We start from the raw sequence: 56,278 nt of genomic DNA on the forward strand, positions 1-56,278 counted from the left end.
GTTTCACCTCTTTATGCAAAAACCCCGCTCCGGCGGGGTTTTTGCTATTCGAATACCGAAAGCAGGATGAATGACTGTCCACGACGCTATACCAAAAGAACGCGGCTTATCGGTCAGTTTCACCTCTTTATGCAAAAACCCCGCTCCGGCGGGGTTTTGACTATTAGGAAAGCGGAAAGCGGTTTATCGGTCAGCTACCGTTATTTAACCACCTTAGGATTCTGTAGCGTCGGGATCGTGGAACCTTGCACCTGATGAACCTGACCGACGATCGTGGCGATGCTGCCGTTGCTTAACGCCTCAACGTCTGCGCTGTTATGTGAGCCAAAATTGAAGGTCAGACGTTTATCCGTTTTATTCTGCTCATCTCGCATGGTCACGGTAAAATAGTAGCTGCCGGCGATACCGCTCATTCGGCGAATGTCGACAATCACGCCGCGCACCTTGACCCATTTGCCCAGATAATCGCTGCTGGCCTTCGCCGGGTTGAGGGTAAACGGCTGCAGGAACTGGGCGACTGAATACGTCTGCATCGAAGCGACGGCGTCATCTCCCGGTTGAAATAATTTGTCTCCCGCGGAATAAAAGGCTTTAGAAGCCAGGCCGCAGCCGCTTAACAGCGAGATGACAAAAAACAGCGGTAATACGCGAGTGCGTAATAACATAACTATCTCCTTATATATTTTAAAAATGATATCCCTGCTTTTATGTATGACATCTTTCTCGCTAATTAAATAAAGTAACCGTGGCTACTGTCAATTAATTTCCGTGATAAGCGCTAAAGTCATTTTATATAAACGTGGTATTTTTCATATGAATTCATTTGGTGAGAACATTTGAATTTCTTATGTATTGAATGGCTTGTGATCAGGTGCACGCTGTGAATAATCTTTAGGTATTATTTTTTACATTTATTCACTACCAACTGTAAAATAATAAACCGCTATTTCAGACACTTTCACTTCAGGATAAAACAATGAAATTAATGACCCGTATTGCGTTTGCAGCCCTTCTGACTACCGGTTTCTCTCTGTCTGCGCAAGCCGCGGACGTGCAGGCGGCGCCAGCGCCGGCGCAGGACCCTATTGTCCAGCACTTAAAACTCACCAGCGATCAGGTTGCGAAAATTAAAAGCCTGCATCAGCAACTGGAAAATAATGTTCAACAGATTTCGCAGCAAGACATTAAAGATGGCGCCCTGATTAACGTGATTGATTCCGGAAAATGGGATGAAAAGGCGGTCAAGGATCAGCTGGCTGCCTTCAGTAAGATCGATCAGCAGGTGCGTTATTACCGCGTGAAGTACTATTTCGATGTGAATCAGGTCCTGACGCCGGAGCAGCGTACCCAGGTGAAAAAAGATCTTGCCGACGCGCTGAGCGAATAATGCCATCGGCCCCTTTCGGGGCCGATATTATCTTCAGGCTATAAACGAAAATCGAATCATTATATTGCCTTTTCAGGCGAGACTTTCTTCATCCCGCAGACGAATCTCCGCTTCGACAACAATGGCTTCCAGTTCGCTCAGCATCTCATCATAACCAAAGCTGACGACGCCGGCGGTTTCCGGCTGCGTCGGGGCTGATGGCGTCGGGGACGCCTTTTTTCTGTTTTTCTTTTTACTCACTGACAGACTCCATCCCTTCCGTTGTTACACCGGTAAATCTATCAGCAAAGCGCGCAGCGGCGTATCGGCGACGAGGGTAATGTTAGCTTCGTCACGAATAAATGCGCCGTCACCACAGGTGAGAGCCTGTTTTTGTTGTTCCTGCGCGACGGCATGGACGGTGCCGTGGATTGACTGCAGGTAAGCGCGTGGGCCATGCAGCTGCACGCTAATCTGCTCTCCTTTCTCCAGTGCGATATGGTAGACCCAGGCCTGCTGGCGAAGCTGGAGACTGCCGTTCTCTCCCTCCGGCGAGGCCAGCAGCTGCAGCGGTGCGCTCACCACTTCGGTTTTCTGCTGTAGCGGGTTTTCCCGCTGCGGGCAAGCGTCGAGCCACAGCTGCATTCGCGTTAACGACTGCTCTTTGCTCAGATTATGCTCGCTATAGCTCACGCCAGGCTGGGTGGCGATAAGCAGCGCTTCACCGGCTTTGGCCTGCACGTGGTTGCCGTCGCTGTCGCGATACTCCGCTTCGCCTTCCAGAATCAGGTTCAGGATATCGACTTTTGGGTACGTCCTGGCCTGGAAGGAAGCGCTGGGCGCCAGCACTTCCTGATTGAGGACGCGCAAGGACGCGAAGCCCAGTAATTTCGGGTCGAAGTAGTGGCCAAAGGAGAAGGTGTAGCGGGCCTGCAGCCAGCCGAAGTCTGCTTGTCCGCATTGTTTGGCTGTTCGGGTAGTAATCATGTTCTTGACCTCTCTTTACACTAAATCAATGGTAAAGGTATGGACGCTGTATTGTTAGCCAGATATTCTGCCCGGTATGTTCAAATTTCCTGAATGAGAAAGCGATGGCCAAAGAGAGAGCATTAACGCTGGAAGCGTTGCGCGTGATGGATGCGATCGACCGTCGTGGGAGCTTTGCTGCCGCGGCTGATGAGCTGGGACGCGTGCCTTCCGCCCTGAGCTATACCATGCAAAAACTGGAAGAGGAGCTGGACGTGGTGCTGTTTGACCGCTCAGGTCATCGCACGAAGTTCACCAACGTTGGACGGATGCTCCTGGAACGCGGGCGCGTGCTGCTCGAAGCGGCGGATAAACTCACCACCGATGCGGAAGCGTTGTCGCGCGGTTGGGAAACCCACCTGACGATCGTCACCGAAGCGCTGGTGCCCACCCCGGATCTGTTTCCGCTAATTGAAAAACTGGCGACCAAATCTAATACGCAGTTGTCGATTATCACCGAGGTGCTGGCCGGCGCCTGGGAGCGGCTGGAGCAGGGGCGGGCGGATATTGTTGTCGCGCCGGATATGCATTTTCGTTCCTCCTCGGAGATTAACTCGCGCAAACTCTATTCGGTGCTCAGTGTGTACGTCGCGGCGCCGGATCACCCGATCCACCAGGAGCCGGAACCGCTCTCGGAAGTGACCCGCGTGAAATACCGCGGCGTCGCAGTAGCGGATACCGCACGCGAGCGGCCCGTCCTTACCGTTCAGCTGCTGGATAAACAGCCGCGCTTAACGGTGAGCACCATTGAAGATAAGCGCCAGGCCCTGTTGGCCGGGCTAGGCGTGGCGACCATGCCCTATCCGCTGGTGGAGAAGGATATTGCCGAAGGACGCTTGCGGGTTGTCAGCCCGGAATACACCAATGAAATTGACATAATCATGGCCTGGCGACGGGACAGTATGGGCGAAGCGAAGTCCTGGTGTCTGCGTGAGATCCCCAAGCTCTTTGCTGGTAGATAGTGATGAAGACGCTCCTCCCGTTAACGGGAGGAGCGGGAAGATTAATAGGAGAAGGGTTTCGGATCGGGTCCGAAGCGATTGTTGCCTTCGGTGCCGCGCTGGCAGTTAAAGATCAGGATCACCAGCCAGCCGATGACCGGGATCAACAGCAGCAGCAGCCACCAGGCTGAACGGTCGGTGTCGTGCAGGCGTCGAAACTGCACCGCCCACCACGGTAAAAAGACCAGTACGCCATAGATGGTCGTCAGAATGCCTTCGCCGCCCGCCCGCTGCCAGCCCAGCATTTTATCGATGATGCTCAATACGCCGGTCAGGATGAGGTTGACCAGAATAAACATCCAGTACTCTTTGCGCCGCGCACGGCCGCCAAATCCTATATAGTTTTTTAATGCCTTGAGATACCAGTCCATTTCTACGCCTCAATTAACCGTCAATCACTTGTTTTTTAAGCGATCGCAATAAGAATAGACGTGAATGAATGGTGGGTAAATATCTGTTTTCTGAATTATTGGGCGCCATCACTGGCGCCCGAAAGATCAACGGAAGCGCTGATCGCGGCCGTGGGGTTCGTTGAGATCCTGTTGCGGTCCAATGGAGATAATGCCGGTTGGATTAATGGTTTTATGGCTGCGGTAATAGTGGTGGCGGATATGCGGAATACTCACCGTCTCCGCGATGCCGGGCATCTGGTAGATGTCGCGCAGAAAACCGTACAGGTTGAGATAATCGCTAATGCGCCGTTTGTCGCATTTAAAATGCGTCACATATACCGGGTCGAACCGTACCAGCGTGGTCCACAGGCGAATATCGGCTTCCGTCAGCTGATTTCCCGTCAGGTAACGATGCTGACCGAGGATCTGCTCCAGCCGCTCCAGTGAAGTAAAGACCGCCTCGACCGCTTCGTCGTAAGCCTGCTGGCTGGTGGCAAAGCCGGCCTTATACACGCCGTTGTTGACGTTGTCGTAGATCCAGCCGTTCAGTTCATCGATTTTTTCCCGCAGCGCCGGCGGATAGTAATCCCCGGCTCTGGCGCCCAGACCATCGAAGGCGGTATTAAACATGCGGATGATTTCTGCCGACTCATTGCTGACGATGGTCTGCTGCTTTTTGTCCCACAATACCGGGACCGTGACGCGACCGGTATAGTGCGGGTCAGCCTGCAGATAGAGCTGATAGAGGAACTGATGATGATAGAGCTGGTCGCCGGTAGCACCAGGGAAATCATCGGCGAAGGTCCAGCCGTTTTCCAGCATCAGCGGATTGACCACGGAGACGGATATAAAGGGTTCCAGTCCTTTCAGCTTGCGCAGAATTAACGTGCGGTGCGCCCACGGGCAGGCCAGAGAAACATACAGATGATAACGGTCTTTTTCTGCGGCAAAGCCACCTTCGCCCGCAGGCCCCGGCGCGCCATCGGCCGTGAGCCAGTTACGGAAGGCCGAAACGGAACGCTTGAATCGTCCTCCGGTGGATTTGGTGTCATACCAGGTATCTTGCCAGACGCCGTCGACTAATTGTCCCATTACTTCCTCCTGCAGATAGCAAAAGCGAGGAGATATCCCCTCGCTTTTTTTAGATTTTTACTCAGTATAGTGCGCTTACCACTTTTTATTCAGTACGCGGTCGATGCTGAATGCGCCCGGTCCGGTAATGGCCAGCAGCAGATAACCGCCAGCAATGGTCAGGTTTTTCATGAACATCAGCGAGTTCACGCCTTCCGCAAAGTTGCTGTGGAACAGGAACGCGGTCAGCAGCGTAAAGCCTGCGGTGAACAACGCGGTGGTACGGGTCAGGAAACCGAACAGAATCGCCAGACCGCCGCCGAATTCAAGGAGAATGGTCAGCGGCAGCAGTGCTCCCGGCACGCCCATGGCTTCCATATACTGCTGGGTTCCGGCGTAACCAGTGATTTTGCCCCATCCTGCAGTGATAAACAGAATCGGCATCAGAATACGCGCTACCAGTACACCAACATCTTCTAATTTTTTCATTTCTTACTCCAGAAAACCCAAAGGGCGGCAGTTTTGTTTTTTAGCGCAATCCCGCGTGGTTACACGGTGTTGCTGTCGATGGAGAGGATAGTAACGAGGCGGAGAGGGAATTGTTAGCAAGGAAAACTGTAGATCTTCTTCAAAGTTTCTGAGCAATAACTGCGGTGAGGAGAAATTTTCTGGCGACGAGGGGAACTACCCGTCCCGATATCGGGTGGCTGAGCGGAATGAATTGAGATCTGAGGGGGGCTAACCGCGGGTTGCGGCGAAGGCCCCGGCTGCCGCGAACGGCGTATTGTATCGGACGGGGAAATGGCAGAGCGGGGCGCCCGGATAAGCGCCCGCGCTCCGGGCTGCTAGTGTGTTGACGACTGGCGCAGGATCCCGCGGACCATCCGCCAGGTGCTCCACAGTCCGAGACCGCGTTTGGTCCAGCGCATCAAAAAGTGCGGGTGTCGTATGGACCAGACGGCCATCAAACCGCTGCCAACCATCAGCCACGAACGTAAACTCAGCAGCGTATGCCAGCCGCGATCGAGGGGCGCTGTCGCCTCCAGCCAGTGGCGACGACAGGCGCTAAGCTCCAGTCGTTGCTGCTGGATCTGGCGCAGCAGCAGCGCCTTTTGCCGTTCACGCTCCTGTCGGCCATTCACGGTTTATCGTCCTCCAGAAGGGCACGGTCGTTCTCCAGCTCTTTACGCGTCAGGCGCAGCAGCGTGGAGCGGCGCGCCTTACGTAGGGTAAGGATACCCACGATCGCGGCGGCGAGGAGCAGAACGACGGTGGTGGCGATCATGACGTGCAGGCGGTACTGGGCGTCAACGGCCCAGATAACCAGCACCAGCAGACTCATGAGGCCAAACGCGGCAAACAGCAGCGTCAGTCCGGTCATGATCAGCAGCTGGAAGAGGTTGGCTTTCTCCTCCTCCAGCTCCACGACGACCAGGCGCAGCCGTGTTTCCACCATTTCGACCAGCAGCGTGACGATACGCTGGCCAATGGAGAACACGCGCTGGCCTGGCCCCTGCGTGTGTTGAGTATTCGCCATAATCAGCGACGCGACAGCAGGACACCCAGCACCAGCCCGACGGCGGCACCAATCCCGACTCCTGTCCACGGATTTTCGCGAACATAATCATCCGCCCGCGCGGCGGTCTCGCGCGTTTGACGCAAAATCGCATCGCTGGTTTCACCCAGGCGGGCACGACTCTCTTTTAGCGCGCTCTCTGCTTTACTACGCAGTTTACCAATCTCTTCTTTCGACTTGTCCGCTGAGGAATTCAGAACTTCCTCCAGGGTATCCGCCAGCGTTTTCAGTTCTGCACGAAGGTCGTCAGTCACATTCTCTTTAGCCATGTCGTTCTCCTGTAGCGTGGTCCGTGTTGCGAAAGTTAACTGTTATTAGTAGTCCCGAGACTCCAGCGTTTTTAACTCCTGTTGCGCTTCATTGAGTTTATGCTGGCGTTTGTTGATTTTGTCCGCATCGCCTTTCTTCCGGGCTTCCTGCAGATCGCGCTGACGTTCAGCGATCTCTTCCCGCTGTTTGGCAATTTTTTGCTGATGATCGGCTTTGAGTTTACTGTCGCTGCAGTTTTCCCGTACCTGACGTAGCGCGGTATTTAGCCCATCAATGCGACTTTGATTATGATGCTTTTCGGCATAGCTGATCTCCCGTTGAATATCCTGCTCTTTTTCCTGGCAGGGAGAGGCTGCTATGGCGCTGGCGCTAAGTGAAGTCAGGGCCAGAAGCAGAGCGATGCGGTGTTTCATGGATAGTACCTTCCATTGTCTGAGGGTATACCCGGAGGATATACCCGTTCCCGATGGTGAACGGGAATGCGTTGATTCCCGCAGGTTTAAGCATAGTAACAAATGCAGGAAACCACCAGACTGCGTAAAAAACGCAGTAAGGCGGTAGTTTACCCGAGCCGGTGAGGCGCGTCGCGCAGACGGGATAACCAGGCGGTGGCCGAGTTATCGTCCTCCAGCAGGGCAATAATATAACCATGTGGCAGAGCGCGACCGAGAACCTCTTTCGCCGCCGCGCCCTGGGCGGTGGAGTCGAACTTAATCAGCAGGCCATCTTTTTGCGGCGTAATGCTCTTAAAGCGGATACCGTTGGCGTCGAGATGATGCCAGACGGAGAAGCCGTCCGGCATGCTGACGCCCTGGCCAACCGGACGGATCGCCAGCGTGGCCTCCTGCTGCTGCACTGCCAGCCAGAGCCAGAACAGCGCGCAGAGCACAAGAGAGCCACCCAGCAGCCAGCTCAGCTGGCGCAGGGAGGGGCGTTTAATGACCATCATTAGCCCCGGCTTCTGTATTTTTTCTTCCACAGCACCACCAGCGAGCCGATCAGTCCGAAGACCAGCAGCGCGACCGGAAGGAGCATCAGGCAGGACATCAGCTGATCTTCATACTTGAGGAATACCGGGGTTTTGCCCAGCAGATAGCCCAGCGAGGTCAGGATGAGCACCCACAGCAGGCCGCTCATCCAGTTAAAGAACTGAAAGCGAGCGTTATTGAGGCCTGAAAGGCCGGCAATCGTCGGCAACAGCGTACGCACGAAGGCGATAAAGCGGCCGATCAGCAGCGCGGAGAGCCCATGCTTATGAAACAGGTGATGCGCGCGTTGATGATAGTGAGAGGGCAGATGCGACAGCCAGTTTTGCACGATCCGCGTATTGCCCAGCCAGCGCCCCTGAATGTAGCTCAGCCAGCAGCCGAGGCTGGCGGCGGCGGTAAGCAGCAGCAAGGTTTCCGGAAAGCCCATCGCCCCTTTGGCGATCAGCACGCCCACGAGCACAAGCAGACTATCCCCCGGTAAAAACGCGGCAGGCAGTAACCCGTTCTCAAGGAACAAAATCATAAACAAGACAAAATACAGCATGCCAATCATGGAGGGATTCGCGAGCGTTTCGTAATCCTGAGCCCACAAGGCATTCAATAACTGGGTTAAAAGTTCCATTCACGATTCCTGGTACATCGGTTAACGGCACGTCTGAGCGCGTGGCATGTTGGGCGACAAGATTTTTATGAGATTTTGGTCGCTGCTTAGGCGCTCTGAACGCTTCCCTGTATAAGACTGAAGTAAGTAAACACTTACCCCCAGAACGGCAAAATGCATCTAATTGTAACAAATCAGCTGACTTTACGTCAGAGAAATTGCAAGGTGTTGCTCGTTGATTTTGCTGATTGCGGCGGTGGGAGGCGAGAGGATTTACACAGGCTGACACTATATATGTTTTACTTACTCCAGCCGGCCTGGGGGGCAGGCGCGCAGGGGCCGCGCGCCGTCAGGATAAGCGCTTATTTCGCGCTGTTGGCCGCCGTATCGAGATGAACTACCGGATTATCGGCAAATAAGTAGCGATCGGCATTAAATTCAAAGTCATCGCTGGTTTCGTTAAACAGCATTTGCTTGGTATTTTCCAGATGCTGCCACATCGCCAGCTTGGCGGCGTTGGGATCTTTACGCAGCAGGGCTTTCAGGATCTGATCGTGATCGTCGCACCAGTTATCGACCGTGCGCAGGTCGATATGCTCATGCAGCTTTTTCCAGTACGGGTTATGCACGCGCTGGGTCCACATTTTTTCCACGATCGCCGCCAGCGCACTGTTCTGCGTGGCCAGCGCCACCTGGACGTGGAACTGGAGATCCCACTCGGAGTCGCGGAAACACTTCTCGTTGCGCGCTTTCTCCTGAATCTCCATCAGCTTCATGATGTCCTGTTTGGTCACCTGAGTCGCCGCGAATTCAGCAATATTGCTTTCAATTAGCTGCCGCGCCTGCAGGAGTTCAAAAGGGCCATAGTTGGCGAATTCAAGGCTTTCATCGGCCACCTGCTGGTACTTGGGATGGTTGGAGATGACATGAATACCCGACCCTTTGCGGACTTCGACATACCCTTCCACTTCCAGCATGATAATGGCTTCACGAACCACGGTGCGGCTGACGTTTTTTTCATCGGCGATAAAGCGCTCGGCGGGCAGCTTATCCCCTACAAGGTAGACACCTTGTTCGATGCGCGTCTTCAGCTCAGCGGCAAGCTGCTGATACAGACGGCGTGGTTCAATGATTTCCATATTCGCTCCCGCAAGATGGCGACAATATTCGATTTGTTATACCACTTTTACACGCTTTCCACCACTGGCAGGCATGAAAAAGCCGCCTGAGAAGGCGGCTCGATAAGCGGTCATATCAGCACATGATCTAACTCTGCGTGGCGGGTTTGCGGCTGCTAAGTGGCGTCGAGTCATCGTCAGCCGGTTTGTTTTTCAGCACCGTCCAGATAACCAGCGCGCCCAGCAGGTCAAAGACGGCCAGTACCGCAAACAGCGGGCTGAAGCCGATGGTGTCTGCCAGCGCGCCGACAACCAGGGCGAACATGGTGCTCGCCAGCCAGGCGGCCATCCCGGTCAGACCGTTGGCGGTAGCGACTTCGTTACGGCCAAAGACGTCGGAAGAGAGGGTGATCAGCGCCCCGGACAGCGCCTGGTGAGCGAACCCGCCGATGCACAGCAGGGCAATCGCCACGTACGGGCTGGTGAACAGGCCGATCATCCCCGGGCCAATCATCAGCAGGGCGCCCATGGTGACCACCATTTTACGCGACACGATCAGGTTGACGCCAAACCAGCGCTGGAACAGCGGCGGCAGGTAACCGCCCACGATGCAGCCGAGGTCGGCGAACAGCATCGGCATCCAGGCGAACATCGCGATCTCTTTCAGGTTAAAGCCGTAAACCTTAAACATGAACAGCGGGATCCAGGCGTTAAAGGTCCCCCAGGCCGGCTCGGCGAGGAAGCGCGGCAGGGCGATACCCCAGAACTGACGGTTGCGCAGGATCTGCCACGGCGACATTTTCTTCGCGTTATTGGTCTGATGCTGAGACTCCTGACCGCCAATGATGTAGTCGCGTTCTTCGTCAGATAATTTTTTCTGGTCGCGCGGGTGTTTGTAGAAGATAAGCCAGGCGATGGCCCAGGCGAAGCTCAATACCCCGGAGATGATGAACGCCATCTGCCAGCTGTGCATGACAATCGCCCACACCACCAACGGCGGCGCGATCATGGCGCCAATAGAGGAACCGACGTTGAAGTAGCCCACCGCGATAGAGCGCTCTTTTGCCGGGAACCATTCAGAACTGGCTTTCAGCCCGGCAGGGATCATCGCGGCTTCCGCTGCGCCGACTGCGCCGCGAGCCAGCGCCAGGCCGCCCCAGCTGCCTGCCAGCGCGGTTGAGCCGCAGAATATCGCCCAGGCGATAGCAAAGAAGGCATAGCCGATTTTGGTCCCGAGAATATCGAGGACGTAACCCGCGACAGGCTGCATGACGGTGTAGGCAGCGGAATAGGCTGCAATGATATAGGAGTACTGTTGAGTCGAGATGTGTAACTCTTCCATCAGCGTCGGCGCGGCCGCCGCCACGGTGTTACGGGTCAGGTAGCCCAGCACGGTGCCTAGCGTCACCAGCGCAATCATGTACCAACGTAACCCTTTAATTTTACGCATGTAAACCTCATCGTCTGTTATCTTTCCGCATCAGGTGCGGCCTTTCCTGACGGCAATACGCGGTCGGGAAAGCGAAACGGAGGGTTCAGGAGGGGGGATCCCCCTCTGGCCCGAACCTTACCATCAGTTGTTATGTTGAAAGTCGGTGTCCATTCCGTATAAGCCGATGCCATAAACACCGGTAATGCATTCCGTCGGTTTATATGTTGCGACGGCAGAAAGATAACTTGTCATACAACTTTAAAAGTTGAGTGCTGTCACAAAAGTGGGAAAGTTAGTGTGGTCTTTAGCCCTTACCGGCAAAGCCAGAGATGGCGCGCCCTGCCGGGGTATTTTCCAATGAGACGGTCGTTTTTTTATCGACGTTTATTGATCTAACTCACGAAAAACAGCTCGGTCTGTAGAAATTGGTGTGATAACTTTGTCAGCATTGTAGTCAATCATCTGAAAGGCTCCCGCTACGGAGCGAAGAGGACACGCGAATGACACCGTTTATGACTGAAGATTTTCTACTCGATACCGAATTTGCTCGCCGTCTGTACCACGATTACGCCAAAGATCAGCCGATTTTCGACTACCATTGCCACCTTCCGCCGCAGCAGGTTGCCGAAAACTATCGCTTCAAAAATCTGTATGACATCTGGCTGAAAGGCGATCACTACAAATGGCGCGCAATGCGCACTAACGGCGTACCGGAGCGTCTGTGTACCGGTGATGCGTCCGATCGCGAGAAATTTGACGCCTGGGCGGCAACGGTGCCGCACACTATTGGCAACCCGTTATACCACTGGACCCATTTAGAGCTGCGTCGCCCTTTTGGTATTACAGGTAAGCTGTTGTCTCCATCCACCGCCGATGAGATCTGGGACCAGTGCAATGATTTACTGGCTCAGGACGCCTTCTCCGCCCGCGGGATCATGAAGCAGATGAATGTGAAGATGGTCGGTACCACCGACGATCCGATTGATTCTCTCGAGCACCATGCAGTTGTCGCCAAAGATACCTCCTTTGATATCAAAGTGCTGCCGAGCTGGCGCCCGGATAAAGCATTCAACATTGAACAGGCGACCTTTAATGACTACATGGCGAAGCTGGGTGAGGTGTCCGATACCGATATTCGCCGTTTTGCGGACCTGCAAAGCGCTCTGACCAAACGTCTGGACCACTTTGCCGCACACGGCTGCAAGGTCTCCGACCACGCGCTGGACGTGGTGCTGTTTGCGGAAGCGACCGACGCCGAGCTGGACGCCATTCTGGCGCGCCGTCTGGCTGGCGAGACCCTCAGCGCACACGAAGTGGCGCAGTTCAAAACCGCGGTGCTGGTGTTCCTCGGCGCAGAATATGCCCGTCGCGGTTGGGTACAGCAGTACCATATCGGTGCGCTGCGCAATAACAACCTGCGTCAGTTCAAACTGTTAGGCCCGGACGTGGGCTTCGACTCGATCAACGATCGCCCGATGGCTGAAGAGCTGTCTAAGCTGCTGAGCAAGCAGAACGAAGAGAACCTGCTACCGAAAACCATTCTCTACTGCCTGAACCCGCGCGATAACGAAGTGCTGGGCACCATGATCGGTAACTTCCAGGGTGAAGGCATGCCAGGCAAGATGCAGTTCGGCTCCGGCTGGTGGTTCAACGATCAGAAAGACGGCATGGAGCGGCAGATGACCCAGCTGGCGCAGCTCGGCCTGCTGAGCCGCTTCGTCGGGATGCTGACCGACAGCCGCAGCTTCCTCTCCTACACGCGCCACGAATACTTCCGCCGCATTCTGTGCCAGATGATCGGCCGCTGGGTGGCTGCCGGCGAAGCGCCTGCGGATATCGCGCTGCTGGGCGAGATGGTGAAAAACATTTGCTTTAACAATGCGCGTGACTATTTCGCCATTGAACTGAACTAAGGCCAGAGGTCGGTTGATATGCAATACATTAAAATCCATTCGCAGGATAACGTCGCGGTCGCGCTGGCGGATATCGCTGCCGGTAGTGTGGTGACGATTGATAAGGATTCGGTCACCCTCGGCCAGGATATCGTTCGCGGCCACAAGTTTGCACTGCGCGCTATCGCGAAAGGGGAAAACGTCGTTAAGTACGGGTTGCCGATTGGCCATGCGCTGGCGGATATCGCGCCGGGCGAGCATGTTCATGCGCACAATACGCGCACCAATCTCAGCGACCTTGACGCGTATCGCTATCAACCGGACCGGGTTGCCCAACCGCCACAGCCTGCGGATCGCGAAGTGCAGATTTATCGTCGCGCCAACGGTGACGTCGGCGTGCGCAATGAGCTGTGGATCCTGCCGACCGTCGGCTGCGTCAACGCGATGGCCAGACAAATGCAGAACCGTTTCCTGAAAGAGACGTATGGCGCTGAGGATATCGATGGGGTGCATCTCTTCAGCCACACCTATGGCTGCTCGCAGCTTGGGGATGACCACATCAACACTCGCACCATGCTGCAAAATATGGTTCGTCACCCGAACGCCGGGGCGGTACTGGTGGTTGGCCTTGGCTGTGAAAACAACCAGGTGGATGCCTTTCGCGAAACGCTGGGCGAGTTTGACCCGCAGCGTGTGCACTTTATGGTTTGCCAGCACCAGGACGATGAAGTGGAAGCGGGGGTTGCGCATCTGCATCAGCTGTATGAAGTGATGCGTCAGGATAAACGCCAGCCGGGTAAATTGAGCGAGCTGAAGTTTGGTCTCGAGTGCGGGGGATCGGACGGCCTGTCGGGCATTACCGCTAACCCGATGCTGGGCCGCTTCTCAGACTATGTGATCGCCAACGGCGGCACCACCGTGCTGACCGAAGTGCCGGAGATGTTCGGTGCTGAACAGCTGCTGATGAGTCACTGCCGTGACGAAGCGACCTTCGACAAGCTGGTGACCATGGTCAATGACTTTAAGCAGTACTTTATCGCACACGACCAGCCTATTTACGAAAACCCTTCCCCGGGTAACAAAGCCGGGGGGATCACCACCCTGGAAGATAAGTCGCTGGGCTGTACTCAGAAAGCGGGTTCCAGCCAGGTGGTGGATGTCCTGCGCTACGGCGAGCGCCTGAAGGTTCATGGTCTGAATTTGCTGAGCGCGCCGGGCAACGACGCGGTCGCCACCAGCGCGCTGGCCGGCGCCGGCTGTCATATGGTGTTGTTTAGCACCGGACGCGGCACGCCGTACGGCGGCTTTGTGCCGACGGTGAAGATCGCCACCAACAGCGAACTGGCGGCGAAGAAAAAGCACTGGATCGACTTCGATGCCGGGCAACTGATCCATGGCAAAGCGATGCCGCAGCTGCTGGAGGAGTTTGTGGATGCCATTGTGGCTTTCGCTAACGGTAAACCGACCTGTAATGAACAGAATGACTTCCGCGAACTGGCCATCTTTAAAAGCGGTGTTACCCTGTAAAGGGGTATTCACATTGGCGCCCAAGGGCGTAGAACGTGTATCGGCCTGATAGCGTAACGCCATCGGGCTCGTAACAGCGGCGTTTCAGCCAGTGAAGCGCCGTTTGTTTTTTTCAGTCAGGGAGCTTTCATGACCGCGTATTGGCTGGCCCAGGGGGTCGGCGTCATCGCCTTTCTTATCGGCATTACCACCTTTATCAACCGCGATGAACGCCGTTTCAGGCTACAGCTGGCGGTCTATAGCGCTATTATCGGCGTTCATTTTTTCCTGATGGGCGCCGGGTCGGCCGGAATGAGCGCCGGGCTCAATGCGCTACGTACGGTCATTTCCTTACGCACCCGTAGCCTGTGGGTGATGACCGTCTTTATCCTCCTGACGCTGATCCTCGGCCTGGGCAAACTGCAGCATGCCATGGAGCTGCTGCCGATCATTGGCACCGTCGCCAGCACCTGGGCGCTGTTTCGTTGCAAAGGGCTGACCGTCCGCTGCGTGATGTGGTGCTCCACCGCCTGCTGGGTCACGCATAATCTGTGGTTGGGTTCGATTGGTGGGACGCTGATTGAAGGCAGTTTTCTGATCGTCAACGGGCTGAATATCATTCGCTTCCGCCGGATGCAAAAGCGCGGTATCGATCCGTTTAAGGTTGAAAACGCAGTCCAGGAAGAGAGCCCCTCCGCCCGATAGCGGAGGGGAAAGGCATTAGCTGCGCAGGGCGTTTTTCGCCAGCTGGTCATCTTCTGCTATGCAGGCCGCGGCGGTAAACAGGGCGTCGGTTGAGGAGTTGAGCGCCGTTTCGCAGGAATCCTGCAGCACGCCGATAATAAAGCCGACGGCAACCACCTGCATCGCCACATCGTTCGGGATCCCAAACATATTACAGGCCAGCGGGATCAGCAGCAGCGAACCGCCCGCCACGCCGGAGGCGCCGCAGGCGCACAGCGAAGCGACCACGCTCAGCAGCAGCGCTGTCGGCAGATCCACCGGAATATTCAGCGTATGCACCGCCGCCAGCGTCAGCACGGTGATCGTGATCGCCGCGCCCGCCATATTGATGGTCGCCCCCAGTGGAATGGAGACTGAATAGGTATCGCGATCCAGATTCAGCTTTTCACACAGCGCCATATTCACCGGAATATTGGCGGCGGAGCTGCGGGTGAAGAACGCGTAGACGCCGCTTTCGCGCAGGCAGGTCAGCACCAGCGGATAGGGGTTACGGCGGATTTTCCAGAACACCAGCAGCGGGTTAATCACCAGCCCTACCAGCAGCATACAGCCGACCAGCACCAGCAGTAGCTGGGCGTAGCCCCACAGGGTCTCGAAACCGGTGGTCGCCAGGGTGGAAGAGACCAGACCGAAGATCCCCAGCGGTGCAAAACGGATCACCACTTTGACGATGAAGGTCACCGCGTGGGAGACATCGTTGATCAGGTTTTTGGTGGTGTCGTTACCGTGACGCAGGGCGAAGCCCAGCCCCACCGCCCACACCAGAATGCCGATATAGTTGGCGTTCAGCAGGGCGTCGATCGGGTTAGATACCATGCTCATCAGCAGGCCGCGCAGCACTTCGACAATCCCCGATGGCGGCGTGATGCTGTCGGCGGCGGTGGTTAAATGCAGAGTCGACGGAAAGACAAAACTAAACAACACCGCGGTCAGCGCCGCGCTGAAGGTGCCCAGCAGATAGAGAAACAGAATGGGGCGAATACTGGTTTTTTGTCCGTGCTGATGGTTAGCGATGGAGGCCATCACCAGCATCAATACCAGCACCGGCGCCACCGCCTTTAACGCGCCGACGAACAGGGTCCCCAGCAGACCGACGGCAATGGCCGTTGGCTTAGAGACCAGCGCCAGCAGCACGCCAAGCACCAGACCGATTAAAATTTGTTTCACCAGGCTGCCTTGCGCCAGGCGTGAGATCCACCCCGATGGGGGAGTGCGTGTGGTCATAATTCATTCCTTCCAGTGATGTAGCAAGCCATCCCAGCCACGTATTATTTGTTACGTTTATGTCAGGATGTAAGTAGATGTTTGCATAGTCGAGTATACGGAAAGAATGGCGGGCGGGAAGCGTAAAATGCTGTGATTTTAATCTGGATCTTGTTTTTTAACTATGTAGTAACATAACTGTGACATGAGCAGAGATTGCCGTCGGCGATGGCCGACGGCGCGTTGTGCAGATTACTCAGGCAGTTTGCGCTGCTTGTCGTGTTGCTTGTTGACCCAGGCGTTAATCAGCAGCGTGACGGCCAGGATGCCTCCTACTACGCCCAGCGAGATGGCGACCGGGATATGGTAGAAGTCGACGATCACCATCTTCACGCCAATAAACACCAGGATCACCGACAGACCGTATTTGAGCATCGAGAAGCGCTCGGCGACCCCCGCCAGCAGGAAGTACATGGCGCGCAGGCCGAGGATCGCGAACAGGTTTGAGGTCAGGACGATAAACGGATCGGTGGTGACCGCGAAGATCGCCGGGATACTGTCGACGGCGAAAATCACATCGCTCAGTTCCACCAGGATCAGCACCAGCAGCAGCGGCGTGGCGAACAGCACCCCGTTTTTACGGGTGAAGAAGCGCTCGCTCTCGATTTTATCCGTCATTCGCAGATGGCTGCGGATCCAGCGCACCAGTGGTTTATCGCCGATGCCGGAGTCATCTTCTTTCGCCAGCGCCATCTTCACGCCGGTAAACAGCAGGAAGGCGCCGAAGACGTACAGCAGCCAGTCAAACTGGGAAATCAGCCAGCTGCCGGCGAAGATCATGATGGTACGCAGAACAATCGCGCCCAGCACGCCATACACCAGTACCCGGCGCTGCAGAGCAGGCGGTACGGCGAAATAGCTGAACAGCATCAACCAGACGAAGACGTTATCGACCGCCAGCGCTTTCTCAATCAGATAACCGGTGAGGAAGGCTAAGGCCTGCGGGTCAGCGACGGCCCGGCCCTGGGTTTGTACCAGATACCACCAGAAGGCGGCGTTGAACAGCAGAGAAAGCGTGACCCAGAGGATTGACCAGCCCGCGGCCTGCTTCATGGTCATGCTATGCGAACCGCGTCGTCCCTGAAGCAGCAGATCGATTGCCAACATGATCGCGACGACGACAGCGAATCCACCCCATAGCAACGGCGTGCCGACAGTATTCATTTGATATTCCTTACATAAAAACAAAACGGCTGACGTCGGAAGACGGCAGCCGCTGCGCTTTTATGCATAGACCTCGCCTTCCGGCAAGGTCTCACTTACAACAACCAAAGTACATCGCGATGGGCTTTGGTTATTGCCCGGCGACCGGATGCGGTATTGCACGCATCGTAATGACGATCAACCGGCAAGGAAGTTACTCCCCTTTGCACGTAACAAAATATGTCACAGGGCGGTTTTCGTCAATGGCGGCCGGTCCGGCCTTTACACTCTTTTACGCCAGCGGCTGCGTATCGGCCGGGAAGATCACTCCGGTCTGGCGACGAATTTCGCTCGACAGTTTTGCCGTAATATGGCTCACGGTCAGACCCGGGTGATTGACATCCTGTGTCTCCACCAGGCGCGCAAAGGTCTCCGCCTCATACAGCATAGTATTAATGTGCTGGGGCTGCGTCAGGTCCTGGGCTTTGCCGCCGCGTGGCACAAACGCCAGCTTCTGACATTCGGAGATTTTTTCGATCACTAACGCGCCGTCTTCGCCCTGAATTTCACTGGGGATCGCGGAATCGCTAACTTTGGAGTGATGCAGCGTCACGTCGAAGTCGCCATAGCTCAGCACCACGGTGCCCTGGGCGTCTACGCCGCTGTCCAGCAGGCTGGCGGTGGCAAGAACGGCCCGCGGTTCGCCCCATAACGCCACAGCGGACGCCAGGCAATAGAAGCCGATATCCATAATCGAACCGTTAGAGAACGCCGGGTTAAAGGTGTTGGGGTTTTCGCCGTCAAGGTAGCGCTGATAGCGCGAGGAGTACTGACAGTAGTTGATGAAGGCTTTGCGCAGTTTGCCCGCTTTAGGAAGCGTCTCTTTGAGTAGCAGAAAGTTAGGCAGGCTGGCGGTTTTAAAGGCTTCAAACAGCACAACGTTATTTTCTTTCGCCAGCGCTATCGCCGCCTCGACTTCCTGCAGGTTCGATGCCAGCGGCTTTTCGCAAATGACGTGCTTTTTGTGGCTCAGGAACAGCCGGGTCTGCGGGAAGTGCAGCGAGTTCGGGCTGGCAATATAGACCGCGTCAACGTCAGGGCTCTGTGCCAGCTCATCGAGCGAGGTAAACAGATGCTCGACCGGATAGTCATTGGCGAAGGCTTGCGCCTGTTCGAGGCTGCGGGAGTAGATGGCGGTAAGTTTATATTTGCCGGTTTCATGGGCGGCATCGACAAACTGCTTGGTGATCCAGTTTGTGCCAACAACTGCGAAACGTATCATAAACGTTGACGAACTCCATTAAAGGGAACCTGTCGTCACTCTATCATGCCATCATGACAAAACCAGTGCGTCACTACGCAGAACGATTTAACGAAAGGTGCGTCAGCCACAGGCGGGTATCGAATTCCAGTTGATGGTACTGTGGCTCCATATGGCAGCACAGTTGATAAAAGGCTTTGTTGTGATCTTTCTCTTTCAAATGCGCCAGTTCATGGACCACGATCATCCGCAGAAAGGCCTCCGGCGCGTCGCGAAACACCGTCGCCACGCGAATTTCCGCTTTGGCTTTCAGCTTACCGCCCTGAACGCGGGAAATCGCGGTATGCAGGCCGAGCGCATTGTTCAGCACGTGGATTTTACTGTCGTACATCACTTTGTTGATCGGCGCCGCTCCGCGCAGAAAGCGGGCCTTCAGATCCTGGGTGTACTGATACAGCGCTTTATCGCTGTTAACGTCATGGCCCTGCGGATAACGCTTTTGCAGCACCTCGCCGAGGCGGTCTTGCTCGATTAAAGCCGTGACCTGCGACAGCAGCGATTCAGGGTAGCCCTGAAGGTAAGGTAGCGTGTTCATGGTGAAAAAAGTTTACTTCTCCGGAGAATTGAGCGATAACACGCGCGAATTTTAGCATTTCGGAGGGGCGATGAGCCAGGCAGAGTTAAACGGTGAGTTATTCACATTAGAGCGGTTCCCACCTAACGCTGAAGAAGAAGCGCTACAGGCATGGGAAGCGGCGGATGAATATCTGCTGCAACAGGTGAATGACGTCGACGGCCTGACGCTCATCTTCAACGACGGCTTCGGCGCGCTCGCCTGCGCGCTGGCGGCGCGCAACCCGGTCAGCATCAACGACTCCTTTATTTCCGAGCTGGCGACCCGCCACAACCTGCGGATGAACGGTATCGATGAAGAGAGCGTGCGCTTTCAGGATAGCCTGAGCCCGCTACCGGCTGCGCCGGCGCTGGTGCTGATTAAGGTGCCAAAACAGCTGGCGCTACTGGAACAGCAGCTGCGCGCCCTGCGCGAAGTGGTCACGCCGGAAACCCGCATTATCGCCGCGGCGAAAGCCCGTGATGTGCACAACTCGACGCTGGCGCTGTTTGAAAAAATCCTCGGCACCACCACCACCTCGCTGGCGTGGAAAAAAGCGCGTCTGATCCACTGCGTTTTCACCGCCCCCAAGCTTGCCGATGCGCCGCAAACCTACAGCTGGAAGCTGGACGGCACGCCGTGGACCATCCATAACCACGCCAACGTTTTTGCCCGCAGCGGACTGGATATCGGCGCGCGTTTCTTCCTGCAGCATTTACCGTCTGATCTGGAAGGCGAGATCGCCGATCTCGGCTGCGGCAATGGGGTGATTGGCCTGCAGGCGCTGGCGCAAAACCCAAACGCCAGCGTGATGTTCACCGATGAGTCGCACATGGCGGTGGCTTCCAGCCGGTTGAACGTCGAGCGCAACCTGCCGGACGATATCGCACGCTGTGAATTTATGGTCAATAACTCGCTCTCCGGCATTGAGCCGGATCGCTTTACGGCGATCCTGTGTAATCCGCCGTTCCATCAGCAGCACGCGATTACCGACCATATTGCCTGGCAGATGTTTAACGATGCCCGCCGCAGCCTGAAATATGGCGGCGAGCTGTACGTCGTCGGCAACCGCCACCTCGATTACTTCGGTAAGCTGAAGCGCGCTTTTGGTAATTGCACGACGATTGCGACGAACAATAAGTTTGTCATTTTGAAAGCAACGAAGGTGCGTAAGCAGCGCTGATTCCTTTTGTTGTTTCCCCCCGGCTTGCGGCTGTCGCCTTAGCCGGGCTACCGACTGTCGCCTTAGCCGGGCTACCGACGATTGCGACGAACAATAAGTTCGTAGTTTTGAAAGCAACGAAGGTGCGTGAGCAGCGCTGATTCCTTTTGTTGTTTCCCCCCGGCTCGCGGCTGTCGCCTTAGCCGGGCTACCGTCCGGGATTATCGTGGTAGCCCGGGGAAGGCGCATCGCGCCGCCCCCGGGACACGGCTAAATCGCCAGCGCCAGTTTAGTGCCCTGGGCAATCGCCCGGCGCGCATCCAGCTCCGCCGCCACGTCGCAACCGCCGATGAGATGCACCGTTTTCCCTGCCGCGCGCAGCGGTTCCGCCAGCTCGCGGCGCGGTTCCTGACCGGCGCAGATCACCACCTGATCGACCGCCAACAGTTGGCGCTCGCCGCCGATAGTGACATGTAACCCTTCATCATCGATCTTTTCATAGCTGACCGCCGGGATCATTTTCACGCCGCGCGCCAGCAGCGTCGCGCGGTGGATCCAACCGGTGGTTTTGCCGAGCCCTTCGCCCGGTTTGCTGGCTTTGCGCTGTAGCATCACAATCTGTCGCGGGCTTTTACTCAGTTGCGGGCCTTCAGGATGCAGCCCTCCCGCCGTTTGCAGGCTGGTATCGATACCCCATTCGCGGCAGAACTCGCCGATATCCTGGCTGGTGGCCGCGCCCGACTGGCTTAAATACATCGCGGTGTCGAAGCCGATACCGCCGCAGCCGATAATCGCCACCTTCTCGCCAACCGGTGTTTTATCGCGCAAGACATCCAGGTAGCTCAGCACTTTGGGATGATCGATCCCGTCGATCGCCGGCAGGCGCGGGGCGATACCGGTGGCGAGGATCGTCTCATCGAACGTCAGCAGATCGTCTGCCGTGACGCGGGTGTTCAGGCGTAGATCGACACCATGAAGATCGAGCATGGTGCGGTAGTAACGCAGCGTCTCGTGAAACTCCTCTTTGCCGGGGATCTGTTTGGCGATATTAAACTGGCCGCCGATCTCCGGGAGCGCATCGAACAACGTGACGTGATGACCGCGAGCGGCGGCGTTAACGGCGAAGGCCAGACCGGCAGGCCCGGCGCCGACCACCGCCAGCCGTTTAGGCGCGTTGGCCGGCAGGACCGGCATCAGGGTTTCATGACAGGCGCGCGGGTTGACCAGACAGGAGGTGACTTTGCCGACGAAGATTCGATCGAGACACGCCTGGTTGCAACCGATGCAGGTATTGATCTCCCCGGCGCGATCGCGCTGCGCTTTCGACATAAATTCGGCGTCGGCGAGGAACGGGCGGGCCATCGATACCATATCGGCATCGCCGCGAGCGAGAATATCCTCCGCGACCTGCGGATCGTTGATGCGGTTGGTGGTGATCAACGGGATCGACACCGCGTCTTTCAGCTTGCGGGTGACCCAGCTGAACGCTCCGCGCGGTACCGGCGTGGCGATGGTCGGAATGCGCGCTTCGTGCCAGCCAATCCCGGTGTTGATAATTGTCGCCCCCGCCGCTTCAATCGCTTTAGCCAGTTCGGTGACTTCCGCCAGCGTGCTGCCGTCGTTGACCAGATCGAGCATCGACAGGCGGTAGATGATTATGAAATCGTGGCCGGCGCGCTGGCGCACCGCCTTAACCACTTCAATGGCGAAACGCATGCGCCTGGCATAATCGCCGCCCCATTGGTCGTCGCGCTGGTTGGTGCGCGCGGCGAGAAATTCGTTAATCAGATAGCCTTCTGAACCCATCACTTCGACGCCGTCATAGCCCGCTTCACGCGCCAGCTGGGCGCAGTGGGCAAAATCATCGATCAGCGTCAGGATCTCATCGTGGCTCAGTTCATGGGGCGTAAAACGGTTAATCGGCGCCTGTAGCGCCGAGGGGGCCACCAGCGCGGGCTGGTAGCTGTAACGGCCGGTATGCAGGATCTGCAAGGCGATTTTGCCGCCTTCCTGATGTACCGCGTCGGTAATATGGCGATGGTGCGCCAGATGGCTGGCATCGTTGAGTACCGCGCCGCCGGCCATGGTGACGCCAGAGGGCGCCGGAGCGATGCCGCCGGTGACGATCAGCGCCACGCCGTGGCGGGCGCGCTCGGCGTAAAAGGCCGCCAGCCGCTGCGCGCCGTCCGGCAGCTCTTCCAGCCCGGTGTGCATCGAGCCCATCAACACGCGGTTTTTGAGCGTTGTGAAGCCCAGCTCAAGCGGGGCGAAAAGCGACGGATAGCGGCTCATAGTGGCTTCCAATGTAAAATTATTGTTATGTGGTCGGATGAGTTACTAATTTAGCCGTCGCGGAGAAAAAGGGAAAAGGGGAGTGCGGTGATTGTGATGGGATTCAAAGAACGGAACTCGTTGTCCCTCACCCCGACCCTCTCCCAAAGGGAGAGGGAGAAAGGCGGACCGGCACCGATATTCAACGCTAGTGCCGATCGGTTCCCTCACCCAAAGGGCGAGGGGGAAAGGCGGATCGGCATCGGTATTCAAGGCCTGTGCCGAACGGTTCCCTCTCCCACCGGGAGAGGGTTAGGGTGACGGGGAAGACGCTACGCGCTGGCGGCGCTCCAGGCCCGGTGCCTGCCACATCGACGTTGTCAGCCCGCTATCGACAAGGCCAAGCTGATCGGCATACACCGTCTGCCACTTGCTCATCATCTCCTGATACAGCTCGCGATGCTGCGGATTTGGGGTGAACTCGCGGTGCCAGCTCACTAACCGTTCTCCTGTACTGGCCATATCGCCATACAGTCCGGCGCCGGTTCCGGCGGCGATAGCACAGCCCAGCGCGGTGGCTTCGCGAACCACCGGCACCCGCACCGGCAGGCCGGTGACGTCGCTGAGGATCTGGCTCCACAGCGCGCCTTTAGAGCCGCCGCCGGCAAACACCAGGCTCTCGAATGTCACCCCGGAGAACTGGGAGATCTGCGCGAGGTTGCAGGCGGAGACAATCGCTGCGTTCTCCTCCAGCGCGCGGAACAGGGTCGCTTTGTTGCACTTCTCCGGATCGATGGAGAGGTTAATAAACGACGGCGCGGCGTGGTACCACTGCTTAAAGTGCATGGCGTCAGAAAAAATAGGCATCACGCCGTGGGAACCGGCGGGGACGCGGCTGGCCATCTCCTCCAGCAGCGAATAGGCATCGACGCCGAGCCGCTCGGCAATCAGTTTTTCTTCAGCGCAGAAGGCGTCGCGAAACCAGCGCATGGTCAGACCGGTAAAGAAGCTGATCGATTCCGCCTGCGCCATGCCGGGAATGACATGAGGATTAACACGAATATTCATCTGCGGATCGGTACGCACCTGCGGCAGGTTGACCACCTGCTGCCAGAAAGTGCCGCCGAGTACCGCAGTTTGCCCGGCGCGCACCACCCCAAGGCCCAGGCAGCCGAGCTGGACGTCGCCGCCGCCCATCACCACCGGCGTCCCGGCGCGCAGGCCGCTCTCATGCGCCGCCGCTTCGGTGACGGCGCCCAGCAGGGTACCGGTCTCTTTGACCGGCGACAGCATATCGGCGCGCAGCCCGGCCATATCCAGCAGCGCCGGACGCCAGTCGCGGCTGAACAGGTCGAGCATGCCGGTGGTGCCGGCGTTTGACGGGTCGACCGCCAGCTCGCCGGATAGCTTCGCCGCCAGCCAGTCGCTGATCATGGTGATGGTTGCCGCTTTGCGGTAGATATCGGGGCGGTGGTGCGCCAGCCACAGCAGGCGCGGCATGGCGCTAAGCGCCAGGGTTTGTCCCGAGACCTCGTATACCTCGGATTCAAAACGATAGTCGTGGATCTCCTTAAGCTCCGCCACTTCGCGGCTGGCGCGGGCATCGACGTTGGCGCAGGCCCAGATGGCCTCGCCGTCGCGGTCATAGAGAACGATCCCTTCGCGCATCGAACAGCAGGCGACGGATTGAATATCGGCGGCAGAGAGCCCGGCGGCGTTGAGCGCCTGGCGAATACACTGGCAGGCCAGCTGCCAGTTGGTGGTAAGGTCGAACTCCATCGAGCCGGGGACGTTATCGACGCTCAGGTGTTTCCATTCGGCCTGGCCTACCGCCAGCTGGCGGCCATTAAGATCGAAAATGACCGCCCGAATGCTGCCGGTCCCGGCATCTAACGCTAACAGGTAACTCATGACATGCGCCTCGCTGTTGTCGCGCGGCGCCTGGCCGTCAGGAGGCCAGCGCGAGTACCGCGCGTGCTGTTGTCTCTTCCGTTACCAGGCCATTAATGCGCTTTCCAGTCAGAGCGGCATAAATCGCCTGCGCTTTTTCTTCTCCCCCGGCGACGCCGACGATGGTTGGCAGCTGCGCCAGCTCATCCAGGGTTACGCCGAGCAGTTCCCGATGGATCTCCAGTCCTTCTACCGGCCGGCCGTCGGCCTGCAGGAAATAACCTAAAATGTCGCCGACCGCGCCTTTGCGCGCGTACATCAGCTGTTCGCCCTCGCTGATATAGCCGGAGCGTAAAATCGTGGCGTCGCGCCGCTGATCGATGGCGCCAATGCCGACCACCGCCGCGTCCGCCGCCGTTGCCGCGAGGATCACGTCGCGCACGCTCGACTCACGGCGCAGGATCTCGGCGACCTCCGCTGAAGAGACCCGCAGCGGCGCCGGAATAATGCTGACGCTGCAGGCGGCATCAAGCTGGCCGATGCCGGTCATATAGGGGCCGACGCCGCCGGAGAGGGTCACCAGCCGCACCTGCTGCGAGCCGATAAAGCCGCTGAGATGCTGCAGGCAGCTCATGGTGGCCTCACCGAAGCCGACCGCCAGCAGCTGTCCCGGCTGCAGAATGCCCATCAGCGATTGCGCCGCGCCGATCCCCAACCGGGTATTCATCGGCGGGGTGTTGAGCGCCGGCAGCACGCGGGCAATCTTGAGGCCAAAGCGCTGCTGGAGTTCACTTTCCAGCGCCAGACAGCCCTCATAGCGCGAGTTGATCTGCACGCGGATCACCCCGGACTGGCGGCCTTTCTCCAGCAGACGGGAAATCTTCAGCCGCGGCAGCCCCAAACGCTCGCCGATGTCATTTTGCGTCAGGCCGTCGTGGTAGTAGCACCACGCCACCCGCGCCACCAGCTCTTCCTCGGCTAACGCCAGCCCGGCGTAGCGGTTCTCTTCCGTAATGCGTTTTTCGCTCATAAATTGAACTCTTATAAAAATTTAGATCATATGTTCGCTATTGCGCGGTCGGAAAGTGTGAGCCGACTGGCAAAACGGATCTTTCATCGCTGGCCCATTTTTTCCTGAGGATCTAAAGCGCCAAACTGTGATCTTCGCACGGTTGTAAATATAGTTCACCGTCTACGCTTTTGAACATTATTAAATTTAAAAATCATTTGTTCAATCGAGGCGCGATGATGAAGCCACTGCTTGAAGCTCGCCAGATTTGCAAACAGTTCTCCGGCGTTGCGGTGCTCAAGGGCATTGATTTCACACTAGGCGCGGGCCAGGTGCATGCGCTGATGGGCGGCAACGGCGCGGGTAAATCGACGTTGATGAAGATCATCGCCGGCGTTGAAACGCCGGATAGCGGTGAACTGACGATCGGCGACCGCGCGTTTGCGCGCCTCAGCCCGGCGCTGGCCCACCAGCTGGGCATCTATCTGGTGCCGCAGGAGCCGATGCTGTTTCCCAACCTCAGCGTGCGCGAGAACATTCTTTTCCGCCTGCCGAAGCGGGCGGATACCGTCGCGCGACTGCAGGACAAACTGCGGCAGCTGAACTGCCAGATCAACCTCGATGCCAGCGCCAGCACGCTGGAAGTGGCCGATCAACAGATGGTCGAGATCCTGCGCGGCCTGATGCGCGAGGCGCGGATCCTGATCCTGGATGAACCCACCGCCTCTTTAACCCCGGGCGAAACGGAGAGGTTGTTTAGCCAGATCCGCGCGTTACAGGCACTGGACGTTGGGATCGTCTTTATCTCACACAAATTGCCCGAAATCCGCCAGCTTGCCAGCCATATTTCGGTGATGCGCGACGGCGCGGTGGTGCTGAGCGGCGAGACCGCGGCATACCGCGACGAGCAACTGATTAACGCGATGACGCCGGTCAGCCGCGACCATGCGCTGAGCGACACGCAAAAGCTGTGGCTGTCGCTACCGGGCAACCGCCGTACGCAACCGCAGGACTTTCCCGTGCTGCGGGTGGAAGATCTTACCGGAGAAGGTTTTATCGATCTCAATCTGGAGATCCGCGCCGGAGAGATTGTCGGTCTGGCCGGGCTGGTGGGATCAGGGCGCACCGAATTTGCCGAAACCTTATACGGCCTGCGTCCACCGCGCGCCGGGCGGATCTGGCTGGAGAACCGCGAGATTAGCCGCGACAGCACCCGCGCCAGGCTGGCCAGCGGGCTGGTCTATCTGCCGGAAGACCGCCAGGTCTCGGGGCTGTTTCTCGATGCGCCGGTGCGCTGGAACACGGTGATGTTCAATCAGCCGTCGTGGTGGCAGCAGGGGAAACGGGAGGCGGCGGTGGTTGAGCGCTATCACCGGGCGCTGGGGATCAAGCTGGCCGATGGCGATCAGCCGGTGCGCACTCTCTCTGGCGGTAACCAGCAGAAGGTGCTGCTGGCGCGCTGTCTGGAAGCTAATCCGTTACTGCTGATTGTCGATGAGCCGACGCGCGGCGTGGATGTCTCCGCCCGCGCCGATATCTATCAACTGCTAAAAAGCGTTGCCGCGCAAAACGTGGCGGTGCTGATGATCTCTTCCGATGTGGATGAGTTCGTCGGCCTGGCCGACCGGGTGCTGGTGATGCATCAGGGCCGCTGCAGCGGCGAGCTGGCGCGGCAGGCGGTGACCGTCGATCGCATGATGACCCTGGCCTTCGGAGGACAGGCATGAAAACGTTACTGAAGAATCGCGAACTGAGCGCCTTCTTTGCCATCGTGGCGCTCTTTGCCGTGCTGGTGGCGCTCAATCCAGCCTATTTCAGCCTGCAGACCCTGGCGATGATTTTCGCCAGCTCGCAGATCCTTTGCCTGCTGGCATTGGGCGCGACGCTGGTGATGCTGACCCGCAATATTGACGTGTCGGTAGGCTCCACCGTTGGGCTGTGCGCCATCGCCGTCGGCGTGGCGCTGAACAACGGTTACGGGCTGGCGACGGCTATCGCCTTTGCGCTGGCGATTGGCGCGCTTGCCGGGGCGTTTAACGGCCTGCTGGTAGTGGGACTGCGCATTCCGGCGATCGTCGCCACCCTCGGCACGCTGGGGTTGTATCGCGGGGTGATGCTGCTGTGGACCGGCGGGAAATGGATCGAGGGCTTGCCCGACAGCCTGAAGTCGCTCTCGGAGCCGGCGTTTATCGGCGTGTCGCCGCTGGGCTGGCTGGTGCTGGCGCTGCTGCTGGCGGGCGGCTGGCTGCTGTCGCGCACCGCCTTTGGTCGTGATTTTTACGCCGTCGGCGATAACCTCGCCGCCGCGCGCCAACTGGGGGTGGCGGTCAATCGCACGCGGATGCTGGCCTTTACCCTCAACGGCATGCTAGCGGCCTGCGCCGGGATTGTCTTCGCCGCGCAGATTGGTTTTGTGCCTAATCAGACCGGCAGCGGGCTGGAGATGAAAGCCATCGCCGCCTGCGTACTGGGCGGGATCTCGCTGCTCGGCGGTACCGGCACGCTGCTCGGCGCGTTTCTCGGCGCCTTTTTCCTCACCCAAATCGACACCGTGCTGGTGCTGTTCCGTCTTCCCGCCTGGTGGAATGACTTTATCGCCGGCCTGGTGCTGCTCGGCGTGCTGGTGCTCGATGGCCGCCTGCGCCAGGCGCTGGCCCGCCATCAGCGGGCGCTAAAATACAGCCGTTTCCAGCCCGGTAATAAAGGGGGCAAACAGGTTGCCCGCTTTCCCGAACGCAAAAGCAAAGAGGTGGCTTAAATGAAGCTGAAGCTTAACTGGGAAAGCGCGCTGCTGGCGTTGCTGATCGCGGAAATCCTGCTGTTCGGCGCCTTGAATTCGCGCATGCTGGATCTCAATATGCTGCTCTTTAGCACCAGCGACTTTATCTGCATCGGCATCGTCGCGCTGCCGCTGACGCTGGTGATCATCAGCGGCGGGATCGATATTTCGCTGGGCTCGACCATCGGCCTGTGCGCCATCGCCCTCGGGGTGATGACCCAGGCGGCCTGGCCGCTGTGGCTGGCGGTATCGCTGACGTTGCTCTTGGGACTGCTGTGCGGGTTATTCAACGCCGCGCTGATCCACTACACCGGCATCAGCCCGCTGGTGATCACGCTTGGTACGCTGTATCTGTACGGCGGCGGCGCGCTGCTGCTTTCCGGGATGGCCGGCGCGACCGGTTACGAGGGGATTGGCGGTTTTCCCGATAGCTTCACCGCCATCGCCAATTTAACCCTCGCCGGACTGCCGCTACCGCTGGTGCTGTTCGCGATTATCACCTTTCTCTTCTGGCTGCTGGCCCATCGCGGGCGCTTTGGCCGCCATCTCTTTTTACTCGGGCAAAACCCGCGCGCCGCGCGCTATGCCGCGCTGTCGGTGAACGGCATCCCGTACGTGCTGTATGGCCTGGTTGGCGTCGCCTCGGCGGTCGCGGCGCTGGTGATGGTCTCCTATTTCGGCTCGGCGCGTTCGGATTTAGGCCGCGACCTGCTGATGCCGGCGCTGACCGCGGCGGTGCTCGGCGGGGCCAATATTTACGGCGGCTCGGGATCGATACTGGGTACCGCGCTGGCGGCATTGCTGGTGGGGTATCTGCAACAGGGTTTACAGATGGTCGGCATCCCCAACCAGGTGTCGAGCGCGCTGTCAGGGGCGCTGTTGGTTGTGGTGGTGATGGGGCGTTCGCTGAGCCTGCACCGTGAATGGGTGCGCGCGACCTGGCGGCGTCTTTTCTCGCATAGAACAATCGGAGCACAACAATGAAAACAAAACGTATCCTGCAGGTCAGCGCGCTGGCGCTGGCGATGAGCGTGGTTACCGCGCAAGCGGCGGACCGCATCGCCTTTATTCCTAAGCTGGTCGGCGTCGGCTTCTTTACCAGCGGCGGCAACGGCGCGAAAGAGGCGGGGAAAGCGCTGGGCGTTGATGTCACCTATGACGGCCCCACCGAGCCCAGCGTCTCCGGCCAGGTGCAGCTTATCAACAACTTCGTCAACCAGGGCTACAACGCGATTATCGTCTCCGCCGTTTCGCCGGACGGCCTGTGCCCGGCGCTGAAGCGGGCGATGCAGCGCGGGGTGAAAGTCCTGACCTGGGATTCCGATACCAAACCGGAGTGCCGCAGCATCTATATCAACCAGGGCACGCCGCAGCAGCTTGGCGGCCTGCTGGTGGAGATGGCGGAAAAGCAGGTCAGCAAACCTGCCGCCAAAGTCGCGTTTTTCTACTCCAGCCCGACGGTGACCGACCAGAACCAGTGGGTGAAGGAAGCCAAAGCCAAAATCGAAAAAGAACATCCGCAGTGGCAAATCGTCACCACCCAGTTTGGCTATAACGATGCCACCAAATCGCTGCAAACCGCCGAGGGGATCTTAAAAGCGTATCCGGATCTCGACGCCATTATCGCGCCGGATGCCAATGCGTTGCCGGCGGCGGCGCAGGCGGCGGAGAACCTCAAGCGTCAGGGCGTGGCGATCGTCGGCTTTAGTACGCCGAACGTGATGCGCCCGTACGTTGAGCGCGGCACGGTAAAAGCGTTCGGCCTGTGGGATGTGGTTCAGCAGGGCAAAATTGCGGTTAACGTCGCCGATCGATTGTTGAAAAAGGGCGATCTTAACGTGGGCGACAGCGTTGAGGTGAAAGATATCGGCTCGCTGAAGGTCGAACCGAATAGCGTGCAGGGCTACCAGTATGAGGCGAAGGGCAACGGTATCGTGCTGCTGCCGGAGCGCGTGGTGTTCAGCAAAGAGAACATCAACAACTACGACTTCTGACGGAGGAAAAGATGGCTGATTTAGACGATATCAAAGAGGGTAAGGACTTCGGCATCGGCCGCCCGCAGCAGAACACGCTGTATACCCTGAAAGGCTGCGGCTCGCTGGACTGGGGCATGCAGTCGCGGCTGGCGCGCATCTTTAATCCGCACAGCAACCGCACGGTGATGCTGGCCTTCGATCATGGTTACTTCCAGGGGCCAACCACCGGGCTGGAGCGTATCGACCTGTCGATTGCGCCGCTGTTTGCCGACACCGACGTGCTGATGTGCACCCGCGGCGTACTGCGCAGCCAGGTACCGGCGGCCACCAATAAGCCGGTGGTGCTCCGCGCCTCCGGCGGCAATTCAATTTTGAGCGAACTCTCCAACGAATGCGTGGCGGTGGCGATGGAAGACGCGCTACGTCTCAACGTTTGCGCGGTGGCGGCGCAGGTCTATATCGGCAGCGAATACGAACATCAGTCGATCAATAACATCATCAAACTGGTGGATGCCGGCAATCGCTACGGTATGCCGGTCCTGGCGGTTACCGGCGTCGGCAAAGAGATGACCCGCGATGCGCGCTACTTCTCGCTGGCCAGCCGGATTGCCGCCGAAATGGGGGCGCAGTTTGTGAAGACCTATTTCGTTGAGGAAGGCTTTGAAAAAGTGACCGCCAGCTGTCCGGTGCCGATCGTGATTGCCGGCGGTAAAAAACTGCCGGAGCATGAGGCGCTGGAGATGTGCTGGCGGGCGATCGATCAGGGGGCGTCCGGGGTGGATATGGGGCGCAATATTTTCCAGTCCAGCGCCCCGCGCGCGATGCTGAAGGCGGTGAAAAAGGTGGTGCATGAGAATCTGAACGCGCGCGAAGCGTATCAGTTCTGGCAGGAAGAGAAACAGGGAGAGCTGAAATGAATGTGACGCTGGTGGAGATCAATATTAAACCCGAGCGGGTGGATGAGTTTCTTGAGGTGTTTCGCGCCAACCACGAAGGCGCGCTGCAGGAGCCGGGCAACCTGCGCTTTGATGTCCTGCAGGATCCCGAGGTGAAAACCCGCTTTTTTATCTACGAAGCCTATAAAGACGATGAGGCGGTGCTGGCGCATAAGAAGACGCCGCACTATTTAGCCTGCGTCGAAAAGCTGGAGGAGATGATGTCGCAGCCGCGGCAGAAACGCAGCTTTATAGGCCTGTTGCCGCAGGTATGAGGATTTTCCTTCCCCCTCTCCCTGTGGGAGAGGGGGAAGGGCACTTATTACGCTTCTTCAACCGAGACGCGCAGGGCCGCCAGCGCCTTACGCGCCGCTTTCAGCACCTGCTCACACTGCTCCAGGGTGAGGGTCAGCGGCGGTTCAACGCGGATCGTCTTGGCGTTGTTTAACGTCCCGGCGACCAGCACCCGCTGTCTGAACATCTCACTGGCAAAGTCGTAGCCAATCTCGTTATCGACAAACTCGATGGCCATCAGCATGCCTTTCCCGCGCACTTCATTCACCAGGTCCGGATACTCCTGCGCCAGCAGGCGGAACCCGTCCAGCAGCATATCGCCTTTCTGCGCCGCCTGCGCCGGCAGGTTTTGCGTCAACAGCACGTTGATCGTCGCCAGCGCCGCCGCACAGGCCAACGGGTTGCCGCCGAAGGTGGTGGTGTGCAGGAACGGGTTGTCGAACAGCACCGAGAAGACCTCTTCCGTCGCCACCGTCGCGCCGATCGGCATCACACCGCCGCCGAGCGCTTTCGCCAGACACAGAATATCGGGCTGAACGTTCTCATGCTCGCAGGCGAACATCTTGCCGGTGCGGCCCATGCCGGTCTGCACTTCGTCGAGGATCAGCAGGGCGCCAAACTCATCGCACAGCTTACGCACCGCCGGCAAATACCCCTGCGGCGGGAGGATCACGCCCCCTTCGCCCTGAATCGGCTCGAGGATCACCGCCGCGACGTCGTCGCCGGTTTTCTTGCACTCGCTCAGCATGGTGCGCATGGCGTTGATATCGCCGAACGGCACGTGGCGGAAGCCCGGCAGCAGCGGCATAAAGGGTTTGCGGAAGGTCGACTTGGCGGTGGCCGACAGCGCGCCCAGCGATTTACCGTGGAAGGCGCCGCTGGTGGCGATGAAGGTAAATTTACCGCGCGGCGACTGATAGGCTTTCGCCAGCTTGATGGCCGCCTCTACCGATTCGGTACCGCTGTTGCAGAAGAAACTGTACTTTAGTTTGCCGGGCGTTAAGGCTGCCAGGGTTTTCGCCAGCATCGCGCGTAGCGGATCCAGCAGTTCCTGACTGTGAAGCGGTTGTTTCGCGAGTTGATTCTCGACGGCGGATACCACAACTGGATTACGGTGCCCTACATTGAAGATGCCAAACCCACCAAGGCAGTCGATAAATTCCTGTCCCTGGGTGTCGACAAGCGTATTTAACCCTCCCGCTTGCCACTCTACGGCTCCGTAATCCCCGCCGGCTGTGACCGATTTTCGATACTCTAAAAACCCCGGATTCACATGCTCTTTAAAGTATTCCCTGACCTCCTGGTTAAGTGCTTTCATTTCCTCATGATCAAGCGTGCGCTTTTCAATGAGATTCAGTGCGTGTGCGCTGCAGGCCAGAGCCGATGCGCTGGAAGGTAACCTGTTCAAAATGTGCTCCTGGGGCGGACGTATCACACGATACTGGATTAAGTATTGCAGGGATTACGCCAGTTCGGCAGAAGCGGTGAAAATCGGGATAAATGCAAAGTAAAAGACGAAATGTGTAAAATTTAATCTCATTGCGCCACTATTGGCACGTTTTATTCCTGAGCTGACGAGATTTTCTGCCTGGCGGCGATGAACGGGGCGATCCGTCGTGGTGCGAGCTGCCCCAGGGCGGGGCAGCCAGTGGTAACAAAAGAGGCTTAGTCGAGCTGAGAGATCTCCATCGCCGCCCGGTCGATAATGCCGATGATCTGCTTGAGCTGGGCGGCACTGCTGGCCTGCTGGTTCACTTTCAGGTCGAGGACCGCTTTGAAGTTTTCCAGCGCGCGCTTCATCTGCGGATCCCGGCGCAGCTCGCAGCCGACCATCCGCGCCTGCAGACGCTCCTGGATATGGGCCAGGTGCTCCTGGTTCTCGGCGTGCAGCTGTTTTCCTTCCTCGCTGATAACGATTTTTTTACGTCCGTTGTCATCTTCCACGCTGATAAGGCCCTGGTCCTGGAGCAGATCCAGCGTCGGGTAGATCACCCCCGGGCTGGGGCTGTAGTTCCCCTGGGTAAGCGTTTCGATCTCTTTGATCAGCTCATAGCCATGGCTGGCGTTGTGGCTGAGGATATCCAGAATGATCAGCCGCAGTTCACCGTGGCCAAAGAAACGCTGGCGGCGTCCGCCGCCGCGGCGGCCATGGTCGCCGTGTTCGCTGGGATCACCGTGGCGCCCGCGTGGCCCACGCCCCTCTTCATGATGATGTCGCATGGTTACCTCCTGCTGTTTTTGATATATCTAATTTATATCTAAAAAATGAATGTTCGCAATGCTGGTTGCTATTTATTTTTTAATATATTGATATATATGTAATTATTTTCTGGCTGTGGATTTTGATGCGGTTTGTTTTGACTATATCAAAAAAAGACTTGCATTCTTTTTAGTTGGCAATCATTATCATTTGCATCAAGTTTAGATATATCTATTTACCGTTCACGAAGGCAATCGATGATGACAAAAACCAAAGCAGACAAGTACCCGCAGCGTGTCCGCAATGAGCTGCGTTTCCGTGAGCTGACGGTGCTGCGCGTGGAGCGCGCAGGCGCGGCGTTCCAGCGTATCGTGCTGGGAGGCGAGGCGCTGGAAGGCTTCGCTTCTCACGGCTTTGACGATCATACCAAGCTTTTTTTCCCCGAGCCGGGCGCGGCATTTACCCCGCCGCAGGTGACCGAGGAGGGGATTGACTGGGGCGAGGGCGTGCGGCCTGCGACCCGTGACTATACGCCGCTGTACGATGCCGAACGTCACGAGCTGGCTTACGATTTCTATATCCACGATGGCGGTATTGCCAGCCGCTGGGCGCTGGAAGCAAAAGTGGGCGATAAGCTGGTGATCGGCGGCCCGCGCGGCTCGCTGGTGGTGCCGGAAGATTATGCCTGGCAGCTGTATGTTTGCGATGAGTCCGGCATGCCGGCGCTGCGCCGTCGTCTGCTGGGATTACGCCAGCTGCCGGCAAGGCCGCAGGTGACGGCCATCGTTACTATCGCCGATGCGTCGTATAAAGATTATCTGGCGGATCTCGACGGCTTTAACATCGAGTGGGTGGTGGGCCACAACCCGGCCTTCGTCGCCGAGCGTCTGGCCCAGGTGAAGGTGCCGGCGGAGGATTATTTCATCTGGCTGACCGGCGAAGGCGCGGTGGTGAAATCGCTGCTGGCGCGCTTTGAAGACGAGAGTATCGATCAGCAGCTGGTGCGTTCCCAGGCGTACTGGCACAGTAAGTAAAAAGCCATCGTGGTAAAACCCGGATAGCGGCTTGCGCCTTATCCGGGCTACGGTTGGCGCCGTTTTTTGTCGGGTGGCGGCTTACGCCTTACCCGACCTTCTATTCGGCGGTGTGACGTCGCCCCAGTAAAACCCGGATAGCGGCTTGCGTACGGTTGGCGCCGATTTGTAGCCCCGGTAAGCACAGCGCCACCGGGGAAGGCTTATCGTTCCGCCAGGGCCTTAAACACCATCGCTACCGCATGGGCGCCGGGGTCCATGTTGCCGAGCAGGCTATCGCTGTTGAGATAGGACGCTCGTCCGGCGCCAGCTTTGCCCGACTGGCAGGTGCGATCCGCCCCGGCCTGCGCCGCGGCAAAAGCGGCCTGCAGATTCTCCGGTTCGGCCAGCAGCGCCGCCAGCGCCGGCTGCAGAGCGTCGATCATCGTCCGGTCTCCCTCATCGGCGCCGCCGTAAAACTTCATCTGTTCCAGACCGGCGTTCAGCGCCTCGGCCACGCTGGCGCCTTGTCCCAGCTTCTGCCCGGCAGCGGTGAAGAAGATAGACATCAATACCCCGCTGGAGCCGCCCATCACCACCGTCAGACGTTCGCCGATCAGCGCAAAGAGCGTTGGCAGATCGTTTAGCGGCAGCTGCTGGCGCTGCAGCAGGTCGGCAATCTCGCGCGCCCCGGCGGCGAAGGTGGAGCCGGTATCGCCGTCGCCCACTTTGGCGTCCAGCGCGTTGAGATGGGCTTCAAGGTCGGAGAGGGTGCCGGTCACCTGCGCGACGTAATCGCCCACCAGTGGATTGCCCGATGGTATAAAGTCGACGCGCGCGCTGGCGAGAGTGGACGGCATGATGTTAACTGCCCGCGGCTGCACCGGCGTCTGCCAGCCGGCGGTTTCCACGTCCGACAGCAGCGCTTTTTCAATACCCTCCTCCAGCACGATGGCGCTCAGCGAGAAGCCTTTCATATCCAGCGCCGTCACCAGCGAGGCCGGGCCTATTAACCAGTCAACGCGCGCCTGCAGCGGGGTGTTGGCCAGCTCGCGGGTCAGGATCGCCATCTCAGCCACCGACACGCCGCCGAGGTTATTAAGCATCACCGCCAGGCGGCCGGTTTCCGGCAGGGCGGCAGTCAGTTTTTCCACCATCAGGTTGACGATTTCCGCACTGTTTTGCGTGGCGATCGTCGAGGCGCCCGGCTCACCGTGGATGCCCATTCCCAGCTCGGCGTGACCGGCCTGATGGCGCGGCGCGCTGTCGGCTTCCTGCGGCAGGTGGCAGCTGGCCAGCGCCACCCCGATGCTGGCGGTATGGCTGGCGGCGTATTGTGCTTCACGCAGGACGGTGGCGAGGTTGAAGCCGCGCTCGGCGAAATAGCCCGCCACTTTATGCACCAGAATGGTCCCGGCGATGCCGCGCGGATGCTTGTTATCCGGCAGCGAAATGTCGTCGCCGACGATCAGCATCTCCACGTTGTAGCCGAGACGGCGCGCTTTCTCCGCCGCCAGGCCGAAGTTAAGCCGATCACCGGTGTAGTTTTTGACGATCAGCAGGCAGCCCGCCTCGCCGGTCACCGCCTGAATGGCGGTAAGCACCGCGTCGACGCTCGGCGAGGCGAACAGATCGCCGCAGACCGCGGCGGTCAGCATGCCTTTACCAATAAAGCCGACGTGCGCCGGTTCATGGCCGGCGCCGCCGCCGGAGATCACCGCCACGTTGTTTTTATTCAGATCGCGACGGACCACCACCCGGATCGCCGGGTCGCTCTCCAGACGGGCGAGGTTATTCCACGGGCTGGCGATAATGGTACCCTCAATCACATCGTTGACGAGGCTGGCGCGCTGGTTAAAAAAGAATTGAGACATAGTGGTTCCTGAAGAGTAAGCGAAAACTCACCCTCCGGAGGCAGGCCTCCGGAGCGGTAACGGTCAACGTGAATTTTAGTCACGGATAAGGCGTTGGTTACGCATATCGAGCGCGATGGCTTCGCCAGGCTGAATATCCTTCAGCGCCTCGCCCTGCTGGCACAGCCAGACGATCCCCGCGGCGCGGGCGATAATCGCGCCGTGAGCCTGTTCGCTGCCATCGCGCAGGCACAGGCCTTTGACGAGATTGGCATCCAGCTGTAAGACGGTTGAGGGATAAATGTTGTCGGCAATAATAATTGTTGGCTCGCCGGGTGTCGGCACTCTCTCCTGAACGCCCTGCAGATGGCGCAGGGTGCGCTGCAAAATATCTTCGATATCGATATAGCGCGCCTGCAGGTAGGGGTCATCCAGCTGGCGATACTGCTGGCTGAGCTCCATCAACACCTGATGCCATGCCCATTCCGCCGAGCATTGTTCGGTGAGCAGACGATCGTTGGCGGCATCAAACAGATCGTCATCGTCGAGCAGGGTGTGGTGCCCGGCGAAGATCGCCGCGATATCGGCGTGAAATTTATTTTCCGCCAGCTCGGTCAGGGCGATAAGATCCGCCAGCGTCTGGTCAATGGCCTGGCGCAGGCGCTGCTGCTCGCGGGCAGCATCGGCGGCAGCCGGGCGGAGCGGCTGGATCAGGGCCAGCGGATAGCGCAGGGCAACGCCTTCGACGCGCTCGGGCGTTGCCGGAGCCGCTGCCGGTTGCGCCGCAGGCGATTCACCGAAGTTATCGGCGGCCAGCGCCTGAAACGCCGCCAGCGCCGCGTCGGCATCCGGACCGCGGGCCAGCAGGCGCAGTTTATCGTTACGGCGTACCTGCAATAGCGCGATTTGGTTGAGGCTGTCCGGTTTGACGCACTTCCCGTTTTTCTCCAGCAGCAGATCGGCATTAAAACCCGCCAGCGCGGCGACCAGCTTCGACGCCGGACGCACGTGCAGGCCGTTGTGGTTGTTAATAATAACTGAAACCGATTTTGTGTCGCCATCGTCGGCAAGCGTCGGCGCCGGCGCGGCGTCAGAAGTTGGCGAAGGTAAACCCAGCTGAACCCGCTTGGCTTCCAGAGCGCTCATGGCATCGGCGATCACCTTGTCGATCCCGGCGCCGGAGGCGGCGCTGACGGTGGCCGCCAGCGTCCCTTCCACCAGCGGCGCGGCGCACAGCCGCACCTTCGCGGCAATCGCCGGATCGAGCAGATCGAGGGCGGTTTCGGCGCTGAGCAACGCGCTGCCGATATCCATCATCACCAGCACGTGATCGGTATCGGCGACGGATTCGATCGCCTCCATGACTTTTATTGGATCGGTGCCGATCGGGCTGTCGGGATCGTCGATCCCGGCGGCGATCGCCAGCTTGCAGCCATCGTTGATTAACATCTGCCGGGCCAGTTCTCCGACACCTTCGCCCAGCCGGGCGCTATGAGAAACAATAACCAGGTTTACCATCGCGATTTCCTTACTCTTTGGCGGCGGCGGCCAGCATCTGAACCATAAACAGCACCGAGGTTGCGCCGGGATCCTGATGTCCGATGCTGCGCTCGCCGAGATAGCTGGCGCGGCCTTTACGCGCCTGCATGGTGATGGTGGCGTGGGCCGCACGCTCGGCCACTTCGCAGGCGGCATCCAGCGCGGCGGCGATCGACAGGTGCTGCTCGCTGGACTGGCGCAGGGAGTCCGCCACCGGCAGCCAGACGTCGCACATGGTTTTATCCCCTGGCTCCGCTTTGCCGCGGTTGACCACCCCGTCCGCGCCTTCGCGGATCATCAGGTACAGTTCGTCGAGGGTCAGGCTTTGGTGGGCCTGAGTGACCTGCGCGGCGCGAATAAAGAAGGTGCCGAACAGCGGGCCGCTGGCGCCGCCGACGTTGGAGAGCAGCGTCATGCCGGTGTTTTTCAGGATAAAGCCGATGTCTTTATCGGCGATCGACGGCAGCTTTTCGACCACTTTACTAAAGCCGCGGTGCATATTGAGACCGTGGTCGGCGTCGCCGATCTCTTTATCGAGGCCGGTGAGAAAATCGCTCTCTTTGGTGAAAATGTCGCCGCAGCGGTATAGCCAGTCGACGATTTGCGTTCTGTTCAGTGACATGTCGTGCTCCTTAGTTTCCCCAGTTCAGCGCCGGGGTATGAACCGGGGCGTCCCATAGCGCCAGCGTCTCATCATCCACTTTCAGCAGGGTGATGGAGAAGCCAGACATATCCAGCGAGGTGCAGTAGCTGCCGATGAGGTTGCGTTCGATGATGATGCCAGACGCTTCGCAGCGCTGGGCGAGACGGTGATACACGCCGTACAGTTCGGACAGCGGGGTGGCGCCGAGGTTATTGACCAGCGCGATGACCCGGTCGCCGTTTTGCAGCGCGGTTTTGCTCTGCTTCACTTCCTGCCACGCGCCCTTGACGGTATCCCACTGGCGCAGCGTGCGGCTGTAGGCGCCATTCTCCAGCAGGGTATCGAACATCTCATCGACGGTTTGGTCGAGCGAGCTGAAGCGGCGGCGGTCGATACCCGGCTCGCCATGGATGCCGACGCCGAACTCCATCTCGTCATCTTTCAGCGTAAAGGAGGGCTGCCCGGCGGCCGGTACGGTGCAGGCGCCGAGAGCGATACCAATCGAGTGGCCGAGATTGTTCAGGCGGCGGCCCAGTTCAGCGCAGGCTTCCAGCGAGTCGCCGCGCTCGGCGGCGGCGCCGACCAGTTTTTCGATCAACACGGTATTGGCGACGCCGCGGCGACCAGCGGTATAGAGACTGTCTTTCACCGCCACGTCGTCGTCGACCACTACGGTGGTGACTTTAATGCCGCTCTCATGCAGCAGCTCGGTGGCGGTTTCGAAGTTCAGGATGTCGCCGGTGTAGTTTTTGATAATCAGCAGAACGCCTTCGCCGCCGTCAATTTGCATCGCGCATTCGAACATTTTGTCCGGCGTCGGCGAGGTGAAAATTTCCCCCGGGCAGGCGCCAGAGAGCATACCCTGGCCGATATAGCCGCAGTGCATCGGCTCATGTCCGCTGCCGCCGCCGGAGAGCAAGGCCACCTTGCCGGCCACCGGCGCGTCGGTGCGGGTCACATATAGCGGGTCCTGATGCAGGGTCAGCTGCGGATGGGCTTTAGCCAGCCCCTGTAATTGTTCATTCAGTACATCTTCAACACGGTTAATCAGCTTTTTCATTATTCAGTGCTCCGTTGGAGAAGGTTCGATGCGGCCTCTCTGCTGGCGGAGGCGGTCATCGCGTAGGGGTATCGTCTGACGGTGGAGCGTGCCTGGCGATATGATGATTCTGGCTGAGCGGACGAAAAAAAGAATGCCCCGACGATCGGGTTTCATTACGAAACATTGCTTCCTGATTTTGTTTCTTTATGGAACGTTTTTGCCGAGGATACGGTGAAAATGCGAGCTGGCGCGCTTTTTTTCTTCTGTCATAAGCGGCGGTCAGGATGGCTGGCGAAGCGGGTGGGAAAAAATTTTTGCTGATTTTCTGCCGGCTGCGGGAGAAAAAAAGGCCGAAAAGGGGGGATGGTAAGGGCATTATGCGGCAGATGAGCGGATCGGGATCGCAATCCTGACAGAGAACAGGGTTTTTTGTTCCAATATGAAACGTAAAAATTTAAGCTGTGTTTCATATCAGAACAAAAAGGCGAAAGATTTTTTTGTTCCCTGCCGGCCCTACAGTGATCGCACTGCTCCGGTACCGTTCCGTTCAGGCCGCGTTTTCCGGCCGGCGCGGATAACGCCAGGGCTCTTCATGTCTACATGCGCACTTATTTGAGGGTGAAAGGAATGCTAAAAGTTATTCAATCTCCAGCCAAATATCTTCAGGGTCCTGATGCTGCTGTCCTGTTCGGTCAATACGCCAAAAACCTGGCGGAGAGCTTCTTCGTCATCGCCGACGATTTCGTGATGAAGCTGGCGGGAGAGAAAGTGGTGAATGGCCTGCAGAGCCACGATATTCGCTGCCATGCGGAACGGTTTAACGGTGAATGCAGCCATGTGGAAATTAACCGTCTGATGGCGATTTTGCAAAAACAGGGCTGCCGCGGCGTGGTTGGCATCGGCGGCGGTAAAACCCTCGATACCGCGAAGGCGATCGGTTACTACCAGAAGCTGCCGGTGGTGGTGATCCCGACCATCGCCTCGACCGATGCGCCGACCAGCGCGCTGTCGGTGATCTACACCGAAGCGGGCGAGTTTGAAGAGTATCTGATCTATCCGAAAAACCCGGATATGGTGGTGATGGACACGGCGATTATCGCCAAAGCGCCGGTACGCCTGCTGGTCTCCGGCATGGGCGATGCGCTCTCGACCTGGTTCGAGGCCAAGGCCTGCTACGATGCGCGCGCCACCAGCATGGCCGGGGGGCAATCCACCGAGGCGGCGCTGAGCCTCGCCCGCCTGTGCTATGATACGCTGCTGGCGGAGGGCGAAAAGGCCCGTCTGGCGGCACAGGCCGGGGTGGTGACCGAAGCGCTGGAGCGCATCATCGAGGCGAACACCTACCTCAGCGGCATTGGCTTTGAAAGCAGCGGCCTGGCCGCCGCCCACGCGATCCACAACGGCTTCACCATTCTGGAAGAGTGCCACCATCTGTATCACGGTGAGAAAGTGGCCTTCGGTACCCTGGCGCAGCTGGTGCTGCAGAACAGCCCGATGGATGAGATTGAAACGGTGCTGGGCTTCTGCCAGCGCGTCGGCCTGCCGGTGACCCTCGCGCAGATGGGCGTCAAAGAGGGGATCGACGCGAAAATCGCCGCGGTGGCGAAAGCCACCTGCGCGGAAGGGGAGACCATCCACAATATGCCGTTCGCGGTGACCCCGGAGAGTGTGCACGCCGCTATCCTCACCGCCGATCTGTTAGGCCAGCAGTGGCTGGCGCGTTAATTCGCGGTGGCTAAACCGCTGGCGCCGGTCGGCGGTTTTTCTTTCTCCCCTCTGGCAGTGGCTGCCGGAGGGGTTCTCTATGGTAAAACGCGGAAAACAGTATGACTGTTCAGACTCAGGATACCGGGAAGGCGGTCTCTGCCGTCATCGCCCAGTCATGGCATCGCTGCAGCAAGTTTATGCAGCGTGAAACCTGGCAAAAGCCGCACCAGGCCCAGGGCCTGACCTTCGACTCCATCTGTCGGCGTAAAACCGCGCTGCTGACCATCGGTCAGGCGGCGCTGGAGGACGCCTGGGAGTTTATGGACGGTCGCCCCTGCGCGCTGTTTATTCTTGATGAGACCGCCTGCATCCTGAGCCGCTGCGGCGAACCGCAAACGCTGGCCCAGCTGGCTGACCTGGGATTTCGCGACGGCAGCTACTGCGCGGAGAGCATTATCGGCACCTGCGCGCTGTCGCTGGCCGCGATGCAGGGGCAGCCGATCAACACCGCCGGCGATCGGCATTTTAAGCAGGCCCTGCAGCCATGGAGCTTTTGTTCGACGCCGGTGTTTGATAATCACGGGCGGCTATTCGGCTCCATCTCCCTCGGTTGCCTGGTGGAGAATCAATCCAGCGCCGACCTTTCCCTGACGCTGGCCATCGCCCGCGAGGTGGGCAATTCCCTGCTCACCGACAGCCTGCTGGCGGAATCCAACCGCCACCTCAATCAGATGTACGGCCTGCTGGAGAGCATGGACGATGGGGTGATGGCGTGGAACGAACAGGGCGTACTACAGTTTCTCAATGTTCAGGCGGCGAGACTGCTGCATCTTGATGCCCAGGCCAGCCAGGGGAAAAATATCGCCGATCTGGTGACCCTCCCGGCGCTGCTGCGCCGCGCCATCAAACACGCCCGCGGCCTGAATCACGTCGAAGTTACTTTCGAAAGCCAGCATCAGTTTGTCGACGCGGTAATCACCTTAAAACCGATTGTCGAGGCGCAAGGCAACAGCTTTATCCTGCTCCTGCACCCGGTGGAGCAGATGCGGCAGCTAATGACCAGCCAGCTCGGTAAAGTCAGCCACACCTTTGAGCAGATGTCGGCCGACGATCCGGAAACCCGGCGCCTGATCCACTTTGGCCGCCAGGCGGCGCGCGGCGGTTTCCCGGTGCTGCTGTGCGGTGAAGAGGGGGTCGGGAAAGAATTGCTGAGCCAGGCCATCCACAATGAAAGCGAGCGGGCGGGCGGCCCCTACATCGCCGTCAACTGCCAGCTGTATGCCGACAGCGTGCTGGGCCAGGACTTTATGGGCAGCGCCCCCACTGATGATGAGAATGGCCGCCTGAGCCGGCTTGAGCTGGCCAACGGCGGCACCCTGTTTCTGGAAAAGATTGAGTATCTGGCGCCGGAGCTGCAGTCGGCTCTGCTGCAGGTCATTAAGCAGGGAGTGCTCACCCGCCTTGACGCCCGGCGCCTGATCCCGGTGGATGTGAAGGTGATCGCCACCACCACCGTCGATCTGGCCAACCTGGTGGAGCAGAACCGCTTTAGCCGCCAGCTGTACTATGCGCTGCACTCGTTCGAGATCGTCATCCCGCCGCTGCGCGCCCGACGCAACAGTATTCCGTCGCTGGTGCATAACCGGTTGAAGAGCCTGGAGAAGCGTTTCTCTTCGCGACTGAAAGTGGACGATGACGCGCTGGCGCAGCTGGTGGCCTACTCGTGGCCGGGGAATGATTTTGAGCTCAACAGCGTCATTGAGAATATCGCCATCAGCAGCGACAACGGCCACATTCGCCTGAGTAATCTGCCGGAATATCTCTTTTCCGAGCGGCCGGGCGGGGATAGCGCGTCATCGCTGCTGCCGGCCAGCCTGACCTTTAGCGCCATCGAAAAGGAAGCTATTATTCACGCCGCCCGAGTGACCAGCGGGCGGGTGCAGGAGATGTCGCAGCTGCTCAATATCGGCCGCACTACCCTGTGGCGCAAAATGAAGCAGTACGATATTGACGCCAGCCAGTTCAAGCGCAAGCATCAGGCCTAGTCTCCTCGATACGCGCCATGGAGAACAGGGCATCCGACAGGCGATTGCTGTAGCGTAGCGGTATCGATAAGTGAGACGGGTCCGGCGGGTAACGAGGTTAACTTTCCCCGGCAGGACGCCGGGGAGCAGGGTTATTTTTTGATGACCGCGCTGAGATCGCCGAGTTTAGCGGCGGGGTTCTTGTGGCACTGCTGCAACATTTTTGGCACCGAGACGGTCTCGACTTCATGCCAGTCGACATAGTCGCCGCCGCTGAAGTCGGTGTTGCGATTCACGACCCAGAAGGCCACGGGGGTCATGCTTTTCGGGTTCATATCCATAAACTCCTGACAGGTCATATTCTGCGGTGTGGTTTCCTGAACCGCGAACGCCGGGCTGGTCATCAGACAGAATGTGGTGGCCGCCGCGGTCAACACGAGTGCTTTAGGTAAATTCATTTTCTTCTCCAGTGATAAAATATGGCTTAAGCCTGGGCGTGCTTCATCTTATTGCGCAGGACCAGAAAGCCGATGGCGCTAAATATCATTTCAACGCCGATAAATGCGGTGATAAATAACCAGCTTTGCTGCGGATTCATGGCCAGCCACAGACAGGCGATAAGTAAATCCAGCAGGCCAATAAAAATATTCCAGCCAGCGCCGCTTTGTTTTCGGGTTTTACATCCGCTGACGATGCGGGAAATACCGCCGAGAACAAATAAAAAGCCAAATAAAATGGCCAGACTGCTCATACCGTTGAGGGGATTGACGACAAAGCTCAGGCCGAGCACGATCCAGGCGATGGCGAAGATCAGCGCCACCAGGCGTGATTTCCAGTGCTGCTGGCGGAAGACAATCAAGCTGTACAGTGAATAGAAGCCACAGATCATCAACAACATGCCGGTTACCACGGCGAGATACCAACCGGCGACCAACGGCCAGGCCAGGCAACAGGCCCCGCAGATAAACAGCAGGGCGGCCATCATGCCGGCATGCCGTTTATATCGTAAGAAGATGCGTGGACTAAACGCATTTAAAGTGTAATGGCTAAACATAAACATAATTGCTCCGCAGATCCCGGTAGGCGGCCTGGTGCTGAAATAAACGTATGGTTTATTCCGCGGGCCAAAAAAAATGTCTGAGAAAAATAGTAGGCCGCGGTATCGCCAGGCGTAAATAAGAGCGCCGAGGTCACTTTATACGCCTGGTCTGACAGCTGTCAGACCAGGCCCGCAATATCGCTTCCGGGCTCTGATTCTCAATAACCACGATATTTTTTAAGCTGGCTGCGTTTGGTGATGCTTACCGATTTTAATCAGGAGTTAACAATGAAAAAAGTCATTCTGGCGAGCCTGCTGGCAACCATGATGGGTACCTCTCCGGTGTGGGCGGCAGACAGCGCGACGGCAGCGCCAACCGCGGCAGCCACGGCGCAGGTACAGAAAGAAGCTGCCGATGTGCTGCAGGTGGCGGTGCAGGGCGCGAACGCGATGCGCGACGTCCAGTTCGCCCGTCTGGCGCTGTTCCACGGCCAGCCGGAGAGCGCCAAAAAACTGACAGACGACGCCGCCGCGCTGCTGGCCGCCGATGACGCCAGCTGGGCGAAGTTCGTGAAAACTGACGCCACAGCAAAAATGATCGCCGATCGCTATGTGGTGATCAACGCGACCGTCGCCCTGTCTGAAGACTACGTGGCCACACCGGAAAAAGAGAGTGCCATTAAATCTGCCAACGAAAAGCTGGCGAAAGGTGACCAGAAAGGGGCTATTGATACCCTGCGTCTGGCCGGCATCGGCGTGATCGAGAACCAGTATCTGATGCCGCTCAACCAGACCCGTAAAGCGGTGGCGCAGGCGCAAAAACTGCTGAAAGCCGGGAAGTATTACGAAGCGAATCTGGTGCTGAAGGGCGCTGAAGAGGGCATTGTGGTGGATAGCGAGATGCTGGTGGCAGGCAACTGATCCTCGTTCCACCCTGATAGAGCGCAGAGGAAGAAACTGACATGGATGTCCCCTTAACGCTCGGGCAGGCGGACTGCCCGAGCGGAACGGCTAGCGGCCGATCAGGGCGTTGATTTCGCCGTCGATCTCGCGCATGACGCCGGTGATGTGCTGTACCACCTCCAGACAGCTTGCCGGCGTCAGCGAATCAGGTCGCTTAGCCTCAAAAGGGGCGCACAATTGTTGTAGCGCAGTAATCCCCAGAATTTGTGCTGAACCGTGCAGACGGTGCAGCGCTCGCAGAAAGGTCTGCGGTTCATGCCGGGCGATAGCCTGTCCGGCGGCCTGCAAATCTGTGGCCGACGCATCGCGGAACGTCTCCAGTATTTCAGTCATCAGCGCCTGGTCTCCCCCCGTATTTTCGGTCAGCACGCTGAGCTTCAGGTGCCGGGTGACGTTAGGTGATGCGCGGCCCCCCGCTAAACGGCTGAGCTCATGGCTCAGCGTCTGAACCGACACCGGCTTAAACAGACACATATTCATGCCGCTGGCCAGACACGCCTCCCGTGACTGCGGCAGCGCGCTGGCGGTCACGCCCCAAATGACCAGGCCCGGATAGCGACGGCGTAACGAGGCCGCCAGCGCCAGACCATCTTTCCTGGGCATATTGAGGTCCGTGATCAGCAGATCGTAATGCTTGCTGGCGAGCTTATTCTCCGCCTCTTCACCGTCGCAGGCTTCATCGACGCTATAGCCGATGGTGCTGAGCTGGCGTTTAAGCAGCAGCCGGTTGGTGGGGTGGTCGTCCGCTATCAATATCGCCAGCCCGGGCAGGGCCTGCGGCCTGGTGGGCAATGCCTGCGGCGCATGAAGCGCGCAGTGACTCGCCTTGACCGGCAGGGTGATGGTGAAAGTTGTCCCCACCCCCGGGTGACTGACCATCTCCAGTCGACCCTGCATCAGCGCAACCAGCTCTTTGCAAATGACCAGCCCCAGTCCGGAGCCGGTCTGCTGGCGCCCCTGGCGCGCCTGAGCATAGCGGTGGAAGAGAGTAGCCTGCTCTGCTTCACTGATCCCGCAGCCGCTGTCGCTGACGATGAGCGTCAGCTCCCCCTGCGTCTCATCCGCTTGCACCAGCCGGCAACTGACCTGAATCGCACCCTCGGCGGTAAACTTCAGCGCATTGCCGATGAGATTATTGAGGATTTGCCGTAGCGCCTGCGGGTCGAGCCACAGCATGATCCCTTCCTGCAGCGCGTTATGGTGGTGCAGAACGATGCCCTTTTGCTGCGCCAGCGCGTCGAAGGTGTGGCATTGCTGCGACACTAACTGTGCGACATCGCTCCACTGCGGGGTAATCTGGTATTTTCCCGATTCAATCTTGTCGATATCAAGAATATTGCCGATAAGTCCCAGCAGGGTTTGCGCCGTCGACCCCGCCAGCTCGATCGCCTCTTTACGCTGGCCGACGTTCAGCTCCGGTTTCGCCAGCAGCTCCAGAAAGCCGACGATGGCGCTCACCGGCGTGCGCAGCTCGTGGCTCATGCTGGCCAGAAAGCGACTCTTGGCTTTTGTCGCCTGAATCGCTTTGTCTTTTTCGCGCTCCAGCGCACAGGAGAGCGCCTCCTTCTGCGCCAGCTCGTCTTCCAGCCGCTGTTGGGAGTCTTTGCGTTTGCGCACTTCCCGGCACAGGGAGAGTCCCCAGCCGAGGCTGATGGCGATCAGCACCAGCGCAAAGGCGATCAGCTGGTAAAACTGTCGACTGTACTGGCTCCAGTTCTCTATTTGCTGGCTGGAGATTTTCGACCACTTCTCGGTCATCTGCAGAATATCCCGCGGCGGAATCGCCTGCAGCGCTTTGCCAAGAATGGCGGCCAGCACCGGTTCATCGCGCGGGATGGCCAGCCGAATGGCGGCGACCGGGAGTCCGTCGATGCGGGTGTAGTGCAGGCCCTGCGGATAGTAGTGATCGATCATATAGCGGGCGGAGAGTTCCGAGGCCACGGCGGCATCCACTTCGCCTTCTTCCACCATCTTCATGGCGATACCAACGTTATCTGTCTCCACCCAGTTGACCTGTGGAAAGCGCGTTTTCAGGTCGTGGGCGGCAATCGGCCCCACCGGCAGGGCGATCCGCGCCGATCGCGTCAGCAGATGCGGGTCGGGCGCGCTGCCGCGAGCAACCAGCACAAAGGCCACGTTAATGAGCGGATCGCTGAGGGTGACGTAGGCCTGCGGCTGCGAATTGAGGGTGGCGGCGGGCATGATCGCCCAGTCCTCTTTTTCCATGCGCTTTGCCAGATCGTGGCGATTGCGCACCAGGATGGGTTCAAACTGTAGTCCGGTCTGCAGTGAGAAAATATTCAGCATATCGGCCATGATGCCGCGCAGCTCATCTTCGTCATCCACCAGGGTAAACGGCGGAAAGTAGGGGTTGACCAGCAGGCGGACGCGACGATGCTTCTGCAGCCAGCGCTGCTCCTCGGCGCTAAAGGGGAGGGGGGTATTGAGAAACGACAGATCGCCGCGGTTGAGCCAGTTTTGCATGATCCGCATCGCGGTATCGCTGTCGATGGCATGAATGAAACGATCGAGGATCTGGTGTAACTCCGGCCGATCGTCGCGGGTGACGAAGCGGTTGTGTTGCTCCTGCTGACGAAAATAGTGCGCAATGACCAGCGATTGCGAGAAATACTTCGAGATACAGTGGCCAGTGGTGATGTTGTTGCCGATAAAGTACTGATTCTCGCCGCTGACCACCGAGGCGAGGGCCTGATAATCGCTATCGTAAAGGGTGATTTTGGCGTTGGGAAACGCCTGCTGAATAATATCGAAAAAGGCGCATTCGCGGGTGCAGGCCAGCGTAACGCGGCGGTCAGTGGTCAGCGTCGGCAGGGGGGATTTCAGCGAGGTCACCAGCGCCGGCCAGGTTTTGATCAGCGGCGCGGTTCGTACCAGGCCCGCGGCGAGCGCATCCCGGTGAGCTACCTGAGTGAGCAGGGTATCGACCTGCCGGTCGTCCAGGGCGGCCAGCGCCTGCTGCTCGGTGTCATACTGGCGGATAATCACCTTCAGTCCGAGGCTGTGCTTCATCAGTGCCAGATAGTCGGCGTTGATGCCCTGATAACTTTTCTCGTCGCCGTCATAGACGATGGGTGTCATTTCGGGAAGCCAGGTGCCGATGGTCAACGTCGGTTGTCCGGCCAGCCAGGCTTTCTCCTTAACGCTAAGCGGGATATCGATCGCCGCGATATGAGAATGGCTCTTCAACTCCAGCTGCTTCATGGCAAACACCGCGGGGGAGAGGCTCAGCGTCAGCCCGACAACGACGGATAAAATAAGACGAACCACCATGCCATCACCCTATTTTATTGCGTTGCGCAAAGTCATAAAGCTCAAGCAGGGAGCCGCAGCCTAATTTATCCATCAGACGGACCTTATAGGTACTTACCGTTTTATTGCTGATATTCATTTTGCTGCCGATGGTGGTGTAGTCGACGCCACAGAGGATATAGCGGAAAACCTTCATCTCCTGCGTTGACAGCGTATCCAGCCGGTCCTGATCGGTGATGCCGTGGGTGCAGAAGCGCTCCAGTGAAAAAGGGAAATAGCTGTAGCCATTATTGGCCGCGTCGATCGCGGCGAGGATATTATTCATTCCCTCTTTTTTACTCACAAAACCATTGGCCCCGCAGTCGGCGCTGCGTTTGCCATAGAACCGTTCATTCTTCGCGGAAATGACGATAATTTTTCCCCGGTAGCGGCGTTTGCGCAGCTGCTCCAGAACGTCGATGCCGCTGAGCTCCGGAATATCGACATCGACAATCAGCAGGTCAGGCTGCATGCTTTCTGCGGTCTGCACCGCATGGGCGCCGCTGTCGAGTTCTGCCGCGACGGTAATGCCGTTGGTGTCGAGAAGGTTGCGAATGGCGATACGTGCCAATGGATGATCGTCAATGATTATCGCATTCATGGGGGCGTAAATCCTGATATGAAAAAAGAAGGGCGATGCCTGGTGCAGGTGCGGCGGAGGTTATTTTTATCGGTGCCGGAATAAGGCGCAATTGTAACACAAATCGTTTTCGGCCGGGAAAATATTGTGGATGAGTGCTTGTCGAATATATTTGCATATCTGGATGACAGCTGTAGGAACAGGCGTTCACTGACTTCAGCGCTGTCTGCTGTTAAAAAAAATGCAAACGATTAATCTGCTCTTTTTAAGGTGAGTAGCCCGGAATTCCCTCCGGCAACAGCTGGCAGGTAAATAATAACAATGGCAAAAGAAAAGCGCGCCCTCTGGCGAAAATGGGATTGGAAACGTCTGATGGCAGGAATAATCGTTCTGGCAATAAGTAGCGCCGCGGCGGGAAAGAATATCGCACCCGATGAGGTACGGACTCGCGATATGATGCGCTGTCAGGATTATCTGCAACTGGACCCGCGCACCTGGACGCCGATGGTGATCTGGTTGATGAACGATCCTTTTTCTCTGCAGCCGCCGGAGTGGACCGACTTTCATGAAGCCGAGCTGGTGCTGACGCCGATCCTCACCGAAATCTGCCGCCAGGAGCCAGAGGCCTGGCTGACTTCGCTGCGTGAACGGCTCAATTCTTATCAGCAGGTGCGGTCGCTGAATTAAGCGACCGCGGTAAAGCGGCAGGAAAAGTGACTAAGTGTGCAGTCAGCGGCCTTCTCCTGCGCAAAGGCTCAGCAGCGGCCCGCTTTCTTCGACAGGGCGTCGCAGGTTTTGCTCGCTGGCGTCGGGTTGCTGCCGGCACAGATGGCATCCGAGACGGTACTGCCGCCGCCCAGTGGGATCAGCCCGTAAAGTTTCGGCTCGGCGGCTTTTGTCACATAGCATCGATGGCTGGTTTTGCCGATGGTGGCCACAAAATTGGTTTTCACATCCTGCTGCTTCGCATCGGAAATTGTCACCTGTGAAGCATCGACATTAAAAGCAAAGGCGGCGGCCTCTTTCATTTCACTTTCCGTCGCCATTGGCGGTTTAGCTACGCAACCCATTAATAAAAGTGCCAGACAGGTACTGACTGATATATCCCGTATTTTCATCATTTCATCCTTTTTGTGAGTCAACGGGTTATATATAAGAGGGGCGAGAGGGGAGTATTGATTTTGATCAGCTGGCGTAGGCTATGATAATTTTTCAGATATTGACCTGAATTTTAACGAGCCTGGTTGCTGCTGCTGCTGCTGCCGTTTGCTCTCCCGCATGCCGGCAGCCTTCTTTTGCATTCATTTCCCGGCGGCAGAAAAATCTAGTTTTAGCCCAACGCCGACCTCGTTGATTTTGATAAAACGCGCCAGGCTAATCTTAGCCGCAAGATCGGTACAATGGCATGGATAGAGGGAATCTGGGGATAATGCTTTAAGATAATCTCCTGTCTGTGTGAGGCGATCTTCATCGGCATCTTGCAGATGGAATCCGCCAATGACCGACACAATGTGATTTTCTCCGGTAACCTGTTTGGCATATTCGATAATGTTAGCTATTCCCGCGTGAGAGCAGCCTGTGACGACCACCAGCCCCTCTTCTGTCTTTATTGCCAGCGCAGAATCATCCATAACGTAATCATCAGTGATTTCGCCGTTATCATCCACCGTTTGGCCTACCGGTGTCAGCATCTCGAATTTATTGTCCCTTGGTATTTGACCAAGGAAGATGATGTTTTCAGTGAGTGTATAAGGTTTTTTGCTGCAAATTTTGTCGAAGAAGAGATCATTTTGATCGAATCTGTAGTTGATCCCTATAGATTTTGCATCAAAATACTTTGGGTTTAATGCATCTGGATGGCAAACCAAGTTTATCTTTTTCTCAGGCGTGAAATTTAGGCGATCATAATGTTGGGTTAAATGATTGAGGCCCCAGGTATGATCGTTATGCCCATGCGATAAAACGATACTATCGATAGTAGTTAAATCAATTTGCAACGTTTGCGCATTCTGCAAAAAAACATCCGAATATCCGGTATCGAAAAGGATTTTTTGTCCATCATGCTCAATCAGATAGGATACACCAGGCTCACCGACAAGATACCTGTCAATTAATGTATTATTATCAACCAGAACCGTTAATTGCATCAGCAAATCCTCGATGTTGCGCCAACAATATGAAAAGGAAACTCTTTCTATTATGGACCGGTGTTATGCCACATTCATTGCGGATAAGCAATTCACCAACATTTGGCTTGCAGGTTAATGCTGACTAGCCACCTGCAGGAAAAAGAATGGGCACAGCTAAAAAATTCGCAAAGCCCGCTTCTTGCTTGAGTTAGCCATTAATGCAGACGCGGCAACTATCGTGTCAATGGCAGCGGTGGCAGGGCAATCACTGTCTTTCATTCCTGACAACTTAACCTGTCTATGAGTATGCCGGTATTACGCCACGCCCTCGTGGTAGACCGAATGAACGCGACCGTCAGGTCGGGCCGTTCGACATCCACGATCCTGAGGGCTGCAGGGATGTGAATGCGCAGTCGCCCACATTGCTGACCTGACTTGATAAACGTCGTATTCAGTAGCATTGCTAATATTGATATATCTTATTTCTATTTGTTATTAATGAATCATTGACAGTATTTAGCTGAGCTGATTCAGCTTTGTCCCGGCAGGATAGAATTTTGTAAAAATTATGTAGTTAAAATTTAAAGGATTGTAATCAGCTCGCAAGGTAGAAAGATCGTCTGGATTTTATCCGCTATCTTGAAGGGGTTAATAAATCTGCGTTATAAATCAACCGCACTATTTAGAATGAAATGGAAATATCTGAATGCGTTATTCAGATAAATAGTGAAACAAATTTTATTATACTGGTAGCTTCAGGACAGGGTATGTTTATGAAGAATGGAATTATTCTATCAATCGCCGATCGTATCAAAGACGCGCTTCCCATACCAACAGACGAATTCAGGAAAAGGCTTGAAGAGGACTGTTATGTAATATGGAAACTACCGCAATTTTATATCCGGCAAATCACCCAGTCCTCCATCATTCCCGCCTGTACTGATTATATTGAAGCAAAAAATGCAGAGGTACATGGCGCTTATGGTTCTGCCCGCCATTAAAACCAATGGTGGAATCATTCGCAAAGTTCTGTTTGTCACCGTCGGTGCGATGATGGTGACGCTTTCAGTAAAATATTTTACATGAGTATGAAATGGCAATGGTCAATGAAAATATCGTCATTCGTCTGGCGCAAGACGTAGACATCCCTGAGGTGAAACAACTGCTGGAGCGCTATCACGCTAAAAATCTTGCAGGCGAGCAGCGGGCGAATGGATTTGTCACCACCGATATGACGCAGCAGCAATTAAGCGAACTGAGTTCAGCCGAAAGTGGTGTGGTGATCGCTGTTGATCGTTCATGTGACAAGGTTATTGGCCTGTTGCTCGGCGGATCGTGGGAATTTCTCAGCCCCTGGCCCATGTTTAAATATATGGCAAGTATTCTCAACGAATATCGCTACCAGGGGAAAAAACTGGATGCGGCTAGCTCATATCAGTATGGTCCCATCTGCGTCGCAGAAGAGTATCGTGGTCGGGGCGTGGGCGAGTTGCTGCTTGAGTATCAGCGCAAGGTGTTCGCCCCGCGTTATCCCGTCATCGTTACTTTCGTCAATGTACTGAACCCGCGCTCGTATGCGTTTCATACCCGCAACCAGTTCGAAGACATCGGTTTCTTTTACTTCAATGGCAATAAGTACCACATGATGGCATTACCAACCTCCTGAGCGTTGGGCTGAAACAGTGCGGTATACCCGGCGGGCGTCTTCGGCGCCTACCGGCATAAGCGCAGGTCCAGGTTAAGCCGGTGATTTGCCGAGCGCTGTTCTCTTCAGGGAAGGCTGAAAAGGAAAAGGGCCTACGTTTGCACGTAAGCCCTTGATATCTGGTGGCCCCTGTTGGGTTTGAACCAACGACCAAGCGATTATGAGTCGCCTGCTCTAACCACTGAGCTAAGGGGCCGTGGCGAGGGATTATAAAGTAACTGACGGTTGCAATCCAGCGTAAAGCGCGCAGCTGCTGTTTTTATAAACAATGCATTTTCAATCCTTTATAATCATGTTTTAGCCATACAGCCGGAGAAAACATGATTAGCGATATCCTTGCGCCGGGCCTGCGCGTTGTCTTTTGCGGTATCAACCCGGGGAAGTCCTCCGCCCATACCGGCTTTCATTTTGCCCATCCTGGCAATCGCTTCTGGAAGGTCATCCATCAGGCCGGGTTCACCGATCGGCAGCTCAGGCCGGAAGAGGAACTGCAGCTGCTGGATACGCGCTGCGGCATCACCATGCTGGTAGAGCGACCGACGGTGCAGGCCAGCGAGGTCGCCCTGCAGGAGTTGCGCAGCGGTGGCCGTGAGCTGGTGAGGAAGATTGAGGAGTATCAGCCGCAGGCGCTGGCGGTGCTCGGCAAGCAGGCCTTCGAGCTCGCCTTTAACCAGCGCGGCGCGAAGTGGGGGAAACAGCCTATGACCATCGGGACGACCCAGGTGTGGGTGCTGCCCAATCCCAGCGGCTTAAACCGGGCGACGCTCGATAAGCTGGTGGCGGCCTATCGTGAACTGGATGATGCCCTGGCGACCCGCGGCCAGTAGCGGAGAGAGGCGACTGTCCCCGGATGGCCACCTGAACGCCATAAAAAAAGCTCCCCGCAGGGAGCTTTTTAACAGGCTGTAGACGATGCCCCGCGACGATTAATCGTCGAGGAAGCTACGCAGCACTTCAGAACGGCTCGGGTGACGCAGTTTACGCAGCGCCTTCGCTTCGATCTGACGGATACGTTCGCGGGTAACGTCGAACTGTTTACCCACTTCTTCCAGCGTGTGGTCGGTGTTCATGTCGATACCGAAACGCATACGCAGGACTTTCGCTTCACGAGCGGTAAGGCCGGCCAGCACGTCGTGCGTTGCCGCACGCAGGCTCTCGGTGGTCGCGGAATCCAGCGGCAGCTCGAGGGTGGTATCCTCGATGAAATCCCCCAGATGCGAATCCTCATCGTCGCCGATCGGCGTTTCCATGGAGATAGGCTCTTTGGCGATCTTCAGCACCTTACGGATTTTGTCTTCCGGCATCAGCATACGCTCAGCCAGCTCTTCCGGGGTCGGTTCACGGCCCATCTCCTGCAGCATCTGACGGGAGATACGGTTGAGCTTGTTAATGGTCTCAATCATATGCACCGGAATACGGATGGTGCGCGCCTGATCCGCGATGGAGCGGGTGATCGCCTGACGGATCCACCAGGTAGCGTAGGTCGAGAACTTGTAGCCGCGACGGTATTCGAACTTATCAACCGCTTTCATCAGACCGATGTTGCCTTCCTGAATCAGATCGAGGAACTGCAGACCACGGTTGGTGTATTTCTTGGCGATAGAGATAACCAGACGCAAGTTCGCTTCCACCATCTCTTTCTTCGCACGGCGGGCTTTCGCTTCACCGATGGACATGCGACGGTTGATGTCTTTCACCTGTTCGATGGTCAGGCCGGTCTCTTCTTCGATCTGCTGCAGCTTCTGCAGGCCGCGCTGGACGTCTTCTTTCACTTCCAGCAGCTTCTCGGACCACGGCTTGTTCATTGCTACCGCAGCGTTGAACCAGGTTTCGCTGGTTTCGTTGCCGGTGAACAGCGTGATGAAGTTTTTCTTCGGCATTTTGCACTGCTCAACGCACAGCTTCATGATGATACGTTCCTGAGTACGAACGCGATCCATCATGCTGCGCATGCTGTTGACCAGGTAATCGAACTGCTTCGGCACCAGGCGGAACTGCTTGAAGACTTCAGACAGCTTCAGGATCTCTTCCTGGGCGGCGGCATGGCTACGACCTTTGGCTTTGATGGTGTCGCGCGTCAGCTCGTACTGGGTACGCAGCTCGGCGAACTTCTCACGGGCCAGCTCTGGGTCGATGCTGTTGTCGTCATCGCTGTTGTCGTCGGCGTCGTCATCTTCATCTTCGTCTTCGTCGTCATCCATCTCTTCCTGAGACAGCTCGGAGCCAACGTGCGTGGCGGTCGGCGCCATGTCTTCTTCGGCGTTCGGATCGACGAAACCGGTGATCAGATCGGACAGACGGGCTTCTTCCGCTTCGACGCGGTCGTACTGCTCAAGCAGGTAGGTGATCGCTTCCGGGTATTCGGCAACGGAGCACTGGACCTGGTTGATCCCATCTTCGATGCGTTTGGCGATGTCGATTTCGCCTTCACGGGTCAGCAGCTCTACGGTACCCATTTCACGCATGTACATGCGCACCGGGTCGGTCGTGCGTCCGATTTCGGATTCCACGCTGGAGAGCACCTGCGCGGCAGCTTCGGCAGCATCTTCATCCGCGGTGTTTTCGGCAAGCATCAGATCATCGGCATCCGGTGCTTCTTCCATCACCTGAATACCCATGTCGTTGATCATTTGGATGATGTCTTCGATCTGATCGGAATCGACGATATCTTCCGGCAGATGGTCATTGACCTCGGCATAGGTCAGATAGCCTTGCTCCTTACCACGTTGGACAAGAAGCTTCAGCTGTGACTGCGGGTTTTGCTCCATAAGACGGTATCCACACTTAATTCGTTTGATTGGTGTCGGCAGGCGGGCTGTCGACATTTAAAGCGAGGGCGTACTTATATTATTGCCGCTGCGCCTCTGCGCGGCTGTCGGGGGCTTCCCGATCGATACTCGGCACTTAAGCCGTTAAATACTTTTCCCTCGCGTTGTTCTGCGTTTTCTTACT

54 protein-coding genes, 1 tRNA gene and 2 pseudogenes are annotated in these 56,278 nt (G+C 57.5%); 20 read left to right on the top strand and 37 right to left on the bottom strand.

Features of this window, described 5'->3' with window-relative positions:
- Positions 1-200 precede the first annotated feature (200 nt).
- Positions 201-665 carry an OB-fold putative lipoprotein gene (locus NKJ21_RS07465; protein WP_254732822.1) on the bottom strand — a complete coding sequence of 155 codons (465 nt, stop codon included), beginning with the start codon at positions 663-665 and terminating at the stop codon, positions 201-203.
- Between the two features lie 311 nt (positions 666-976).
- On the opposite strand from NKJ21_RS07465, the gene NKJ21_RS07470 reads away from it, so the two are divergent.
- On the top strand, positions 977-1,387 hold the full coding sequence (locus NKJ21_RS07470) for a Spy/CpxP family protein refolding chaperone (protein WP_008806593.1): 411 nt from the start codon (positions 977-979) through the stop codon (positions 1,385-1,387).
- Positions 1,388-1,459: 72 nt separating this feature from the next.
- Here NKJ21_RS07470 and NKJ21_RS07475 read toward each other — a convergent pair whose 3' ends face one another.
- Together NKJ21_RS07475 and NKJ21_RS07480 are read right to left on the bottom strand one after the other, a co-directional pair.
- On the bottom strand, positions 1,460-1,627 hold the full coding sequence (locus NKJ21_RS07475) for a hypothetical protein (protein WP_008806592.1): 168 nt from the start codon (positions 1,625-1,627) through the stop codon (positions 1,460-1,462).
- A gap of 24 nt (positions 1,628-1,651) precedes the next feature.
- Complete coding sequence (locus NKJ21_RS07480) at positions 1,652-2,353, bottom strand: pirin family protein (RefSeq protein WP_100781258.1); 702 nt, start codon at positions 2,351-2,353, stop codon at positions 1,652-1,654.
- A gap of 104 nt (positions 2,354-2,457) precedes the next feature.
- Between NKJ21_RS07480 and NKJ21_RS07485 the strand changes: the two genes are divergently transcribed.
- Entirely contained in the window at positions 2,458-3,354 is an 897-nt protein-coding gene (locus NKJ21_RS07485) for a LysR family transcriptional regulator (protein WP_004144865.1), read from the top strand.
- Positions 3,355-3,395: 41 nt separating this feature from the next.
- Here NKJ21_RS07485 and NKJ21_RS07490 read toward each other — a convergent pair whose 3' ends face one another.
- From NKJ21_RS07490 to NKJ21_RS07540, 11 genes are all read right to left on the bottom strand, one after another.
- Positions 3,396-3,764, bottom strand: a complete 369-nt coding sequence (locus NKJ21_RS07490) for a DUF805 domain-containing protein (RefSeq protein WP_008806590.1) — start codon at positions 3,762-3,764, stop codon at positions 3,396-3,398.
- A gap of 126 nt (positions 3,765-3,890) precedes the next feature.
- A complete protein-coding gene (locus NKJ21_RS07495) occupies positions 3,891-4,877 on the bottom strand; it encodes a glutathione S-transferase family protein (RefSeq protein WP_008806589.1) in 987 nt (328 codons plus the stop codon).
- Positions 4,878-4,952: 75 nt separating this feature from the next.
- Positions 4,953-5,345: a DoxX family protein gene (locus NKJ21_RS07500; RefSeq protein ID WP_002917920.1), complete on the bottom strand. Its 393-nt coding sequence runs from the start codon at positions 5,343-5,345 to the stop codon at positions 4,953-4,955.
- Positions 5,346-5,701: 356 nt separating this feature from the next.
- Positions 5,702-5,998 (bottom strand): YqjK-like family protein, encoded by a 297-nt coding sequence (locus NKJ21_RS07505; RefSeq protein WP_008806588.1) that lies wholly within the window; start codon positions 5,996-5,998, stop codon positions 5,702-5,704.
- The gene (locus NKJ21_RS07510; protein ID WP_012540496.1) at positions 5,995-6,393 is read right to left on the bottom strand and encodes a phage holin family protein; all 399 of its coding nucleotides are present in this window, start codon (positions 6,391-6,393) and stop codon (positions 5,995-5,997) included. The genes NKJ21_RS07505 and NKJ21_RS07510 overlap by 4 nt, the downstream gene beginning before the upstream one ends.
- Positions 6,394-6,395: 2 nt before the next feature.
- Positions 6,396-6,701: a YqjD family protein gene (locus NKJ21_RS07515; protein WP_008806586.1), complete on the bottom strand. Its 306-nt coding sequence runs from the start codon at positions 6,699-6,701 to the stop codon at positions 6,396-6,398.
- A 45-nt stretch (positions 6,702-6,746) separates the two neighbouring features.
- Entirely contained in the window at positions 6,747-7,115 is a 369-nt protein-coding gene (locus NKJ21_RS07520; protein WP_008806585.1) for a DUF1090 domain-containing protein, read from the bottom strand.
- A 149-nt stretch (positions 7,116-7,264) separates the two neighbouring features.
- Positions 7,265-7,642 carry an EnvZ/OmpR regulon moderator MzrA gene (gene mzrA / locus NKJ21_RS07525; RefSeq protein ID WP_162493301.1) on the bottom strand — a complete coding sequence of 126 codons (378 nt, stop codon included), beginning with the start codon at positions 7,640-7,642 and terminating at the stop codon, positions 7,265-7,267.
- A gap of 8 nt (positions 7,643-7,650) precedes the next feature.
- Positions 7,651-8,313, bottom strand: coding sequence for a DedA family general envelope maintenance protein YqjA (gene yqjA, locus NKJ21_RS07530; RefSeq protein ID WP_004206121.1), 663 nt, complete (start codon positions 8,311-8,313; stop codon positions 7,651-7,653).
- Positions 8,314-8,654: 341 nt separating this feature from the next.
- Positions 8,655-9,431 carry a transcriptional regulator ExuR gene (gene exuR / locus NKJ21_RS07535; RefSeq protein WP_012967188.1) on the bottom strand — a complete coding sequence of 259 codons (777 nt, stop codon included), beginning with the start codon at positions 9,429-9,431 and terminating at the stop codon, positions 8,655-8,657.
- A gap of 127 nt (positions 9,432-9,558) precedes the next feature.
- Positions 9,559-10,860, bottom strand: coding sequence for an MFS transporter (locus NKJ21_RS07540; protein ID WP_008806582.1), 1,302 nt, complete (start codon positions 10,858-10,860; stop codon positions 9,559-9,561).
- A gap of 482 nt (positions 10,861-11,342) precedes the next feature.
- Between NKJ21_RS07540 and uxaC the strand changes: the two genes are divergently transcribed.
- From uxaC to NKJ21_RS07555, 3 genes are all read left to right on the top strand, one after another.
- Entirely contained in the window at positions 11,343-12,755 is a 1,413-nt protein-coding gene (gene uxaC / locus NKJ21_RS07545; RefSeq protein WP_008806581.1) for a glucuronate isomerase, read from the top strand.
- 18 nt (positions 12,756-12,773) lie between these two features.
- Complete coding sequence (locus NKJ21_RS07550; RefSeq protein ID WP_008806580.1) at positions 12,774-14,261, top strand: UxaA family hydrolase; 1,488 nt, start codon at positions 12,774-12,776, stop codon at positions 14,259-14,261.
- Between the two features lie 129 nt (positions 14,262-14,390).
- Complete coding sequence (locus NKJ21_RS07555) at positions 14,391-14,945, top strand: YgjV family protein (RefSeq protein ID WP_008806579.1); 555 nt, start codon at positions 14,391-14,393, stop codon at positions 14,943-14,945.
- Between the two features lie 15 nt (positions 14,946-14,960).
- On the opposite strand, the gene sstT is transcribed toward NKJ21_RS07555, so the two are convergent.
- The 4 genes from sstT to NKJ21_RS07575 all read right to left on the bottom strand — a co-directional run bounded on the left by sstT (position 14,961) and on the right by NKJ21_RS07575 (position 19,246).
- Positions 14,961-16,208 (bottom strand): serine/threonine transporter SstT, encoded by a 1,248-nt coding sequence (gene sstT, locus NKJ21_RS07560; RefSeq protein WP_023340745.1) that lies wholly within the window; start codon positions 16,206-16,208, stop codon positions 14,961-14,963.
- Positions 16,209-16,439: 231 nt separating this feature from the next.
- Positions 16,440-17,411, bottom strand: coding sequence for a TerC family protein (locus NKJ21_RS07565; protein WP_239270431.1), 972 nt, complete (start codon positions 17,409-17,411; stop codon positions 16,440-16,442).
- A gap of 271 nt (positions 17,412-17,682) precedes the next feature.
- Positions 17,683-18,672, bottom strand: coding sequence for a Gfo/Idh/MocA family protein (locus NKJ21_RS07570; protein WP_239270432.1), 990 nt, complete (start codon positions 18,670-18,672; stop codon positions 17,683-17,685).
- A 73-nt stretch (positions 18,673-18,745) separates the two neighbouring features.
- On the bottom strand, positions 18,746-19,246 hold the full coding sequence (locus NKJ21_RS07575) for a M48 family metallopeptidase (RefSeq protein WP_016161861.1): 501 nt from the start codon (positions 19,244-19,246) through the stop codon (positions 18,746-18,748).
- Between the two features lie 70 nt (positions 19,247-19,316).
- Here NKJ21_RS07575 and rlmG point away from each other — a divergent pair, with 70 nt between their 5' ends.
- On the top strand, positions 19,317-20,447 hold the full coding sequence (gene rlmG / locus NKJ21_RS07580; RefSeq protein WP_224229383.1) for a 23S rRNA (guanine(1835)-N(2))-methyltransferase RlmG: 1,131 nt from the start codon (positions 19,317-19,319) through the stop codon (positions 20,445-20,447).
- Between the two features lie 249 nt (positions 20,448-20,696).
- Here the strand turns inward: rlmG and NKJ21_RS07585 are convergent, their stop codons facing one another.
- The 3 genes from NKJ21_RS07585 to lsrR all read right to left on the bottom strand — a co-directional run bounded on the left by NKJ21_RS07585 (position 20,697) and on the right by lsrR (position 25,617).
- A complete protein-coding gene (locus NKJ21_RS07585; protein WP_186932638.1) occupies positions 20,697-22,718 on the bottom strand; it encodes an NADPH-dependent 2,4-dienoyl-CoA reductase in 2,022 nt (673 codons plus the stop codon).
- A gap of 291 nt (positions 22,719-23,009) precedes the next feature.
- On the bottom strand, positions 23,010-24,608 hold the full coding sequence (lsrK, locus tag NKJ21_RS07590) for an autoinducer-2 kinase (protein WP_016161858.1): 1,599 nt from the start codon (positions 24,606-24,608) through the stop codon (positions 23,010-23,012).
- A gap of 37 nt (positions 24,609-24,645) precedes the next feature.
- Positions 24,646-25,617: a transcriptional regulator LsrR gene (gene lsrR, locus NKJ21_RS07595; RefSeq protein ID WP_012540508.1), complete on the bottom strand. Its 972-nt coding sequence runs from the start codon at positions 25,615-25,617 to the stop codon at positions 24,646-24,648.
- A 218-nt stretch (positions 25,618-25,835) separates the two neighbouring features.
- Between lsrR and lsrA the strand changes: the two genes are divergently transcribed.
- The 6 genes from lsrA to lsrG are packed head-to-tail and all read left to right on the top strand — an operon-like array spanning position 25,836 to position 31,561.
- Complete coding sequence (lsrA, locus tag NKJ21_RS07600) at positions 25,836-27,323, top strand: autoinducer 2 ABC transporter ATP-binding protein LsrA (protein WP_080928847.1); 1,488 nt, start codon at positions 25,836-25,838, stop codon at positions 27,321-27,323.
- On the top strand, positions 27,320-28,354 hold the full coding sequence (lsrC, locus tag NKJ21_RS07605) for an autoinducer 2 ABC transporter permease LsrC (protein WP_016161856.1): 1,035 nt from the start codon (positions 27,320-27,322) through the stop codon (positions 28,352-28,354). Before lsrA ends, lsrC begins: the two co-directional genes overlap by 4 nt.
- The gene (gene lsrD, locus NKJ21_RS07610) at positions 28,355-29,359 is read left to right on the top strand and encodes an autoinducer 2 ABC transporter permease LsrD (protein ID WP_022066315.1); all 1,005 of its coding nucleotides are present in this window, start codon (positions 28,355-28,357) and stop codon (positions 29,357-29,359) included.
- Positions 29,356-30,369 (top strand): autoinducer 2 ABC transporter substrate-binding protein LsrB, encoded by a 1,014-nt coding sequence (lsrB, locus tag NKJ21_RS07615; protein ID WP_008806564.1) that lies wholly within the window; start codon positions 29,356-29,358, stop codon positions 30,367-30,369. The genes lsrD and lsrB overlap by 4 nt, the downstream gene beginning before the upstream one ends.
- Positions 30,370-30,380: 11 nt before the next feature.
- A complete protein-coding gene (lsrF, locus tag NKJ21_RS07620) occupies positions 30,381-31,268 on the top strand; it encodes a 3-hydroxy-5-phosphonooxypentane-2,4-dione thiolase (RefSeq protein WP_080928848.1) in 888 nt (295 codons plus the stop codon).
- Positions 31,265-31,561: a (4S)-4-hydroxy-5-phosphonooxypentane-2,3-dione isomerase gene (gene lsrG, locus NKJ21_RS07625; protein WP_002917723.1), complete on the top strand. Its 297-nt coding sequence runs from the start codon at positions 31,265-31,267 to the stop codon at positions 31,559-31,561. Before lsrF ends, lsrG begins: the two co-directional genes overlap by 4 nt.
- A gap of 47 nt (positions 31,562-31,608) precedes the next feature.
- On the opposite strand, the gene ygjG is transcribed toward lsrG, so the two are convergent.
- Complete coding sequence (gene ygjG / locus NKJ21_RS07630) at positions 31,609-32,988, bottom strand: putrescine aminotransferase (RefSeq protein WP_012540512.1); 1,380 nt, start codon at positions 32,986-32,988, stop codon at positions 31,609-31,611.
- A 257-nt stretch (positions 32,989-33,245) separates the two neighbouring features.
- Positions 33,246-33,800: a PadR family transcriptional regulator gene (locus tag NKJ21_RS07635; protein ID WP_046621531.1), complete on the bottom strand. Its 555-nt coding sequence runs from the start codon at positions 33,798-33,800 to the stop codon at positions 33,246-33,248.
- Between the two features lie 237 nt (positions 33,801-34,037).
- Here NKJ21_RS07635 and NKJ21_RS07640 point away from each other — a divergent pair, with 237 nt between their 5' ends.
- The gene (locus tag NKJ21_RS07640; RefSeq protein WP_004144829.1) at positions 34,038-34,814 is read left to right on the top strand and encodes a siderophore-interacting protein; all 777 of its coding nucleotides are present in this window, start codon (positions 34,038-34,040) and stop codon (positions 34,812-34,814) included.
- 203 nt (positions 34,815-35,017) lie between these two features.
- Here the strand turns inward: NKJ21_RS07640 and NKJ21_RS07645 are convergent, their stop codons facing one another.
- The 5 genes and pseudogenes from NKJ21_RS07645 to NKJ21_RS07665 form a co-directional block, all read right to left on the bottom strand.
- Positions 35,018-36,667 (bottom strand): glycerone kinase, encoded by a 1,650-nt coding sequence (locus NKJ21_RS07645; RefSeq protein WP_224230133.1) that lies wholly within the window; start codon positions 36,665-36,667, stop codon positions 35,018-35,020.
- A gap of 75 nt (positions 36,668-36,742) precedes the next feature.
- Positions 36,743-38,164, bottom strand: a complete 1,422-nt coding sequence (dhaM, locus tag NKJ21_RS07650) for a dihydroxyacetone kinase phosphoryl donor subunit DhaM (RefSeq protein ID WP_060619854.1) — start codon at positions 38,162-38,164, stop codon at positions 36,743-36,745.
- Positions 38,165-38,174: 10 nt separating this feature from the next.
- Positions 38,175-38,807: a dihydroxyacetone kinase subunit DhaL gene (gene dhaL, locus NKJ21_RS07655; RefSeq protein WP_008806558.1), complete on the bottom strand. Its 633-nt coding sequence runs from the start codon at positions 38,805-38,807 to the stop codon at positions 38,175-38,177.
- A 10-nt stretch (positions 38,808-38,817) separates the two neighbouring features.
- On the bottom strand, positions 38,818-39,888 hold the full coding sequence (gene dhaK, locus NKJ21_RS07660) for a dihydroxyacetone kinase subunit DhaK (RefSeq protein WP_008806557.1): 1,071 nt from the start codon (positions 39,886-39,888) through the stop codon (positions 38,818-38,820).
- A gap of 155 nt (positions 39,889-40,043) precedes the next feature.
- A pseudogene (locus tag NKJ21_RS07665) lies at positions 40,044-40,246 on the bottom strand (hypothetical protein).
- A 251-nt stretch (positions 40,247-40,497) separates the two neighbouring features.
- On the opposite strand from NKJ21_RS07665, the gene NKJ21_RS07670 reads away from it, so the two are divergent.
- A complete protein-coding gene (locus tag NKJ21_RS07670) occupies positions 40,498-41,595 on the top strand; it encodes a glycerol dehydrogenase (RefSeq protein WP_012967203.1) in 1,098 nt (365 codons plus the stop codon).
- A 101-nt stretch (positions 41,596-41,696) separates the two neighbouring features.
- Positions 41,697-43,622, top strand: coding sequence for a dihydroxyacetone kinase operon transcriptional regulator DhaR (dhaR, locus tag NKJ21_RS07675; RefSeq protein WP_022065618.1), 1,926 nt, complete (start codon positions 41,697-41,699; stop codon positions 43,620-43,622).
- On the opposite strand, the pseudogene NKJ21_RS07680 reads toward dhaR, so the two are convergent.
- The 3 genes and pseudogenes from NKJ21_RS07680 to NKJ21_RS07690 form a co-directional block, all read right to left on the bottom strand.
- Positions 43,600-43,677: pseudogene (locus NKJ21_RS07680) on the bottom strand (cobalamin adenosyltransferase); the annotation flags it as partial. The gene dhaR and the pseudogene NKJ21_RS07680 overlap by 23 nt on opposite strands.
- A 76-nt stretch (positions 43,678-43,753) precedes the next feature.
- Positions 43,754-44,059 (bottom strand): acid-activated periplasmic chaperone HdeB, encoded by a 306-nt coding sequence (hdeB, locus tag NKJ21_RS07685; RefSeq protein ID WP_012540524.1) that lies wholly within the window; start codon positions 44,057-44,059, stop codon positions 43,754-43,756.
- Positions 44,060-44,085: 26 nt separating this feature from the next.
- Entirely contained in the window at positions 44,086-44,661 is a 576-nt protein-coding gene (locus tag NKJ21_RS07690) for an HdeD family acid-resistance protein (protein ID WP_012967205.1), read from the bottom strand.
- Between the two features lie 237 nt (positions 44,662-44,898).
- On the opposite strand from NKJ21_RS07690, the gene NKJ21_RS07695 reads away from it, so the two are divergent.
- Positions 44,899-45,561: a YfdX family protein gene (locus tag NKJ21_RS07695; RefSeq protein WP_162493302.1), complete on the top strand. Its 663-nt coding sequence runs from the start codon at positions 44,899-44,901 to the stop codon at positions 45,559-45,561.
- Between the two features lie 90 nt (positions 45,562-45,651).
- Here the strand turns inward: NKJ21_RS07695 and NKJ21_RS07700 are convergent, their stop codons facing one another.
- Both NKJ21_RS07700 and evgA read right to left on the bottom strand, forming a co-directional pair.
- A complete protein-coding gene (locus tag NKJ21_RS07700) occupies positions 45,652-48,894 on the bottom strand; it encodes an ATP-binding protein (protein WP_254732824.1) in 3,243 nt (1,080 codons plus the stop codon).
- 4 nt (positions 48,895-48,898) lie between these two features.
- A complete protein-coding gene (evgA, locus tag NKJ21_RS07705; RefSeq protein WP_040968892.1) occupies positions 48,899-49,513 on the bottom strand; it encodes an acid-sensing system DNA-binding response regulator EvgA in 615 nt (204 codons plus the stop codon).
- A gap of 300 nt (positions 49,514-49,813) precedes the next feature.
- Between evgA and NKJ21_RS07710 the strand changes: the two genes are divergently transcribed.
- On the top strand, positions 49,814-50,179 hold the full coding sequence (locus NKJ21_RS07710; RefSeq protein ID WP_170919901.1) for an HdeA/HdeB family chaperone: 366 nt from the start codon (positions 49,814-49,816) through the stop codon (positions 50,177-50,179).
- Positions 50,180-50,247: 68 nt separating this feature from the next.
- Here the strand turns inward: NKJ21_RS07710 and NKJ21_RS07715 are convergent, their stop codons facing one another.
- Both NKJ21_RS07715 and NKJ21_RS07720 read right to left on the bottom strand, forming a co-directional pair.
- On the bottom strand, positions 50,248-50,520 hold the full coding sequence (locus NKJ21_RS07715; protein ID WP_032691249.1) for a hypothetical protein: 273 nt from the start codon (positions 50,518-50,520) through the stop codon (positions 50,248-50,250).
- Between the two features lie 273 nt (positions 50,521-50,793).
- Complete coding sequence (locus NKJ21_RS07720) at positions 50,794-51,639, bottom strand: MBL fold metallo-hydrolase (RefSeq protein WP_077269922.1); 846 nt, start codon at positions 51,637-51,639, stop codon at positions 50,794-50,796.
- Positions 51,640-52,388: 749 nt separating this feature from the next.
- Between NKJ21_RS07720 and NKJ21_RS07725 the strand changes: the two genes are divergently transcribed.
- Complete coding sequence (locus tag NKJ21_RS07725; protein WP_008806542.1) at positions 52,389-52,622, top strand: hypothetical protein; 234 nt, start codon at positions 52,389-52,391, stop codon at positions 52,620-52,622.
- Positions 52,623-52,714: 92 nt separating this feature from the next.
- Complete coding sequence (locus tag NKJ21_RS07730; protein ID WP_080928851.1) at positions 52,715-53,287, top strand: GNAT family N-acetyltransferase; 573 nt, start codon at positions 52,715-52,717, stop codon at positions 53,285-53,287.
- Between the two features lie 159 nt (positions 53,288-53,446).
- On the opposite strand, the gene NKJ21_RS07735 is transcribed toward NKJ21_RS07730, so the two are convergent.
- Positions 53,447-53,522 (bottom strand) — tRNA-Ile (locus NKJ21_RS07735).
- A gap of 124 nt (positions 53,523-53,646) precedes the next feature.
- Here NKJ21_RS07735 and mug point away from each other — a divergent pair.
- A complete protein-coding gene (mug, locus tag NKJ21_RS07740; RefSeq protein WP_008806540.1) occupies positions 53,647-54,153 on the top strand; it encodes a G/U mismatch-specific DNA glycosylase in 507 nt (168 codons plus the stop codon).
- Positions 54,154-54,252: 99 nt separating this feature from the next.
- Here the strand turns inward: mug and rpoD are convergent, their stop codons facing one another.
- A complete protein-coding gene (gene rpoD / locus NKJ21_RS07745) occupies positions 54,253-56,094 on the bottom strand; it encodes an RNA polymerase sigma factor RpoD (protein ID WP_008806539.1) in 1,842 nt (613 codons plus the stop codon).
- Positions 56,095-56,278: the final 184 nt, after the last annotated feature.

The organism is Klebsiella sp. SWET4, assembly GCF_024296565.1.
Taxonomy (GTDB): domain Bacteria; phylum Pseudomonadota; class Gammaproteobacteria; order Enterobacterales; family Enterobacteriaceae; genus Klebsiella; species Klebsiella variicola.

Bases quoted from the DNA above. Each gene is read 5' to 3' on its own strand.
- lsrR (WP_012540508.1), bottom strand. From the start codon at position 25,617: ATGAGCGAAAAACGCATTACGGAAGAGAACCGCTACGCCGGGCTGGCG.
- dhaL (WP_008806558.1), bottom strand. From the start codon at position 38,807: ATGTCACTGAACAGAACGCAAATCGTCGACTGGCTATACCGCTGCGGC.
- lsrB (WP_008806564.1), top strand. From the start codon at position 29,356: ATGAAAACAAAACGTATCCTGCAGGTCAGCGCGCTGGCGCTGGCGATG.
- NKJ21_RS07540 (WP_008806582.1), bottom strand. From the start codon at position 10,860: ATGCGTAAAATTAAAGGGTTACGTTGGTACATGATTGCGCTGGTGACG.
- NKJ21_RS07500 (WP_002917920.1), bottom strand. From the start codon at position 5,345: ATGAAAAAATTAGAAGATGTTGGTGTACTGGTAGCGCGTATTCTGATG.
- NKJ21_RS07570 (WP_239270432.1), bottom strand. From the start codon at position 18,672: ATGATACGTTTCGCAGTTGTTGGCACAAACTGGATCACCAAGCAGTTT.
- yqjA (WP_004206121.1), bottom strand. From the start codon at position 8,313: ATGGAACTTTTAACCCAGTTATTGAATGCCTTGTGGGCTCAGGATTAC.
- NKJ21_RS07495 (WP_008806589.1), bottom strand. From the start codon at position 4,877: ATGGGACAATTAGTCGACGGCGTCTGGCAAGATACCTGGTATGACACC.
- NKJ21_RS07565 (WP_239270431.1), bottom strand. From the start codon at position 17,411: ATGAATACTGTCGGCACGCCGTTGCTATGGGGTGGATTCGCTGTCGTC.
- lsrC (WP_016161856.1), top strand. From the start codon at position 27,320: ATGAAAACGTTACTGAAGAATCGCGAACTGAGCGCCTTCTTTGCCATC.
- NKJ21_RS07585 (WP_186932638.1), bottom strand. From the start codon at position 22,718: ATGAGCCGCTATCCGTCGCTTTTCGCCCCGCTTGAGCTGGGCTTCACA.
- NKJ21_RS07465 (WP_254732822.1), bottom strand. From the start codon at position 665: ATGTTATTACGCACTCGCGTATTACCGCTGTTTTTTGTCATCTCGCTG.
- NKJ21_RS07670 (WP_012967203.1), top strand. From the start codon at position 40,498: ATGCTAAAAGTTATTCAATCTCCAGCCAAATATCTTCAGGGTCCTGAT.
- lsrG (WP_002917723.1), top strand. From the start codon at position 31,265: ATGAATGTGACGCTGGTGGAGATCAATATTAAACCCGAGCGGGTGGAT.
- lsrD (WP_022066315.1), top strand. From the start codon at position 28,355: ATGAAGCTGAAGCTTAACTGGGAAAGCGCGCTGCTGGCGTTGCTGATC.
- mug (WP_008806540.1), top strand. From the start codon at position 53,647: ATGATTAGCGATATCCTTGCGCCGGGCCTGCGCGTTGTCTTTTGCGGT.
- NKJ21_RS07710 (WP_170919901.1), top strand. From the start codon at position 49,814: ATGGCAAAAGAAAAGCGCGCCCTCTGGCGAAAATGGGATTGGAAACGT.
- NKJ21_RS07575 (WP_016161861.1), bottom strand. From the start codon at position 19,246: ATGAACACGCTACCTTACCTTCAGGGCTACCCTGAATCGCTGCTGTCG.
- evgA (WP_040968892.1), bottom strand. From the start codon at position 49,513: ATGAATGCGATAATCATTGACGATCATCCATTGGCACGTATCGCCATT.
- NKJ21_RS07490 (WP_008806590.1), bottom strand. From the start codon at position 3,764: ATGGACTGGTATCTCAAGGCATTAAAAAACTATATAGGATTTGGCGGC.
- NKJ21_RS07695 (WP_162493302.1), top strand. From the start codon at position 44,899: ATGCTTACCGATTTTAATCAGGAGTTAACAATGAAAAAAGTCATTCTG.
- NKJ21_RS07700 (WP_254732824.1), bottom strand. From the start codon at position 48,894: ATGGTGGTTCGTCTTATTTTATCCGTCGTTGTCGGGCTGACGCTGAGC.
- dhaK (WP_008806557.1), bottom strand. From the start codon at position 39,888: ATGAAAAAGCTGATTAACCGTGTTGAAGATGTACTGAATGAACAATTA.
- NKJ21_RS07640 (WP_004144829.1), top strand. From the start codon at position 34,038: ATGATGACAAAAACCAAAGCAGACAAGTACCCGCAGCGTGTCCGCAAT.
- lsrF (WP_080928848.1), top strand. From the start codon at position 30,381: ATGGCTGATTTAGACGATATCAAAGAGGGTAAGGACTTCGGCATCGGC.
- NKJ21_RS07550 (WP_008806580.1), top strand. From the start codon at position 12,774: ATGCAATACATTAAAATCCATTCGCAGGATAACGTCGCGGTCGCGCTG.
- NKJ21_RS07515 (WP_008806586.1), bottom strand. From the start codon at position 6,701: ATGGCTAAAGAGAATGTGACTGACGACCTTCGTGCAGAACTGAAAACG.
- NKJ21_RS07690 (WP_012967205.1), bottom strand. From the start codon at position 44,661: ATGTTTATGTTTAGCCATTACACTTTAAATGCGTTTAGTCCACGCATC.
- NKJ21_RS07485 (WP_004144865.1), top strand. From the start codon at position 2,458: ATGGCCAAAGAGAGAGCATTAACGCTGGAAGCGTTGCGCGTGATGGAT.
- NKJ21_RS07725 (WP_008806542.1), top strand. From the start codon at position 52,389: ATGTTTATGAAGAATGGAATTATTCTATCAATCGCCGATCGTATCAAA.
- lsrK (WP_016161858.1), bottom strand. From the start codon at position 24,608: ATGAGTTACCTGTTAGCGTTAGATGCCGGGACCGGCAGCATTCGGGCG.
- dhaM (WP_060619854.1), bottom strand. From the start codon at position 38,164: ATGGTAAACCTGGTTATTGTTTCTCATAGCGCCCGGCTGGGCGAAGGT.
- NKJ21_RS07715 (WP_032691249.1), bottom strand. From the start codon at position 50,520: ATGAAAGAGGCCGCCGCCTTTGCTTTTAATGTCGATGCTTCACAGGTG.
- NKJ21_RS07635 (WP_046621531.1), bottom strand. From the start codon at position 33,800: ATGCGACATCATCATGAAGAGGGGCGTGGGCCACGCGGGCGCCACGGT.
- uxaC (WP_008806581.1), top strand. From the start codon at position 11,343: ATGACACCGTTTATGACTGAAGATTTTCTACTCGATACCGAATTTGCT.
- NKJ21_RS07555 (WP_008806579.1), top strand. From the start codon at position 14,391: ATGACCGCGTATTGGCTGGCCCAGGGGGTCGGCGTCATCGCCTTTCTT.
- dhaR (WP_022065618.1), top strand. From the start codon at position 41,697: ATGACTGTTCAGACTCAGGATACCGGGAAGGCGGTCTCTGCCGTCATC.
- lsrA (WP_080928847.1), top strand. From the start codon at position 25,836: ATGAAGCCACTGCTTGAAGCTCGCCAGATTTGCAAACAGTTCTCCGGC.
- hdeB (WP_012540524.1), bottom strand. From the start codon at position 44,059: ATGAATTTACCTAAAGCACTCGTGTTGACCGCGGCGGCCACCACATTC.
- NKJ21_RS07720 (WP_077269922.1), bottom strand. From the start codon at position 51,639: ATGCAATTAACGGTTCTGGTTGATAATAATACATTAATTGACAGGTAT.
- rpoD (WP_008806539.1), bottom strand. From the start codon at position 56,094: ATGGAGCAAAACCCGCAGTCACAGCTGAAGCTTCTTGTCCAACGTGGT.
- NKJ21_RS07730 (WP_080928851.1), top strand. From the start codon at position 52,715: ATGGCAATGGTCAATGAAAATATCGTCATTCGTCTGGCGCAAGACGTA.
- NKJ21_RS07510 (WP_012540496.1), bottom strand. From the start codon at position 6,393: ATGGCGAATACTCAACACACGCAGGGGCCAGGCCAGCGCGTGTTCTCC.
- exuR (WP_012967188.1), bottom strand. From the start codon at position 9,431: ATGGAAATCATTGAACCACGCCGTCTGTATCAGCAGCTTGCCGCTGAG.
- sstT (WP_023340745.1), bottom strand. From the start codon at position 16,208: ATGACCACACGCACTCCCCCATCGGGGTGGATCTCACGCCTGGCGCAA.
- NKJ21_RS07470 (WP_008806593.1), top strand. From the start codon at position 977: ATGAAATTAATGACCCGTATTGCGTTTGCAGCCCTTCTGACTACCGGT.
- rlmG (WP_224229383.1), top strand. From the start codon at position 19,317: ATGAGCCAGGCAGAGTTAAACGGTGAGTTATTCACATTAGAGCGGTTC.
- NKJ21_RS07645 (WP_224230133.1), bottom strand. From the start codon at position 36,667: ATGTCTCAATTCTTTTTTAACCAGCGCGCCAGCCTCGTCAACGATGTG.
- NKJ21_RS07520 (WP_008806585.1), bottom strand. From the start codon at position 7,115: ATGAAACACCGCATCGCTCTGCTTCTGGCCCTGACTTCACTTAGCGCC.
- NKJ21_RS07480 (WP_100781258.1), bottom strand. From the start codon at position 2,353: ATGATTACTACCCGAACAGCCAAACAATGCGGACAAGCAGACTTCGGC.